This is a genomic window from Frankia sp. CcI156 (assembly GCF_001983015.1).
In the GTDB taxonomy this organism is placed as follows: domain Bacteria; phylum Actinomycetota; class Actinomycetes; order Frankiales; family Frankiaceae; genus Frankia; species Frankia casuarinae.
The window spans coordinates 57,672-111,057 of the sequence record NZ_MOMD01000009.1; the positions used below are offsets into that span (position 1 = coordinate 57,672).

A 53,386-nucleotide genomic window follows, 5' to 3' on the forward strand; every position below is an offset into this window, starting at 1 on the left:
GGACCGCACGCACCTGGAGTTGCAGACCGATGGAGAACAGGGCGAGCGGGGTGAGGGTGCCACCGAGCGACCCCAGCGCGGCGTTCAGCCAGCCCGGGAAGGTCACCGGCCGCAGGACGAGCGCGGCCACCAAGGCGATCAGCGCCGGAGCGGTGAGGACTCGACGGGCGAGCTCGGCGCGGGAAAGCGATGCGCCGGCACTGATCGTGACCGTCCCGAGGACCACCGTGYTTAGCAGTAGGAAGGAACCGAGCTGATCCACGAGCACGGCAACCGGGACCGACGACGCGCCGAAGAAGGCGGTCACCATCGGGATGCCGACGAAGCTCGTGTTCGCCACCKCGGTCGTGGCGATCAGGGCGACGACGACCTCCCGCGGCATCCGCAACGCTCGTCCGGCCAGCACGTAGCCGGCCGTCGTCAGGACGAAGAGCAGGTAGGGCGCGGCGATGACGAGCGCGAGGTTCGGCGGGAAGACGATGCCGTGCATGGCGCGCAGCGTCAGAGCGGGCAGGGCCACGTCCAGCAGCCAGAGGTTGATCACGTGGGCGGTGTCCGCAGGCAGTCGTCCGCGGTGCCGGACCCCGATGCCCGCCACCAGGCCGACCAAGAGCACGATCAGTGCGGACATTCGGCCATCGTGGCAGCCGGAGTTCCCGGAAGGCGCCGGGATGCGCCGGGCGTGGGACAGGCCACGTGGCCGGCCTGGGGCGGGGACCGGCGCGCGGATGGATCATGGCCGGTGGTTCCGGCGGCGCCGGTGCCATCGCAGGAGCCGGGGCAGCAGGATGTTGGCGGCGAACAGCACGGCGGCGAGGACGTAGTTGCCCGCACCCAGACGTTCCTGGCCGGGCAGGGGAAGCAGCGTATACGTGATCAGAACAACGGTGGACAGCAACAGAGTGCCGACCATCACCCCGCCGATCCAGGGGGGCGAGTCGGTCATCGAACGGGACCGCCGGCCCGCGGGCGACGGCGTCACGCCACCTGTTTGCACGGGTCCTGCTCCTCGATGTGACCGGCGTTCTGTTGTCACCGTATATGACACGTGGCAGGCTCACTGTCCAGTTATCGTGCRCCGTCAGGGGTTTTCGCCCCGCGGTGGCGGTCGGCGCCGGTCGGCGGTCCGGCCGGCAAATCGGAGGTACCGATGGCRGCACCTGTCCTCACCGCGCCCGGCGGCCTCGCCTGGCGGGACGGCAAGCGGTACATGTGGCTCACCGCGATCATCGTTCCGTTGCTGGCCATCGTGGGATACGGCCTGTGGCATCGGACGGGTGTCGAGCTGCACTGGTGGATCACCCCGCTCTTCGTCTTCGTCCTGGTTCCGCTGCTCGACATGACCACACCGCCGGATCCGGTCAATCCACCGGAGGAGATCCGGGCCGCGCTGGAGGCCGACCGTTACTACCGCCGGTGCACGTATCTCTACCCGCCGCTGGCGGGCGTCGGCCTGCTGCTGGGCGCCTCGGCCTGGACGAACGGCGACCTGTCGTGGTCCGCCCGGATCGGCGTGGTGGTGTCGGTCGGCACCGTGACCGGGGTGGGCATCACCACCGCGCACGAGCTCGGCCACAAGCGGGGGATTTTCGAGCGCTGGTTGGCGAGGTTGATGCTGGCGCCGGCCGCGTACGGTCACTTCTCCGTAGAGCACAACCGGGGCCATCACGTGCGGGTAGCGACGGCGGCGGACCCGGCGAGCGCCCGGTTGGGGGAGAGCTTCTGGCGGTTCTGGCCGCGGACCGTCGTCGGCAGCCTGCGTTCCGCCTGGTCGCTGGAGGCCGCCCGGCTACGGTTGCGCGGCCGACGGGTCTGGTCGGTGCGCAACGAGGTCGTGCTTGGCTGGTTGCTCACCGCGGTGTTGTTCCTGGCGCTGGCCGTCGAGTTCGGGCCGGCTGTACTCGTCTTCCTCGTCGCCCAGGCGGCCTTCGGGTTCACCTTGTTGGAGGGGGTCAACTACATCGAGCACTACGGCCTGGCCCGGGAGCTGACTCCGAGCGGGCGTTATGAGAAGGTCGACCCCCGGCACAGCTGGAACAGCGACGCCGTGATCAGCAATCTGGCGCTTTACCAGTTGCAGCGACACAGCGACCACCACGCCAACCCGACCCGGCGCTACCAGGCACTGCGGTCCTTCGAGGCCTCTCCCCAGCTACCGGCGGGGTACGCCACGCTCCTGCTCGCGGCGTATCTCCCGCCGGTGTGGTTTCGGGTGATGGACGACCGCGTCGTCGAGCATTACGGCGGGGACGTCAGCCGGGCGAACCTGCACCCCGCGCGCCGGGCCGCTTTGCTGACCCGGTACCGGTCGCCGYCCGGGCCGCCGCCGTCCGGTACCGAGGTCGACGGGTCTCCGTCCCGGGGCGGTGTTCGTGGGTGAGCACTTCCTTGAATAACGCACGGTAACAGCGCAGAGCCGTCCGCGAGATCGTCGGTCGGCAAGGATTCCGGCGGGGATGATCTGTCAGCTCTGGCCGGATTCCTCGGAGGTGCTCTGCTCGGCGGCGTCCTGATCGGCCGGCCGATCAGGAGCCGAGCCACCGAGATGCGCGGGCAGCCACCAGTCCGGCTCGCCCGGCGCGGGTCGCGGGTAGCGGCGCTGCGCGTCGTCGAGCAGCTCGTTCATCACCTTCTCCAGCAGCGCCGTGCCGTCGCGGCCCTTACCCAGTTCCGTGGGCTGGACGGGCCTGCCCACCGTGATCGAGACGCGGACACCGATCGCGTCCCGCAGTCTGAAGGGCCGCCCCTTGGTGAAAATGCGCTGGCTGCCCCAGAGGATCACCGGGAYCACCGGCACCTTCGTGTGAGCGGCCATCCGGGCCGCCCCGGTCTTGAATGTCGCCAGACAGTAACTCGGACTGATTGTCGCCTCGGGGAAGACGCCCACGAGTTCCCCGGCGCGCAGTGCGTCGAGGGCGTGGCGCAGAGACGCTGCGCCGGCCTCCCGGTCGACCGGGATGTGGTGCATGCCGCGCATGAGCGGCCCGCTGATCCGGTGGTCGAAGACGGCCTTCTTGGCCATGAACCGGACCAGCCGACGCTCCGCGATCCAGAACGGCAGACCCGCGAGCGCGAAGTCCAGGTACGAGACGTGATTGATCAGGACGATGCCGCCACCCGATGCCGGGATGTTCTCCRTGCCCTGGATGTCGAGACGCAGGCGCAGTGCGCCGAAAAGTCCCCGCACCATGCTGACCACCGGCCGGTAGACGTACTCCGCCACGACGGGCCACTCCTCGATGTTCCTCGCGGTCTCCCCGGTGTGCCGAATGCGACACGACCTTACCCCCACCCCCTGACACCGGTCGTCGTGGATGTCCGGCGATACCGCGGTCCGGTTTCACCGGAAGGCAACGTCGCGTGGGGTGAGGGCAGGATCGATGATGTTCGTATCAGGCGTCTGTGGAGGAGCGGGACCAACCGCGCGGATGAGGGAGAGACGACGGAAATGGAGATTCTGCGCCGGAGCATTGCGGCGCAGCCGGCGGCGCCGCAGTGGGTGCTCGTCGTTGCCGCGATTCTGGCGGCCCTGACGGTACTCAGCGACCGCCTATGGCCGATATCCAGACATGTGATAACAATTGCACACGAAGGCGGCCATGCCCTGGCCGCGGTCGCGACGGGGCGCCGCCTGGCCGGCGTTCGGCTGCATTCGGACACCTCCGGAGTAACCGTGTCCTCCGGACGGCCGACCGGTGCGGGTGTCGTCGTGACCGTCGCCGCCGGCTACACGACACCGTCTCTGCTCGGTCTCGGAGCCGCGGGCCTGCTGGCCACCGGCCGGACGAGTCTGCTGCTGCAGCTGTGCGTGGCGCTGCTGCTGGCGATGCTGGTCGTGATCCGCAACGGTTTCGGGGCCCTGTCCGTGCTGGGGAGTACCGCGGGAATCCTGGCGGTCTCCTGGTTCGCGCCGCAGACCGTGCGCGCCGGATTCGCCGCGTACATCGCGTGCTTCCTGCTGCTGGGCGCGATCCGCCCGGTGATCGAGGTGCAGCGGGGGCGCCGTCGGCGCCGGGCCGGGGATTCCGACCCGGATCAGCTCGCGCGGTTGACCGGACTGCCCCCGACGCTCTGGGTCGGGTTCTTCGGCCTGGTCAACCTCGGTGCATTGGCCGGTGGCCTCGCCACGCTGTTCGGGTGACCTTCGCGTTCGGGTGACCTCCGCGCGGAACCTGGAACTGTCGGACCCGGGTGCCACACTGGCGCCATGTGCGGTCGGTACACCCAGAAGCTGAAGACCGACGACCTCGCCGCGGCGATGTCCGCTCGCGACGAGACTGCCGGCGGGGTGGCGGAGAACTACAACGTGGCGCCCACCTCGGCGATGCCGATCGTCATCGCCGAGCCGCGTGAGCTCCCGGACGGCGCTCTTCGGGGTGAGGCGCACCTCCCTCCGGCCGGCCGGCACCCGGCCGGGAAGCCGCCGGCTGCCGCCCGGACCGAGCGGGTCCTTCGCCTCGCGACCTGGGGGTTGGTGCCGTCCTGGGCCAAGGAGCGGACGATCGGGGCAAAGATGATCAATGCGCGGTCGGAGACGGCGGCGACCAAGCCGGCGTTCCGATCGGCCTTCGCCGCACGGCGCTGCCTCGTCCCGGCGACCGGTTTCTACGAGTGGTTTCATCCGGGTGGTGGCTCGCGGCGGGGGCAACCCTTCTACATCCGTCCCGCGGGCCATCCCGCGACCGGCGGGATCTTCGCGTTCGCGGGTCTCTACGAGGTCTGGCGCCGGGGTGAGGCCCCGCTGGTGACCTTCACGATCCTCACGACCGGGGCCGCCGCGGGGCTGGAGTTCCTGCACGACCGCTCGCCGGTGATCCTGCCCGAGGCCGCCTGGGATCGCTGGATGGATCCCTCGGTCCGCGATCCCGCCGCGTTCGCCTCGCTGCTGCGGCCGGCTCCGGCCGGGGTGGTCGCGGCGCATCCGGTCGCGGCCGARGTGGGCAGTGTCCGGAACAAGGGTCGTCATCTCATCGATCCCGTCGAGATCGATCCGGTGGTCGCCGCGGCCGTCGCGCAGGCGGGCGGGCGGACGGCTCTCGCGGTGGACCCGGAGCGGTCCGGTGGTTCCGTCGGCGGTGGTACCGGTCCGTCCACGCGGGCGGGCGGCACCGTCGATCTGTCGTCGTTCGGCATCGACCCGGTCCATGACCCCGTCCATGACCCGGTCGATACCCCCGTCAATGCCCCGGGCAAAGGCACCGCCGCGGGGCCGGGAGGCGGGTGACTCGGCGGGCGCGCYCGGCAATCGCGGGTTGATCCGCCGGAAATCCGGAGAACGGATGGTCGCCGGAGGTCAGGAGTGACCGTGCGGGCGAAGCGCGAGCCCGAGCGCGATCTCGGTGACACCGGTGACGATCAGTTGGATTCCGAAGATCACCGCTAGTACCATGATCGTCGTTCCCGGCCAGGTCAGCGCCAGCACGCCGAGGACGACACTGAGCGCGGCCAAGGCGAGCGGACCGGCGATGCCGCGGCCGGTCCCGCGCGAGGATCTGCTCGCCCAGGTCACCAGGGCCCGGACGACCCCGGTGATGATCAGTATCGCGCCGACGAGCAGTGCGACGACTCGGAGGGTGACTCCCGGCCACAGCAGCACGATGACGCCGCCGAGCGCAAGCATGATCCCGAACAGGGCGGTCCCCGCAGTGTTCTCCGACCGGACCGCGGCGATCGTCTCGCTGATACCGGAGAGCACGAGTGCCACCCCGGCGAGGACCGCCAGCGTGCGGGCTGTCGCGAAGGGGTTCGTGATCAGCAGAAGTCCCAGCACGGTGACCGCCGCACCGAGCAGGAGCAACGCCGGCCACAGCGCGCTGGGGGCTTGCTGACGTCGGTGCTGCCGGTAGATCGTGGCCATCGAGGCACCTCCCCGGGTCGGGGCTCCGCCCGGATACGCGCGGGCCGCTCTCGCCAGAAGGTCTCTACCCGGTTCCGGCGAGTCGCTACCGCGACTCACTCTCCCGGCCGACCGCCACGTCGTGATCAGCTGTCGGAGATGCTGATCGCCTCGGTCGGGCAGGAGTCAACAGCCTCTTGGATGTCGTCCCACCTGGCGTCGTCGGGTTCCTCGTCGAGGAGGTAGAGGAAGCCGTCGTCGCGGATCTCGAACACGTTCGGGACGAGACGGACACAGGTTCCGCTGCTCGCGCAGCGGTCGTAGTCGACAGTCACGCGCATCGGCGCACCTCCCAGTGGTGCTCCCACAATCAGTGTCGAGCGGACCTTACCGCCGAGCCCGTGGCTGCGACAGAACCGGGACCCCGGCAGGCCACTGGGCGGGGGCTGTGGACGACGGGCGGCTGTCCACAGGACGGCGGCGAGCGGAGCGGGAGCCGCCGTGATCGATCTACGGTCCAGCCATGGTCGAATCCACCCCTGGTCCCGGGTACCCGCTGTCGGCCCCGTCGCCGCGTTTCCCCGTCCACGCATTTCCGCCTGAAACGTCCGTTTCGTCGCGATGGCCATCGCTGGACCTGCTGCCGTCGGACGACGCCACCGTGCCGCTGCGTCCGCCGGACCCCCCAGCGGACGGCTCAGCTGGTGGATCCCGCCGCGTTCGTGACGCCACGTTCACCGAGGACGAGCAGGAGATCGGTGGCGACGAGTCCGACCTGTTCGGGATTCGCGAGGGCGTGTTCCTTGATGAGGACCGGGCCGCCGGCGGATGGGTCGCGGACGAGCTCGCGGCGGAAGGGGCCGATCTTGGCCGGCTGGTCGCCGGCCGAACGGATCGGCGCCGTCCGGTCCACTCCCGTCTGGTCCACCCCCGTGYGGGGCGCGAGATGGACGATGGCGAGGACGAGGGCGGCCGGGGACCTGATCGCGGGCCATCGGCCGGCCGGCCGGCGCCGGGAGTTCCACGGGGCGATCTGGTCGGCGTCATCCGCAGGCGGCTTCCGGCTACGCTGCATGGCATCGTGGTGGCGCCGGCCGCCCGGGCCGCCCTCGTTCTCGCGTTGGTCGCCCTCGCCGCCGCGCTCATGACCGCCTGGTTCTCCTGGCAGCACCGCCCGGTGCCGCTCGCCTCCTCCGAGGTCGATACCCCCCGGACGGGGGAGTCGGCGGCGGCTGGCAACGCCCGGTCGGACCACTCGGACCACGGGGCCACCTCCGCCACGGATACGAGCGTGACTTCGGCACCGACGGCCAGGGCCGCCCGCACCGGGGCGAGCGGCGAGGTGGTGGTCGACGTCGCCGGCCGGGTGGCCCGGCCGGGGGTCGTCCGGCTCCCGGCGGGCGCGCGCGTGGTGGATGCGATCGAACGCGCCGGGGGAGTGCTCCCGGGCACCGACACGACCGGCCTCGCCCTGGCCCGGTTGCTGGTCGACGGAGAACAGGTCCTCGTCGACGGCAAGCCCGGCCCGGCGCGGCCCGGAACGGCGGCCGGGCAACCTGCGGGTACTGGCCTCGGGTCCGCCGGTTCCACCGCGGCGACCGGTCCGATCGACCTGAATGCCGCGACCGCCGAGGAGCTTGACGGTCTGCCCGGGGTGGGGCCTGTGCTGGCTCGCCGCATCGTCGAGTGGCGCACGGCGCACGGGCCCTTCCGGTCGCCCGAGCAGCTGGCGGAGGTGACCGGAGTCGGCGACAAGCGGCTGGCCGATCTGCTGCCATTGCTGAAGGTTTGACGTTCCAGTGGTCGACGTCGGGATGGAGACCGGACTCGCGCTGCCGGAACGGCCGTCCGGGGCTTCCCGTCCCATGGACGCCCGGCTGGTGGGCCCGGCGGTCATGGCCTGGGCTGGCGCGGCGGGTGCCGGCACCTGGCCGCCGTCCGTTCCGTTGCTGGGCGCCGCCGGTGCGGTGCTCGTCGCGGCTCCGATGTTCCTGCTGCTCCAGGTCCGTCCGCGGGGTGGTCGGCCGACTCGCCCGGGACCGGGCGGCGCTCGGGCCGAGGCGGCTACKGGCGCGTCTCGTCCGTCGCAGTCGCAGTCGCAGCCGCGCAGCGCGCCGCTCACCCGGGGCGTTGGGCGGTGCTCCGGCGGCACTGTCGTCGTGCTCACGGCCCTCGTCTTCCTGGCCGCCGGGTTTCTCGCGGGTGGACTGGCGGCTCGTCCGCGTGACAGCGGCCCGCTCGCCGATCTGGTCCGGCATGGCCGTCCGGTCACCGCCGAGGTCGTCGTCACCGACGATCCCCGCGCCACCTCCTCGTCCACCGCGGTCCGGACGGGAACCGGGCCCGGAGCCGGAGAGGGAAGAGGAGAGGGCGGCGGCGCCGATCGCGTGACCTTCGTGATCTCCGTCCGGGCGGAACGCCTTACCGCGTCACCGGCGGATCTGCGGGTCCGGGCCCCGATGGTCCTGCTCGCGCGGGGTGGCGGCTGGGGTGCTCTGCTGCCCAGCCAGCACCTGGTCGTCTCCGGCAGGCTCGCCGAACCCCGGGTCGGTGACACCGTGGCCGCCGTCCTGTTCGCCGACGGCCCACCGCGGACCCGCGGCGGACCCGCAATGATCCAACGAATCGCCGGGGGGCTGCGGGCCGGGCTGCGTCGAGCCGCTGGGGGACTGCCTGAACCGCGTCGCGGGCTGCTGCCCGGCCTCGTGGTCGGCGACGTCTCCGGGCTCGACGATGCGGTGCGCGCGGACTTCCGCGCCGCCGGAATGTCCCATCTAACGGCCGTGTCCGGTAGCAACGTCGCCATCGTGACGGCCTCGGCGCTCTACCTCATGGGATGGACCGGGCGTGGGYCACGGTCGCGCGCCGCGGTGGGAGCCCTCGCTCTCGTCGGGTTCGTCGTGCTCRCCCGGCCCTCGGCCAGCGTGCTGCGTGCCGGGGCGATGGGTCTGGTCGGCCTGCTCGGGCTCGCCGTTGGCCGTCCCAGGGCGGTGCTGCCCTCCCTGGCGGCGAGCGTGATCATCCTGATCCTGGCGGATCCCGCGCTCGCCCTCTCGGTCGGCTTCGCGCTGTCCGTCCTCGCCACGGCCGGAATGATCGTTCTCGCGCCGGGCTGGCGGGACGCGCTCGCTCGCCGGCTGCCGGCGCGAATCGCCGAGGTGCTCTCCGTCGCGGCCGCCGCCCAGCTGGCGTGCACCCCGGTGTTGGCCTGGACCGGCGGGGGGCTGAGCCTCGTGGCGGTGCCCGCGAACGTCCTGGCCGTGCCCGCCGTCGCACCGGCGACCGTGCTGGGAGTACTGACGCTGGTCGTGGCGGCGGTGTCGCCGTCAGCAGCCGGGCTGCTCGCGCACCTCGCCGATCTGCCGTGCTGGTGGCTGGTGACGGTCGCCGGCCGGTGCGCCGATCTTCCTGCCGCGACGCTGCCGTGGCCCACGGGGGTGATGGGAGCGGGCGTGGCCGCCGGTGTCGCCTGGCTCGTGGTGGCGACGCTGCGGCGGCGGGTGCCGCGGCGACTGGTCGCTGCGGCCCTGGTCGGCCTGCTCCTGGCGCGATGCGCCGTCGCCGGGCGGCTGGCGCCGTGGCCGCCGCCCGGCTGGCGCCTGGTCGCCTGCGACGTCGGTCAGGGCGACGCCCTCGTGCTGTCGGCGGGACCGGGCACCGCGGTGCTGGTCGACGCCGGCCCCGATCCGGCCCTGCTGACCCGCTGCCTCTCCGACCTCGGCGTGCGACGGATACCGGTGGTCATTCTCAGCCACTTCCACGCCGATCACGTCGAGGGGCTGCCGGCCGTGCTCGGCCGGCTTCCGGTGGGGGAGGTACTCGGCAGTCCGCTGGGGGAACCCGTTCTCCAGTGGCACCGGGTCCAACAGTGGACCCGGCGGGCCGGTGTGCCGCTGCGGACGGCCGTCATCGGCTCCCGGGCACAGGTGGGGGCGGTCTCTTGGACGGTCCTGGCTCCGCGCACCGTGTTGCACGGCACCGAGAGCGATCCCAACAACGCGAGCCTGGTGCTCTCCGCACGGGTGGGGGAGGTGACCATCCTGCTCACCGGGGATGTGGAGCCGCCGGCCCAGCGGGTGTTGACCGGCAGCCCGGAGGATCGGACGGCGCTACGAGCCGACGTGCTCAAGGTGCCCCATCACGGCGCCGCTGATCAGGACGCCACCTTCCTCGCGGCGACCGGGGCCCGATTCGCCCTGATCAGCGTCGGCACCGGGAACAGCTATGGTCATCCCGCGCCGTCCACCTTGCGGACGCTGCGCCGGTCCGGCATGGCCGTCGCCCGGACCGACCGCGACGGCGCGGTGGCGGTGGTCGCCACGGCGGCACCCGCCGGGTCCGCCGAGTCCGGGTCGCTGGCGGGAGCCGCCTCCGGGTCGGGGGCGGGAGTCCGCGTCTCGGTGGTGCTCCGCCGGCCCGGGGGCGGATCGTGACATGCTCACCTGCGTGTCCTCCTCCGCACTGCCGCCGCTCGTGCTCGTCACCGGCGACGAGGATCTACTCGTCGGTCGAGCGGTGCGCGGGGTTCTCGACGCGGCTCGGGCCCGTGATCCCGATGTCGAGATCGTCGACCGGCCGGCCGGTGAGCTCAGCGAGGCCGATCTGATCGACCTCGGCGCCACCTCGATGTTCGGAGGTGGCCGGGTGATGGTCGTCCGCGGCGCGCAGGACCTCGCCGAGGATCTGCGTGACGCGTTGTTGGAGTACATCGCTCGTCCGCTCGACGACGTCGTGCTCGTCGTCGTCCACAGCGGCGTGGTGAAGAACCGCAAACTCGCGGACGTGCTGAAGACCGCGGGCGCGCGGGTCGTGCCGGCAGCGAAGATCACCAAGCCGCGGGAGCGTCACGATTTCGTCGTCGCCGAGGTGCGGCATCTCGGCGGCCGGGTCAGCGACGGCGCGGTGCGCGCCCTGCTCGACGCGGTCGGTGGTGATCTGCGTGAGCTCGCCGCCGTTTGCGATCAACTCGTGGCCGACACCGACGGGCTGATCGACGAGGCCGCGGTGGCCCGTTTCCACCGGGGCCGGGCCGAGGCCAGCGGGTTCGCCGTCGCGGACGCGATCATCGGCGGCGACCTGCCGCAGGCGTTGACGCTGCTGCGTCAGTCCCTGGAGGGGGGTACCGCGGCCGTACTGGTCTCCAGCGCCGTTGCCGGTGGTCTGCGTGACCTCGCCCGGGTGGCGTCCGCGGGTCCCGGCTCGAAGTGGGATCTCGCCCGAGCCCTGGGTATGCCGGACTGGAAGGTCGAGAAGGCGCAGCGCTCCGCCCGAGCATGGTCGGACCGGGGTCTCGGCCAGGCCCTGCGGGCGGCCGCCGAGGCCGACGCCGGCGTCAAGGGCGCTGCGGTTGACGCCGGTTACGCCTTGGAGAAACTGTTGCGCGAGGTCGCCGTGGCCAGGTTGGTCGGGCGGGCCCGGGCGGCCGGGAGCCGTGGATGACCGACGGTCCGGGGACGGCTGACGGTCCGGGGACGGCTGACGGTCCGGGAGCCGGTGCCGGCATCGTCGTGGCTCCTCAGCCGGCAGCCGACCCCGAGGCCCCGCCGCCGGGCGGCTGGTTCGGCCTGCGGGTGCTACCGGCGGGCTGGATGCGGGGGCTGCTCATGATCGTGACTGGGCTGGTCACGGTGGTGATCGCACTCGGTGATCTCGCGAGCGCCTGGGTGGTCGGTGTCCTCCCGCTGACCGTCGGCGCGATGGTTGCCTATCACGAAGTGCTTGAGCGGCTGATCCGGCCGGACGAGGTCTCGGCGGAACCGGCTCCACAGCAGCCCGGAGCCCGTTCCACGCCGTGCGGCGGGCTCTGACCGGGCGAGAGGCCCGACCGACGGGTGGGCACGCGGAAAAGCCGGGACGCCTGCGGCGCCCCGGCTGGAGGAAGACGACTCAGCTGGCGGCCAGGTTGGCGTGCGTGCGAGCCAGTGCCGACTTCTTATTGGCGGCCTGGTTGGCGTGAATGACACCCTTGCTGACGGCCTTGTCCAGCTTGCGGGACGCGATCCGCAGCGTCTCGCCGGCGCGCTCGACGTCACCGGCATCCACGGCGTCGCGGAAGCGACGCACGTGCGTCTTGAGTTCCGACTTCACAGCCTTGTTGCGCAGCCGCCGCTTCTCGTTGGTGAGGTTGCGCTTGATCTGCGACTTGATGTTGGCCACGCGGGAGAACCTCTGATTTGTCGAGTCGGGGTGGTGCGGACACGTCATAGTACGGGTACCGGCCGTGCCCGGTGATCCGGCATATCTCGCTGGCTCCTGGGAGCAGCAGGTACCGCGGAGAACCGGCTGCCTCCGGCGACCGGCGCCGCACGGAATGGCGACCAGATCATGACCGGACGACGACGCGGCCCGTCACGGTGGCACTCAGATTATCAAACCCCCGCGCGGCGGCGCACCRGCGCAACGTTGCGCGCGGCTCCTGGCACGATGAAGGTGGTCGACCCAGATATCGGCACGGGCGGCTCCACCGTGATCACCGCGAGCGAAACGAGAACTCTCCGCGTGTCCACAGCCCCGCACCTGGCGCCCGGCGCCGACCCGACGATGATCCGCAACTTCTGCATCATCGCCCACATCGACCATGGCAAGTCGACTCTTGCCGATCGGATGCTTGGTGTGACCGGTGTCGTGGAGGCGCGCAACATGCGCGCGCAGTACCTCGACCRCATGGACATCGAGCGCGAGCGCGGGATCACCATCAAGGCCCAGAACGTGCGCCTGCCGTGGCGGGCCGACGATGGTCGGGACTACATCCTGCATCTCATCGACACACCGGGCCACGTTGACTTCAGTTACGAGGTGAGCCGTTCGCTCGCGGCCTGCGAGGGCGCGGTGCTGCTGGTCGACGCGGCCCAGGGCATCGAAGCGCAGACCCTGGCGAACCTGTACCTGGCGATCGAGAACGACCTGACCATCGTTCCCGTACTCAACAAGATCGATCTTCCGGCGGCCCAGCCGGAGAAGTACGCCGAGGAGATCGCGGCGATCATCGGCTGCGAGCCGGGCGAGGTGCTCCGCGTGTCCGGCAAGACCGGCCAGGGAGTGCCGGAGCTGCTCAACGAGATCGTGCGCCGGGTGCCCGCCCCGGTCGGCGATCCGGACGGTCCGGCTCGTGCGATGATCTTCGACAGCGTCTACGACATCTACCGCGGCGTCATCACCTATGTGCGGGTGGTCGATGGCACGCTGACCACCCGCGACCGGTGTCTGATGATGTCGACCAGCGCGAGCCACGAGACCCTCGAGGTAGGTGTCATCTCGCCGGACCCCCATCCGACCGGGTCGCTGTCGGTCGGCGAGGTCGGCTACGTCATCCCCGGGGTCAAGGACGTCCGGCAGGCCCGGGTCGGCGACACCATCACCACTACCCGGCGGCCGGCGACGGAGATGCTCGGTGGCTATCGGGATCCGTTGCCGATGGTGTACTCCGGGTTGTACCCGATCGACGGCAGCGAGTATCCAGCGTTGCGCGAGGCTCTCGACAAGCTTCAGCTCAACGACGCCGCCCTGACCTACGAACCGGAAACCTCCGCGGCATTGGGGTTCGGATTCCGGTGCGGCTTCCTGGGCCTGCTGCATCTGGAGATCGTCCGGGAGCGGCTGGAGCGCGAGTTCAACCTCACTCTCATCTCCACGGCCCCGAACGTCGTCTACCGGGTGGTCATGGAGGACCATTCCGAGATCATAGTGACCAACCCCAGTGACTGGCCGGGCGGGAAGATCGCCGAGGTGTACGAGCCCGTCGTCGAGGCGATGYTGCTGCTGCCGACCGACTTCGTCGGGGCGGTGATGGAACTGTGCCAGGGCCGGCGCGGTGTCCTGAAGGGGATGGACTATCTGTCGACCGACCGGGTGGAACTCAAGTACACGCTGCCTCTCGGTGAGATCATCTTCGACTTCTTCGACGCCCTGAAGTCCAGGACCCGGGGCTATGYCAGCCTCGACTACGAGCCGGCCGGGGAGCAGTTGGCCGATCTGGTGAAGGTCGACATCCTGTTGCAGGGGGAGACTGTCGATGCCTTCTCGGCGATCGTGCACCGTGAGAAGGCCTACGCCTACGGCGTGTCCATGACGACCAAGCTGCGCGAGCTGATTCCGCGCCAGCAGTTCGAGGTGCCGATCCAGGCTGCGATCGGCAGCCGGATCATCGCGCGGGAGAACATCCGCGCCATCCRCAAGGACGTGCTCGCCAAGTGCTACGGCGGCGACATCACCCGCAAGCGCAAGCTGCTCGAGAAGCAGAAGGAGGGCAAGAAGCGGATGAAGACGATCGGTCGGGTCGAGGTGCCGCAGGAGGCCTTCATCGCGGCGCTGTCCACGGACACCGGCAAACCGGCGGTGAAGTGAGTCCGGTGCGGGGCCGACGCGGGACCGTGGTGCCATCCGCCTGTTCAGTGAGTCGGCCGTTCAGCGGGTCGGCAGGGGGCTGGCCGGGAGGCGGATCGGTTCGGTGGCCGGTTCGGGGAACGACAGGTCCGCGACAGGGGCGGCGGCGCTGGAACGGTACACGGTGGTTCGGGGCGGGAGCAGTTCGAAGATCTCGTCGAGAACGGCCCTGGCGTCGTCGTCCATGACCGGATCTTTTCGCACCGACGTCGATCGGTCCATGGTGAACCACCCATATTTTCCCTTCTGTGCCCAACGATGACAAAATGTCATTACACCCGGCCAACATCGCCGAAGTGGGTATTCCGGCCTTATCCCTAGGTGGTCCTCGTGTGGCCACCCCTGGCCCGCCCGCGTGGTTGGCAAACGTAGCGTTGCCGCGAGAGCACACGTTGGGGGCACACTGGGGGCATGCCACAAAAGCCTCCCGACGGCTCGCTTCCGCCGGACGACGGTGCCCTCCCGGCGGCCGCGCTGGCCGAGGTGACCCGGCGGCCGTTCGGGGTCTACGTGCATGTGCCCTATTGCGCGGCGCGCTGCGGCTACTGCGACTTCAACACCTACACGGCGGCCGACCTAGGCGGCGCCCTGGTGTCGTCGGTGGGCCTCACGACGTTCGTCGACATCGCGACCGGCGAGGTCCGGCTCGCGCGTACCGTGCTTGGTGAGCAGGAGCTGGTGGTCTCCACGGTCTTCGTCGGTGGCGGCACGCCGACCCTGTTGACCGCGGACGATCTCGGGCGGCTGTTGCGGATCCTGGACGACGGGTTCGGGYTGGCGTCCGACGCGGAGATCACCACCGAGGCGAATCCGGAGTCGGTGGATCCGGCGCAACTGGAGCAGCTGCGCGCCGCCGGTTACACCCGGATCTCCTTCGGGATGCAGAGTAGCCGTCCGCACGTCCTCGCCGCCCTGGACCGGCGGCACACCCCTGGCCGCGTGCCCGAGGTGATGCGCTGGGCCCGCAAGGCGGGCTTTGACCAGGTCAGCCTGGACCTCATCTACGGGGCTCCGGGCGAGTCGGAGGCGGACTGGGCGGCGAGCCTGGACGCGGCGATCCAGCTCGGCCCGGACCACGTCAGTGCCTACGCGCTGACGGTTGAGGAGGGCACGAAACTGTCCCGCCGGGTCCGCCGGGGCGAGCTGCTCGAACCCGACGACGACCTGCTTGCCGACCGCTACCTGCAGGCCGATGACGCTCTGTGCGCGGCCGRCCTGACCAGCTACGAGGTCAGCAACTGGTCGCGGGGGACCGATACCCGGTGTCGGCACAATCTGGGGTACTGGCGCGGAGATCACTGGTGGGGGATCGGTCCGGGCGCGCACAGCCACGTCGGCGGGGTGCGATGGTGGAACGTGCGTCATCCGGCGGAGTACGCGGCCCGGCTGGGGGCCGGGCGCAGTCCCGCGGCCGCCCGGGAGGAGCTCGACGCGCAGGCCCGCCGGGTCGAGCGGGTCATGCTGGGCGTCCGGTTGGCCGAGGGACTGGCCGTCGGTGAGCTGGACGGGCCCGGCCGGGAGGYCACCGCCGGGCTCGCGAAGTCCGGCCTGGTGGAACCYGGTGCCCTGGAGTTCGGCCGGGTGCGTCTCACTCGTCGCGGTCGTCTGCTCACCGACACGGTCGTGCGAGCCCTGCTGCCCGACTGACGCCGCTGCCCGACCGGCGGCCGTCCGGTGGCCCGATCGGGCGGGACCGGAACCTGGGTACCGGCATGCTCGTTTCGTTACGAGGACGTCGCCGGGCCCTTACCGGTCATTCGCGGGGTGGCTCATGTTCTGTGCTTCGACCTGAGCAGGCGGCTACACTTGGCACTCACTGCGGCCGAGTGCCAAGCTGGGTGTCCGCCGCTGCACACACCGTGGCCCGGCCACGTCCCGCCTGGTGAAGGGGGTGCGACCGCGTGCTGGAGGATCGGCGGCTCGAAGTCCTTCGGGCGATTGTTGAGGACTTTGTGCTGAGCAACGAGCCGGTGGGTTCCAAGGCGCTGGCGGAGSGGCATAATCTCGGTGTATCGCCAGCTACTGTCCGTAATGACATGTCCGCCCTGGAGGAAGAGGGGTATATCACACAGCCTCATACCAGCGCAGGACGGATACCGACGGACAAGGGCTACCGGTTGTTCGTGGACCGGTTGTCGGGGGTGAAGCCGCTGTCCCGGGCCGAACGTCGGGCGATCCAGAGCTTCCTGGAGGGCGCCGTCGACCTGGACGACGTGGTGCGCCGCTCCGTGCGGCTACTCGCCCAGCTCACCCGGCAGGTGGCCGTCGTGCAGTACCCCTCCTTGTCGAGCAGCAGCATCCGGCACATCGAGGTTGTCACGCTCGGCCCGTACCGCCTGCTGATGGTCCTCATCACCGACACCGGCCGGGTCGAGCAGCGTATCGTCGACAGCCTCGTACCCGTTGACGACGAGGTCGCCGGCGAGCTGCGTTCCGTGCTCAACTGCGCGCTGGCCGGCCGGCGCTTGGTCGACGCCCCCGACATCGTCGCGGCCCTGCCCGACAGCACCCGCTCCGAGCTGCGCCCCTACCTGACCACGGTGGCCGGTGCCGTGCTGGAGTCGCTGGTCGAGCGGCAGGAGGAGCGCATCGCGATGGCTGGGACGGCGAATCTCACGCGGTCCCCGGTCGACTTCGCCGACTCGTTGCGGTCGATACTTGAGGCGTTAGAAGAACAGGTCGTGCTGATGAAACTCATCGGCTCGGCGCGGGAGACCGGTACTGTAACGGTACGGATCGGTCGCGAAACGGATGTGGACGCCCTCCGGTCCACCGCGGTGGTGGCCACGGGATACGGTCGTGGTCCCTTCGCGCTGGGTGGGATGGGGRTGCTCGGCCCGATGCGCATGGACTATCCGGGGACGATGGCGGCCGTCCGGGCCGTCGCCAAATACGTGGGTGAACTCTTGGGTGCCGACTGATGGCAGTGGATTATTACGCCGTTCTGGGCGTACGCCGGGAAGCGTCGAACGACGAGATCAAGCGGGCCTACCGCAAACTGGCCCGTGAGCTGCATCCGGATGTCAATCCAGATCCGGATGCACAGCAGCGCTTCCGGGGCGTCACGGCCGCGTACGAGGTGCTCTCCGACCCGGAGAAGCGCCAGATCGTCGACCTGGGCGGCGATCCGCTCGCGCCCGGTGGCAGCGGCGGTGGCGGTTCGCCGTTCGGCGCCGGTTTCGGCGGCCTCGGTGACATCATGGACGCCTTCTTCGGCGGCGGGTCGAGCCGTGGGCCCCGGTCCCGGGTCCGGCGCGGCAACGACGCGCTGCTGCGCATCGAGCTCGACCTGTCCGAGACCGCGTTCGGCGCCACGCGCGAGATCACCGTGGACACGGCGGCGGTGTGCTCGACGTGTACCGGTGCCGGTGCGGCTCCCGGCACGCACCCGTCGACCTGCGGCACCTGCGGCGGGCGGGGCGAGGTCCAGCAGGTCACCCGTTCCTTCCTCGGCCAGATGGTGACCTCCCGGCCCTGTCCGCGGTGTTCGGGTACCGGCACCGTGATCGAGCATCCCTGCCGGGACTGCGGCGGCGACGGCAGGGTGCGCAAGCGCCGGACGCTCACTGTGAAGATCCCCTCCGGGGTCGAGGACGGCATGCGCATCCGGCTGTCGGGCGAGGGCGAGGTCGGGCCCGGCGGTGGGCCGCCCGGTGACCTTTACGTCGAGGTCTCCGAGAAGCAGCACCCGGTTTTCACCCGGGAGGGCGACGATCTGCACTGTGAGCTGCCGCTGCCGATGACCTCGGCGGCGCTCGGCACCTCCGCCACGCTGGAGACCCTCGACGGCACCGAGACCATCGCCGTGAAGCCCGGCACCCAGCCCGGTGAGGTCATCAAGCTCGCCGGCCGCGGGGTTCCGCATCTGCGGGCCGCCGGGCGCGGTCATCTGCACATCCACATCAACGTCGAGACTCCGACGAAGCTGGACGGCGAGCAGGAGCGGCTGCTACGAGAGCTGGCGAAGCTGCGCGACGAGGAGGCACCGGCCGTCGTGGGCGGATCCGCCGGCGGCGCGGCGGGGCTATTCCGGCGGCGGGGCACGCGCCGCGGCCGTTAGCCCGGTCATCGGCCGTGACCGCTGCGGAGAGGATGCATCCTGACCAGCGCCCTGTTCCGGCTGTCGCCGCTGCCGATCGCGGACTCGTTCACCCTCGCCGGTCCGGAGGGTCGCCATGCGGCCATGGTGCGCCGGCTGCGGCCGGGGGAGCCGGTCGACGTGACCGACGGTCTCGGCCGTGCGGTGGAGTGCGAGGTCGTTGCCGCCCGGCGGGATGAGATCGACTGCGCGGTCCGGCGCCGGGTCGCCGCCGCGGCCCCGAGCCCCCGACTGGTTGTCGTGCAGGCCCTTGCCAAGGGGGATCGGGGCGAGCGGGCGGTGGAGATGCTGACCGAGGTCGGTGTCGACGAGATCGTCCCGTGGTCGGCGGCCCGGTCCGTGGCCCGCTGGGAGGGTGTCCGTGGCGTGCGGGCCCGGGAACGCTGGGTCAGAGCCGCGGAGGAGGCGTCGAAGCAGTCCCACCGACTGCACTGGCCGGTGGTGGGCGAGTTGGCCGGCCTGAAGGAGGTTGTCGAGCGGGTGCGGGCGGCGGCGCTTGCCGTCCTCCTGCACGAGGAGGCGACCATCCCGTTGGTTGGCCTGGCCCGCTCGGTTGAGGTGTCGGAGCGAGTGGCTCCGGCCGCCTCGGCGGCGGAGCTGGTGCTCGTCGTGGGCCCCGAGGGAGGGGTGTCCGAGTTGGAACTGGCCACGCTGGGCGAGGCCGGAGCGATCGTGTCGCGGCTCGGTTCGACGGTGCTGCGCACATCCACCGCCGGCGTCGTGGCCGCGGCGGTCGTGTTCGCGGACCTCGGTCGTTGGGACGGCCCGGCGCGATGATGGATAGACTGGTCAGGTAGCGTCCGTGGTCCGCCTCGCTGGGCGGTCCCTCCGGCTGGAGGGGTTCTGTCCGGTGTCGGCCGTCCGCGCCGCGCCACCCACCGCGATCATCAATCCTGAGAGGTGCCCCGGCCTCGCTGGCCGCTCTTTATGCCCGAATCCGTTACGCCACCCGTCGCGCCCGACACCAGGGTCCAGACGCGCATTGTCGTACCCGGTCCGCACAGCATGGTGAGTCTGCTCGGTCACCAGGATCAGCTGCTCCGTACCATCGAGAAGGCTTTCTCCTCGGATATCCACGTGCGTGGCAACGAGATCACCATTACCGGCGCTCCGGCTGAGAACGAGCTCGCCGCCAGGTTGTTCGCTGAGCTCATCGCGCTGCTCGACGCCGGGACGGAGCTCAGCCCGCAGCATGTCGACCATTCGCTGGCGATGCTGCGCAGCGGCGCCGAGGAGCGGCCGGCCGAGGTTCTCACCCTCAACATCCTCTCCAGCCGGGGCCGGACGATACGGCCGAAGACGCTGAACCAGAAGCGGTACGTCGACGCGATCGACCAGCACACCATCGTTTTCGGGATCGGGCCGGCCGGCACCGGCAAGACCTACCTCGCCATGGCGAAGGCCGTTCAGGCGTTGCAGGCCAAGAAGGTGAACCGGATCATTCTGACCCGCCCCGCGGTCGAGGCGGGGGAACGCCTCGGGTTCCTGCCGGGGACCCTGTACGAGAAGATCGATCCCTACCTGCGGCCGCTCTACGACGCGCTGCATGACATGATCGATCCGGACTCGATCCCGCGGCTGATGCAGAGCGGCACGATCGAGGTGGCCCCACTGGCCTACATGCGCGGCCGGACGCTGAACGACGCCTTCATCATCCTCGACGAGGCCCAGAACACCTCGCCGGAACAGATGAAGATGTTCCTTACCCGGCTCGRCTTCGGCGCGAAGATCGTCGTTACCGGGGACGTGACCCAGGTCGACCTCCCCAGCGGCACCCGCAGCGGGCTGCGGGTGGTCCGGGAGATCCTCGACGGCCTCGGCGACGTCCATTTTGCATCCCTGACCAGCTCCGATGTGGTTCGGCACCGGCTCGTGAGCGAGATCGTCGACGCCTACGCCCGCTGGGACGCGGCCAGTGCGCCGCCACCCGCTCCGGCCCGGTCTGYTCGTCGGGACCGACGGTGACCGTTGCCGCGGTCGGAGAGGACCGCTGATGGCCGTATTCGTTGCCAACGAGTCGGGCGCGAGTGACGTCGACGAGGTGAGGCTGGCCGCGCTCGCCCGGTTCGTGCTCGACGCCATGAAGGTGAACCCGCTCGCCGAGCTCTCGGTGATGCTGGTAGAGCCGAAGGCGATGACCGATCTGCACGTCCGGTACATGGGCGAGGAGGGTCCGACCGACGTCCTGTCCTTCCCGCAGGACGATGCCTTTGACGCCTCGTGGTCGGAGTCGGTCGACGACGATCCGACTACCCTGMTCGGCGACGTCGTGCTGTGCCCGGACGTCGCGCGGCGGCAGGCGGAGCAGGCCGGTCACTCCTTCGATCGCGAGCTGTCCCTGCTGTGCACCCACGGCATCCTGCACCTGCTCGGCTACGACCACGCCGAGCCGGACGAGGAACGCGAGATGTGGAAGGTACAGAGCCAGCTGCTCGCGTCGTGGGACGGCGCGGACGGCGCGGACGGCGCGGACGGCGCCCGCGGTGCCGCGGACGGTGCCGCGGACGGCGGCGAGGGCCGCCGTGGTGACCAGGGCCGCCGTGGTGACCAGGGCCGTGGCGGTGGCGCCGGAGAGCCCCCTGCCGCGCCCGCACGCTGACCCGGCACAAGGGGGTCCGCATGAGTTCCGGTGATCTTTTTCTCGTCTTCATCGCCGTGATGGGCTCGCTTGCCGCGGCGGGTCTCGGCGGCATCGACGCGGCCCTGACCCGGGTCTCCCGGGTGACGGTCGAGGGTTTCTCCCGCCAGGGCCGGGCCGGCGCCCGGAACCTGGCGACCGTCGTGGCCGATCCGGGCCGCTACCTCGCGCTGCTGCTGCTCCTGCGCATCGTCGCGGAGATGCTCGCCGCGGCCTGTATCACGGTGCTGTTCGTGCACGCCTACGGGGCCGGGTTCGCCGCGATCGGCCTCGGGACGCTGGCCTCGACCCTGGTCGCGTACATCCTCGTCGGGGTGATGTTCCGCACCCTGGGCCGCCAGCACGCCCCTGCGGTGGCGTTGGCCAGCGCCGGTCTCACGGTCCGGCTGGCGCGGATCTTCGGGCCGTTGCCCCGGCTGCTGATCGCGTTCGGCAACGCGGTCACCCCCGGTCCTGGTTTCCGGGATGGTCCCTTCGCATCCGAGGCCGAGCTGCGCGATCTCGTCGACCTCGCCGAGGAGAACGAGGTCATCGAGCGTGAGGAACGCGACATGATCGCGTCGGTGTTCGAGCTCGGGGACACCCTGGTGCGCGAGGTGATGGTGCCGCGTCCGGACATGGTCTTCATCGAGTCGACGAAGACCGTCCGGCAGGCTCTCGCGCTGGCCCTGCGCAGCGGCTTCTCGCGGATCCCCGTCATCGGGGAGAGCGTCGACGACGTGGTGGGGATCGCCTTCCTCAAGGACATGGTCCGCCGGGAACGGGAGGGGGGCGAGGATGGTGCGATCGCCGAGATCATGCGTTCACCCGCACTCGTGCCCGAGAGCAAGCCCGCGGACGACCTGCTCCGTGAGATGCAGGCGTCGCGTACCCACATGGCGATCGTCATCGACGAGTACGGTGGAACCGCCGGACTCGTCACCATCGAGGACATCCTTGAGGAGATCGTCGGTGAGATCACCGACGAGTACGACAACGAGGTTCCGCCGGTGGAGTGGATCGACGCCAACACCGCGCGGGTGACCGCCCGGCTCGACGTCGACGATCTGGCGAAGCTGTTTGACTTCGACGTGGACGACCTGCCCGGTGCGGATGACAGCCTCACCGTCGGTGGCCTGCTGGCCACGGCCCTGGGACGGGTGCCCATCCCGGGTGCGACGGTCACGGTCGGTGGGTTGCGGCTGTCGGCGGAACGGGCCGCCGGCCGGCGTAACCAGATTGGCACCGTGGTCGTCCAGCGGTTGCCGCATCCGTCGAACGGCGACGACGGCTCGCCGCCTCCCCGATCCGACGACGGCGGCGAACCCGTGCGCAGCTCGTCGTCGGACAGAAAGGTGAATTCGTGACCGCCGACGCGACCCGGTCGGGAACCGTGCCTGCCGATGGCAACTCGGCCGACGGCGCCCCGGCTCTCGACCTCGCCGCAGAGGACGCGAAGCTCGTGGTGCTGGCCAGGGCGGCGCGGCTGCGTGCCTACGCCCCCTCKGGCGACCCTGCGGAGGGTGCGGCRCTGCGCGACACCGACGGTCGCACCTACGCGGCGGCGACTCTCGGCCTGGGCCGGGCCGAGCTAGCGATCTCGGCGCTGCGCGCGGCGGTGGCCGCCGCGGTCTCCAGCGGCGCCCGCCGGTTCGAAGCCGCCGCGGTGGTCACGCAGAAGGACGAGCTCGACCGCGCCGACCTGGCGACGTTGGCCGAGTTCGGCGCCGGGATCCCGGTGTTCCTCGCCGGCTCGGACGGCGTCGCCCGGACCAGGGTGACCACCTAGCGTGTCGACAACGACCTCGGTGCCGTTCCGGGCCGGCTTCGCCTGCCTCGTCGGACGACCCAACGCCGGCAAGTCGACGCTGACGAACGCGCTGGTAGGGACGAAGGTCGCCATCACCAGCGGGCGACCACAGACCACTCGGCACGCCATCCGCGGCATCGTCCACCGCGACGACGCCCAGCTCGTCCTGGTCGACACCCCGGGGTTGCACCGGCCGCGCACGCTGCTCGGGCAGCGGCTCAATGACGTGGTGCGGGCCACGCTGTCCGAGGTCGACGTCGTCGGTTTCTGCATGCCCGCGGACGAGCCGGTCGGCCGGGGGGACCGCTTCATCGCCGAGGAGCTGTCCCGRCTGCCCAAGCGCACCCCGGTGGTCGCCATCCTCACCAAGACAGACCGGGTCGCCGATCCCGATCGGATCGGCGCCCGCCTGCTCGAGATCGCCGGGCTCGGCGAGTTCAGTGACATCGTTCCAGTCAGCGCGGTGCGCTCCTACCAGGTCGCCGTGCTTGCCGACGTGCTTGTCGCCCGGCTGCCCGCCGGGCCCGCGCTGTACCCCGGTGGGGAGCTGACCGACGAACCGGAACAGGTGATGGTCGCCGAACTCGTCCGTGAGGCCGCGTTGGAGGGGGTCCGCGACGAGTTGCCGCACTCGCTCGCCGTCGTGGTGGAGGAGATGGTCTCCCGGGAGGGCAGGCCGGCGCAGCGTCCTCTCCTCGACGTCCGGGTGAACGTCTTCGTCGAGCGGCCCAGCCAGAAGGCGATCGTCATCGGGACCGGCGGATCCCGCCTCAAGGAGGTCGGTTCCCGCGCCCGCACGCAGATCGAGGCGCTGCTCGGTACCCCGGTCTTCCTCGATCTACATGTCAAGGTCGCCAAGGACTGGCAGCGCGATCCGCGCCAGCTGCGTCGCCTGGGGTTCTGAGCCGGCTCGCCGCCGGCCCCACCGAGGCGCCGTCAGCACCGCATCCATGCCGCATCCATGCCGCAATGTACTGCCATACCTACCCCCCGGCTATGGACCGGGATGTCCTGCGGGTTCCTCAGGAGAACATCCGGCCGGTACCGGCCATCTGCCGGGCGACCTCGCTTCACCGCATGAACTCGGGACCGTGCAACCATGGGCGGGTGCCGGTGTATCGCGACRAAGGTGTCGTCCTACGCACGGCCCCCCTCGCCGAGGCCGACCGCATCATCACCGTGCTCACCCGTCGGACCGGTYGGGTGCGGGCCGTCGCCAAGGGTGTCCGCAAGACGTCCTCGCGGTTCGGGTCGCGGCTGGAGCCGGGCACGTACGTCGATCTGCTGCTGCATTCCGGCCGGGCGCTGGACACGGTCACCCAGGCGGACATCATCTCTCCCTACGGCGCCACGATCGCCGTTGACTACCCGAGGTACACTGCGGCCGCGGTGATGCTCGAGACCGCCGAGCGGTTGACCAGCGAGGAACGCCAGCCCGCCCTGCGGCTGTTCCTCCTGCTCGTGGGTGGTCTGCGTACGCTCGCCGGCGACGAGCGCCCACCCGCGCTCGTCCTCGACGCGTTCCTGTTGCGGGCGCTCGCGGTGTCCGGGTATGGGATGGCCCTGGACCACTGCGCGCGTTGCGGTGGGCCCGGGCTGCACCTGTCGTTGTCCGTGCCGGGCGGCGGCGTAGTGTGCCCGCAATGTCGCCCGCACGGTGCGGCGTCGGTGTCCGCGGGTGCGGTGCGGCTGCTCGCGGATCTGTTGCGCGGTGACTGGGACGGTGCACTGGTCAGTGACGCCCGCGCCCGGCGGGAGGCCGGTGGCATCGCCGCCGCCTATCTCCAGTGGCATCTCGAACGCGGGCTTCGCGCACTGCCTTATCTGGAGAGGGCGTGACGCGGCCGGGCGCCGTGGTGGAGGTCTTGCGTGTGGGCCGGGACGGTCATCCCGGCGAGGCGGGCCGGGCGGCCTGGGTGCGACCGSCGGGGAACGGGACCATGAGAGCGGGACGGCGGTGGGACGGGCCGTGGCGGAAGGACGAGGACGGACATGGTGAGGCGGAAAGCGGCGGTGGGTGCGTCCGGCGCGACCCGGCGCCGACGGGGGGACGATGTGGTGATGGCTGGGACCGGCAGGACGGATTGCGGCGTGAAGCCGCCCCGGACGGGTGCGGGGAGGTAGGCGGTGGCGCTGCGTAATGGTGTGAAGACGCGGTTTCGCGATCCGCATCCCCATCCCTCCGGCGCGCGACCTCCGGTCCTGCCGTCGCGTCTCGTCCCGCGGCATGTGGGCATCGTCATGGACGGCAACGGACGGTGGGCGAAGATGCGCGGGCTGGCGCGAACAAAAGGACACGAGGCCGGCGAGGACGCCCTGTTCGACTGCGTCGAGGGCGCGATCGAGCTCGGGGTCCGATGGTTGTCGGTGTTCGCTTTCTCCACGGAGAACTGGAAACGGTCACCGGACGAGGTGGCGTTCCTGATGCGCTTCACCGACGGGGTGTTCGGCCGGCGCATCGAGGACATGCACGCGCTCGGTGTGCGGGTTCGCTGGGCGGGTCGTCGTCCCCGGCTGTGGGGGAACGTGATCAGGCGGCTGGAGTCGTCCGAGGAACGTACCCGTGACAACGACCGGCTCACCTTGGTGATGTGCGTGAACTACGGCGGCCGGGCCGAGATCGCCGATGCCGCGGCGGCGATCGCCCGGGACGTGCGGGAGGGCCGGCTGCGCGTCGATCGGATCGATGAGGCGACCATCGGCCGTTACCTGGACGAGCCCGACATGCCCGATCTGGACCTCGTCATTCGGACTTCCGGGGAGCAGAGGCTCAGCAACTTCCTGCTCTGGCAGGCCGCCTATGCCGAGTTCTAGTTCGTCGAGACGCTCTGGCCGGACTTCGACCGGCGCGATCTGTGGTCCGCCTGTGAGGACTTCGCCCGACGGGACCGGCGCTACGGCGGAACCGTCGCCCATCACGTCTGATGCCCGTGCCCGACGTTCCGACCGTGCCCGACGTTCCGACCGTGCCCGACGTTCCGACCGTGCCCGACGTTCCGACCGTGCCCGACGTTCCGACCGGACCCGACGTTCCGACCGGACCCGACGCTTCCACCGTGCCCGACTGGGCGGCGCCGACGGCCGGTGCTCCGGTCGTCGCCCAGATCGCCTTCGCCGTGCCCGGGGACGCCGTACCGGGGGACGCCGTGCCGGGCGGGGCGGGGTTCGCCGCGGCGGCACGTCCGGCGCTTGACGCGCTCGCCCGGGCCCCGGGATTTCGTGGTGGGCGGATCGCCCAGGCGCTCGACGAACCCGGCTCGTGGCTGATGACCACCGAGTGGGACGGGCCGGGCGCGTGGCGTCGCGCGTTGTCCGCCTTCGAGGTGCGATACGCGCTGACGCCGCTGCTCGTCTTCGCGGTTGACGGGCCTGGCACCTTCGAGGTGCTGGTGTCGGTGGACGGGCCGGGCGGCTCGGCGCGGACCCATCGGTCCGACCGTACGCCGGACGCCGACACCGCGGCCCCCGGCGAGCCGCCGCGCTCCGTCGGTGCGCCGGGCGCCGGCCGGCCGTGACCAACCGCGGGATTGTCGGTGGGTACCGGTAGCCTCGACTCAGCATCATGGAATCTACGATCTATGGATTGTGGATCTATGATTTGCAGATCTATTGATCATGAATCTATGGATCATGGATTCGGAGTGTCGATGTCCCGTGGACAGTCCCCTCMCTGATCGCCTGACCGCTCTCTTCGGACACCGGTCGCCGGCGGACCGGTGTCCGGTCCCCGGAGCCGGGGTGTCCCGCACCACTCGTGACCGCGACAGCGAAATGCCGAGGCTCGCTCGATGTTGACCATGCAGGACGCGCTGCTGGCGCTGACCCGTTACTGGACCGACCGCGGCTGCATGATCGTACAGCCGTTCAACACCGAGGTCGGCGCCGGTACGCTCAACCCAGCCACGGTGCTGCGGGTGCTCGGACCGGAGCCGTGGCGGGTCGCGTACGTCGAACCTTCGGTCCGTCCCGACGACTCCCGCTACGGCCACAACCCGAACCGGCTGCAGACCCACACCCAGTTCCAGGTCATCCTCAAACCGGATCCGGGTAACCCCCAGGAGCTCTACCTGGGTAGCCTCGCGGCGCTCGGCATCGACACCGCCGCCCACGATGTCCGGTTCGTCGAGGACAACTGGGCCTCGCCCGCGTTCGGTGCCTGGGGGCTGGGCTGGGAGGTCTGGCTCGACGGCCTGGAGATCACCCAGTTCACCTACTTCCAGCAGGCCGGTGGCCAGACGCTCGACACCGTCAGCGTCGAGATCACCTATGGCGTGGAACGCATCCTCATGGCCCTGCAGGGCGTCCGCCACTTCAGCGAGATCGCTTACGCCCCCGGCATCTCCTACGGCGAGGTGTTCGGCCAGGCCGAGTACGAGATGTCCCGGTACTACCTCGACGACGCCGACATCGACACCGTGCGCCGGCTCTACGCCGACTACGCCGCCGAGGCCCGCCGGCTCATCGACGCCCGGCTGCCCGTCCCCGCGCACTCCTACGTGCTGAAGTGCTCGCACGCCTTCAACATCCTCGACTCCCGGGGCGCGGTCTCTACCACCGAGCGGGCCACCTCCTTCGCGCAGATGCGTGGACTGTCGCGGGAGGTCGCGACGCTGTGGCGGGACCGTCGCGAGGAGCTCGGCCATCCCCTCGGGGCGGCTTCCCCGCCACCGGCCGCGGTGCCCGCCGCGGTGACCACCCGGGCCGAGGAGCCGGCCACCCTGCTGTTCGAGATCGGGACGGAGGAGCTCCCGGCGGCCGAGGTGACCCGGACCGTCGAGGCGGTGCGCGCCGGCCTCGTTGAGCGGCTGGCGGCCACCCGCCTCACGCACGGTGCGGTCCGGGTGCTGGGCACTCCCCGGCGCATCGTGGCGATCGTTGACGAGGTGGCGCCCCGGGAGCCGGACGTCGAGCGGGTCGTCCGCGGCCCGCGCGTCTCGGCCGCCTACGACGCCGCCGGCGCGCCGACGAAGGCCGCCGTCGGGTTCGCGCGTGGTCAGGGTGCGGATCCCGCCGGCCTCCAGGTCGTCACCCACCGCGGTGTCGAGCATGTCGCGCTCGTGCGCACCGAGGCCGGCCGGGACGCCGCCCGGGTGCTGGCCGGGGTGCTCGGTGAGCTGGTGGTGGGGCTGCGCGCGGAGCGCAACATGCGCTGGAACGATCCGACCTTGTCGTTCAGCCGGCCGGTGCGCTGGCTGCTCGCCCTGCTCGGCGAGACCGTGGTGCCGGTGACGGTGTCGACGCTCGCGGCCGGTCGGACCACCCGCGGCCACCGGSGGGCCGGCTCCCCGCCGCTGGACGTGCCGAGCGCGTCCGGCTACCCAGAACTGCTCGCTGCCCGGTCGATCCTGCTCGACCCGGTGGTTCGCCGCGAGCTCGTCGTCGAGGAGGCGGCCAAGCTCACCGCGGACTCCGGCGGTCACATCGACCTCGTCGCCGAGGCGGACGTGCTCACCGAGGTGGYGAACCTCGTCGAGTTCCCGTGCCCGATCCTCGGGTCCTTCGAGGAACGCTTTCTGGACCTGCCGGCGGAGATCCTCACCACCGTCATGCGCAAGCACCAGCGCTACCTGCCGGTGCGTGACGCCGCCGGGCGGCTGCTGCCGTCGTTCGTAGCCGTCGCCGATGGTAAAGTCGACCAAGCGCTGGTCCGCGCCGGCAACGAGGACGTCATCCGGGCCCGGTTCACCGACGCCGCGTTCTTCTACGACGCCGACATCACGGTGCCACTCGAGACGTTCCGGGCGGAGCTCGCGAAGCTGACGTTCGAGCAGCGGCTCGGCTCCGTCGCGGACCGGGCCGACCGCATCGCGGCGCTGGCGCGTGACCTCGCCGAGGAGATCGACCTCGGTGAGGACGACCGGGCCACCCTGGACCGGGCGGCCGCGCTCGCCAAGTTCGATCTGGCCACCCAGATGGTCATCGAGCTGTCGAGCCTCGCCGGCACGATGGCGCGGGAGTATGCCCGCCGGGCCGGTGAGCCCGAGGCGGTCGCCGTCGCCCTCTTTGAGATGGAGCTGCCCCGCCGGGCCGGTGACCAGCTGCCCGATACCGCCCCCGGTGGCCTGCTGGCCCTCGCCGACCGGCTCGATCTGCTTGTCGGGCTGTTCGCRCTCGACGCGGCCCCCACGGGGAGTTCGGATCCGTTCGGGTTGCGCCGGGCCGCGCTCGGGGTCGCCGCGATCCTGGGCAGCCGGCCTGAGCTCGCCGGCCTCACCGTCACCGGCGCGCTGGCCCGCGCCGCCCGGCTCACCCCGGTGCCGGTGTCCGCCGAGGCGCTCGAGGCCGCCGAGACGTTTGTCCGTGGCCGCTACGTCCAGCAACTACTCGATACCGGAGTGGACCACCGCCTGGTCGGCGCGGTCGGGCCGCTCACCGGCACGCCGGCCCGCGCGGCCGCCACCTTGGTGACACTGCGGCAGCTCGTCCAGGGGGAGTCCGCACCCGCCGCCGGCTTCGCCGCCCTGGCCGCCGCGTTGCAGCGGGTCCGCCGGATCGTGCCGGCCGGGACCCCGGCGGTGCTCGACGCGCAGCGCCTCACCGAACCCGCCGAGATCGACCTGCTGGAGGTCGTGACGGCGCTCGTCCGGCGGCTCGCGTCCTCCGGCGCCGATTCGGCTGTCACCGCGGAGACGGCGGCCGGAGCGATCTCCCTTGATGAGCTGGTCGTCGCAGCCGGAGACCTGCCGGCCGCCGTCGACGCGTTCTTCGACGCGGTGATGGTGATGGCCGACGACCCGGCGGTGCGGGCGGCGCGGCTCGGTCTGCTGGCCTGGATCCGGGACCTGACGACCGGAGCTCTCGACTGGGAGGCTCTCGGCTCGCTGTCCGCCTCCGGTCGCTGATCATGGGCATTCTGGCTGCGCATACCGTTACCGCGGGTTAGCGTCTGGGTATCACTCCGGGGCGGAAGGGACGACCATGGCGCGCTACGTGTATGGCTTCCACCAGGGCAACAAGGACATGAAGGATCTTCTCGGTGGTAAGGGTGCGAACCTCGCCGAGATGACGAATCTCGGCCTGCCTGTCCCGCCCGGGTTCACTATCAGCACCCAGGCATGCCGGGAGTACCTTGCCGGCGGCGAACCGGTCGGGCTACGGGCGGAGATCGATCATCATCTTGCCACCCTGGAGACCGCCCGGGGACGGCGRCTCGGCCAGGCCGACGATCCGCTGCTGGTGTCGGTGCGTTCCGGCGCGAAGTTCTCCATGCCCGGGATGATGGACACCATTCTGAACATCGGCCTGACCGATCAGGCCGTYTTGGGCCTGGCCGAGCAGTCAGGTTCGCCGCGGTTCGCCTGGGACTCCTACCGCCGGCTGCTGGCCATGTTCGGCCGGACCGTCCTCGGCGTCGGCGAGCCGTCGTTCGACGCGGCCCTCGAGGCGGCGAAGCGGGCCAAGGGCACCAGTAGCGACCTCGACCTCGACGAGAACGACCTGCGGGCGCTCGTCGCGACCTACCAGCGGATCGTGCTCGAGCGCACCGGCCGCCCCTTCCCCCAGGATCCCCGCGAGCAGCTGGATCTCGCGATCCGAGCGGTGTTCGACTCCTGGAACGGGCCGCGGGCCCGGCTGTACCGCCGTACCGAGCGCATTCCGGACGATCTCGGGACGGCAGTGAGCGTCGTCGCGATGGTGTTCGGCAACCTTGGAACGGATTCGGGCACCGGGGTGGCCTTCACCCGGGATCCGGGCAGCGGCGAACCCGGCGTGTACGGAGACTATTTGCCCAATGCCCAGGGCGAGGATGTGGTGGCCGGGATCCGTAACCCGGTTCCCCTCGCCGAGCTGGAGCGGATCGACCCGGCATCCTTCACCGAACTGCGCGAGATCATGACGCGCCTGGAGAAGCACTACCGGGACCTGTGCGACATCGAGTTCACGATCGAACATGGCAGGTTGTGGATCCTGCAGACCCGCGTCGGCAAACGCACTGCCGCGGCGGCTTTCCGGATCGCCGCCATGCTCGCCGAAGGCGGTGTCATCGACGACGACGAGGCGCTGTGCCGGGTGAGCGGCGACCAGCTCGCCACCCTGATGTTCCCGCGCTTCGACGACACGGCCCGGCCCGCCCCGATCGCGACGGGAGTGAACGCCGCGCCCGGGGCGGCGGTGGGGGAGGCCGTCTTCGACGCCGCCGAGGCGGTGCGGGTGGCGGCCGAGGGCCGACCGGTCATCCTCGTCCGCCGCGAGACGAATCCCGATGACCTCGCGGGCATGCTCGCGGCGCGCGGAATCCTGACCTCCCGAGGCGGCCGGACGTCGCATGCCGCCGTCGTCGCCAGAGGATTGGGCCGGACCTGCGTGTGCGGGGCCGAGGAGATCGAGGTCGATCCCGCCGGTCGCCGCCTCACCACCGGGCGGGGCGTGGTCGTGCGGGAGGGGGACATCCTCTCCATCGACGGGACCATCGGCGCGGTATACCCCGGTTCCGTACCACTCGTCCCGTCACCAGTCGTCGAGTACTTCGAGGCCGGCCGTCCCGACCATCCCCGGCCGGGCGGGGACCTGGTCGCCGCCGTGGATCGGCTGATGCGGCACGCCGACCGGTCCCGCCGGCTGCGGGTCCGCGCGAATGCCGACACCGGGCCGGACGCCGCGCGGGCCCGCCGGTTCGGCGCCGCGGGCATCGGGCTGTGCCGCACCGAGCACATGTTCCTCGGGGATCGTCGTACCCTGGTCGAGCAGATGATCCTCGCGGGAACGCCGGCTGAGCGGACCGAGGCGCTCAGCCGGCTGCTTCCCCCGCAACGGGAGGATTTCGTCGAGATCTTCACCGCGATGGACGGTCTGCCCGTCACGGTCCGGCTGCTCGATCCGCCGTTGCACGAGTTCCTCCCGGACCTCACCGAGCTGTCCGTGTCGATCGCCGCCGCGGACGCCGCCGGAAGGCCGGTCGACGACGCCGACCGGGAGAGGCTGGCGGTCCTGCGCAGCATGCACGAGACCAACCCGATGCTGGGTCGCCGCGGCGTCCGACTCGCTCTCACCGTCCCGGGGCTGGTGGAACTGCAGGCGCGGGCGATCGCCGAGGCGCTGGTGCGCTGCCGCCGCGTAGGCGGTGATCCCCGTCCCGAGATCATGGTTCCGTTCATCTCCACCGCGACGGAGCTGGATGCCATCCGGGACCGGGTGCGCGGGGTGCTGGCCGAGGTCGGCACCGAGAGCGGCCTGGAGATCGACCTGCCGATCGGCACGATGATCGAGGTTCCGCGGGCGGCGCTCACCGCGGACCAGATCGCCCGCCGCGCCGAGTTCTTCTCGTTCGGCACCAACGACCTCACCCAGCTGCTCTGGGGTTTCTCCCGGGATGACGTCGAGGCATCGTTGCTGCCGCGCTACCTCGACCTCGGCATCCTCGCCGGGTCGCCGTTCGCGTCGGTGGACCGCGACGGGGTGGGCGCCCTGATGAGGACGGCGGTCCGGGCTGGGCGGGGCGCTCGGCCCGATCTCGGCCTCGGCGTCTGTGGCGAGCACGGCGGCGATCCCGATTCCGTGCACTTCTTCGCCGAACTCGGGCTCGACTACGTCTCCTGTTCGCCGTTCCGGGTGCCGGTGGCCCGGCTGGAGGCCGGGCGTGCCGCGGTTCTCGGCCGGTCGACGGTCGGGTGAGTTTCCGCCTGGCCCGTTTCCTGCCCTTTCCGGGCCGGGATCCCGATCGGGGCTGGGCGGATGAAGGGGGCAGTTGCCCTGTGATGTCGGTCGTGTGCCCATAGGGACGCTACTGTTCGTTCGTGTGGGCCTGTCCCGTCCTCGTCTCATCGTCAACCCGTTTCGCGTGACCTGGTACCGCGTGCCATGGTGGCGTTGGATGATGCGGGCGGTGGCGGCTGTCCTCCTCGGCATCATGGTTCTCGCCGTGGTGACGTTTCTGCAGGTCTGGTGGGTGGGCAGGGAGGATCACCGGCCCCGGTCCGACGTCCTCGTGGTGCTCGGTGCTTCGCAGTACGACGGGCGTCCCTCGGCGGTCCTCGCCGCCCGTCTCGACCACGTGCTGGAGCTCTACCGGGAGGGAATCGCCCCTCAGGTGATCACAGTCGGTGGGAAGCAGCCGGGCGACCGTTACACCGAGGGCGAGGCCAGTGCGACCTATCTGCGGCAGCGGGGTATCCCCCCGGATCGGGTGCTCGTCCTACCCGAGGGTTCGAACACGCTCGGGTCGCTGACCGCCGTAGCCGGGTTGATGAACTCGCGGCACTGGCACACCGCCGTGCTGGTCACCGATCCCTGGCACAGCCTGCGTTCTCGGACGATGGCCCGTGACCTCGGTGTTGACGCCGTCACCTCCCCGGCCGACCGGGGGCCGGCCGTCCACGGCTTCGGCACGCAGGTCCGGTACATCATCCGCGAGGGGATCGGTTACCGGTGGTACCAGCTCTTCCGCCAGGCATCACCACCTTCGGCGACCACCCGGGCCGTCTGACACCGGGTCGACGTTCGTCGGCAGCAGCGGATACGAACCCGTGACGCCTCTGACATATCAACGCCCGCTTCGGCCCTCTTTGCCGTCGGCCGCCGCTGATACGGTTCGGATCGCCGGGTGAGGGGGTAGTGCGACACGTGGTAGTGAGGCAAAGCGGCGGAGTCGGCTGCCCGCGGCGCGAGAGAACCCTCCGGAGATTACCTTCCGGGTGTGGAACGACACTGTAAGGAGACTGGTGTGGCAACTCCCGTATCCGAGAGCACGGTCGGGACGGCCGACCTGGAGACGGTTCGGGAACTCGCGCAGCAACTGCGGGTCGACTCGGTGCGCAGCAGCACCTCGGCGGGTTCCGGGCATCCCACCTCGTCGATGTCGGCCGCGGACGTGCTGGCGGTTCTCGTCGCGCGCCACCTTCGGTACGACTGGGACAACCCGGCGGACCCGGCGAACGATCATCTGATCTTTTCGAAGGGGCACGCATCCCCGCTGATCTACTCCATCTTCAAGGCGGTCGGGGTCGTCGGTGACGACGAGTTGATCAATGGTTACCGCCGTTTCGGTGAGCGGCTTCAGGGCCACCCGACGCCTGTCCTGCCGTGGGTCGACGTCGCGACCGGGTCGCTCGGGCAGGGCCTGCCCGACGGCGTGGGCGTCGCGCTCGCCGGTAAGTACCTGGACAAGGTGCCCTACCGGGTCTGGGTGATCTGCGGTGACAGCGAGATGGCGGAGGGCTCGGTCTGGGAGGCACTGGACAAGGCCTCCTACTACAACCTCTCCAACCTCATCGCGATCGTCGACGTCAACCGGCTCGGCCAGCGCGGCCCGACCGAGCTCGGCTGGGACCTCGACACCTACGCCAGGCGGGTGGAGTCCTTCGGCGCCCGCGCGGTCGTCGTTGACGGCCACGACATCGCCGCGATCGACGCGGTGCTCGCCGACGCCGAGGACGTCACCCGGCCGACCGTCATCCTCGCCCGCACCCGCAAGGGCGAGGGCTTCTCCGAGACCGCGGACGTCGAGGGCTGGCACGGCAAGCCGTTCCCCGCCGACATGGCCGACCGCGCCATCGCCGAGCTCGGCGGCCTGCGCGACCTGCGGGTTCGCGGTCCGGTGCCGCCCGCGGACCTCCCCCGACCGGCGCCGGTCGAGCGGCCCGTCATCACACTGCCCACCTACGATCTCGGCGCCAAGGTGGCGACTCGGCGCGCCTACGGCCAGGCGCTCGCCGCGCTCGGAGCCCGCACCGACGTGGTGGCGCTCGACGCGGAGGTCAGCAACTCGACCTACTCCGAGGACTTCGCCAAGATCTACCCGGACCGCTTCTTCGAGATCTTCATCGCCGAGCAGCAGCTCGTCGCGGCGGCGGTCGGGCTGTCGGTGCGTGGCTACGTGCCCTTCGCCTCCACGTTCGCGGCGTTCTTCTCCCGGGCCTACGACTTCATCCGGATGGCGGCGATCTCCCAGGCCGACATCCGGCTGTCCGGCAGCCACGCGGGAGTCGAGATCGGCGCCGACGGGCCGTCGCAGATGGYGCTCGAGGACATCGCCATGATGCGGGCGGTCGGCGGCTCGACKGTGCTCTACCCGAGCGATGCGACGTCCGCCGCGAAGCTCGTCGAGGCGATGGCGGATCTGCCCGGGGTCAGCTACCTGCGCACCACCCGTGGAGCCTACCCCGTGCTCTATGGCCCGGACGAGCCGTTTGCCCCCGGTGGTTCCAAGGTGCTCCGCCGATCGAATGCCGACACCGTCACGCTCATCGGTGCCGGTGTCACCCTGCACGAGTCGCTGGCCGCGGCGGACACCCTCGTGGCCGAGGGGATCGCGGCCCGCGTGATCGACCTGTATTCCGTGAAGCCGGTCGACGCGGCGACGCTCGCCGACGCCGCCCAGGCCACCGGCGGGCGCATCGTCGTCACCGAGGATCACTACCCGGAGGGTGGACTGGCCAGCGCGGTGCTGGAAGCGCTCAGCGACGGCGGCGTGCCGCTGTCGGTCCGTCATCTCGCGGTGCGGTCGCTGCCGGGTTCCGGGACGTCTCAGGAGCTCCTGGACGCGGCCGGCATCTCCGCGAGGCACATCGTCGAGGCCGCCCGCGACCTGCTGCGCTGACCCGTCCAGGGCCGGCGGCCGGCGGTCGAGAAGGCACGAGGCTGGGACATCCGGTGGGACCGGGGGAGATCCCCCCGGYCCCACCAGGCCGTCCCTCAGTCGTCTCCGGCTGGGGCGGGTGCTCCACCGAAGGTCATGTCGACCAGGGTGAGGTAGAGCCGGTCTGGACGCGGCAGGAACTGGATCTTGGAAAGCGCCTGGTCCTGGCCGGCGGACTCCACGACGAACTCGCCGTACCCGAGCAACCGGYCAAGCGGATCCCGGTTGTACGTGAGATCCGTGATCTTGGAAAGTGGCATCGTCTGGACCTTGCGGAAAAAGATCCCGGACACCTTCAGGAGCCGTTTGTCGGTGATCATAAGGTGCTCGAACTRCCAGTCGGCGACCCTCCACAGCATCCTCAAGATCATGAAGAGGGCGAAGTACCACAGCAGCGTGGTGATGATGCCGGCGTCGACGTCCTGCGAGGCGAACAGGATGTTCGCCACGAGCGCGAGCAGTACGGCCCCGACGGTCTGCAGGAAGATGGGCAGCAGGACCGCCCAGTGCAACCGCACCATCATCACCAGGCGTTCCTGGGATGCGAGGTACTTGGTGTCGCGCTGAGCCAGGTCCGGAAGCTGGAGTCTCACCACGCCGGCAGTGTCCCAGACATCAAGAGTGGCCGGGTAGCCATTACAGAGCGGTATCGGTTACGAACTGGGACACCCCGTTACCGACGGACTGCAGCCAGTCGAAGGCGCGGCCGACGATACTGGCCGCGCTGTTGGGCGCGGTCACCACGAAGAAGATGAGGAACGCGATCGCCCCATACCTAATGATCTTGTCCACGGCAGGCCTCCGGGCCGATTCGGGGAAGGGTGCGCACAAAGTATCGCCGCTGAGCTCGATGGAGGTCGCGGAATCGCGCCGATACTCTCAAACTCGTGGTCAGTGAGTGGTATGACACCTCGGACACGGCCCGTCGGATCGTGGAACGCCCGAAGGCCACACCGGCTCAGYGTCGTCCCTTCGCCCGGGACCGAGCCCGGGTGCTGCACTCCAGCGCGCTGCGCAGGCTGGCGGGAAAAACCCAGGTCGTGGGCCCGCTCGACGACGACTTCCCGCGTACCCGGCTGACCCACTCCCTGGAGACCGCCCAGGTGGGCCGGGAGCTCGCCGAGGAACTGGGAGCGGACCCCGACCTGGTCGAGGCGGCGTGCCTCGCGCATGATCTGGGTCATCCCCCTTTCGGGYATAACGGCGAGCTGGCGCTTGACGAGGCCGCAGCCGCCTGCGGTGGCTTCGAGGGCAACGCCCAGAGTCTGCGCGAGCTGACCAGGCTCGAAGTCAAGATCGTCGACTGTGACGGTCGCAGCGCGGGCCTGAACCTTACCCGGGCGACCCTGGACGCGGCGACGAAGTACCCGTGGCCGCGCCGCCCTGGGCCCCGGGCGGACAGCACGAAGTTCGGCGCCTACGCCGACGACCTGTCCGTGCTCCGCTGGGTCCGGGAGGGCGCACCGGCCGCCCGGCGCTGTATCGAGACGCAGATCATGGACTGGGCGGACGACGTGGCCTATTCGGTGCACGACCTCGAGGACGGGGTCGTTGCCGGACACATCGATCTGGCCGCCCTCGACGATTCCGGCCGCCGGGCGGAGCTCGCCGCCGCGACCGCCGTCCGCTACCCGGGGCCGTCCGCCGAGGCGGTGGCGGCCGCCCTGGGCATCCTGCGGTCCCAGCCCTGGTGGGTCCGCTCCGAGATCACCTCGGCCCGGGGCCAGGCCGCTCTGCGGGCGATGACCAGCGAGCTCATCGCCCGGTTCGCGCACAGCGCGGTCCGTGCCACCCGGGCGTGCCATCCCGACGGTCCGCTGTGGCGCTATGGCGCGGATCTGGTGGTGGATCCGGACACCGTGGCCGAGTGCGCGGYGCTCAAGGGGGTCACCGCCTGGTATGTGATGGAGCGGCCGGGTGCCCGCGCCCGGCAGTCCCGGCAGCGGGAGGTGGTCGCGGAGCTCGTGGCGATGCTCTCCCGGGGCGCGCCGGACGTGCTCGAGCCGTCGTTGCGCGCGGCCTACCGCATGGCCGCTGACGATGCGGCACGGCTACGGGTCGTCATCGACCAGGTGGCGCGTCTGACCGACGCCAGCGCCGAGCGGCGGTATGCGTTGCTGTGTGGACGACCGGCGCCGCGGGTCCTGTGAGCCACGAGTCCGGTGTGCGGGGGACCCGGTGCGAGAGGGGTTCGGTGCGTGCCGGATCCGTACGTGGTGGGTCCGTGTCCGCCGGATCCGTGCGTGGTGGGTTCGGTGGGTGTCCTCTGCTGGCCCGATGGCCCGACGGTGTTTCGGGTGTTCCCCCGTTCGGGGGGACACCCGCTCCCTCGGCTGGGGGAGCGAGYCGGCGCGCGGTCCGCGGCCCGACATCGCAGCTCGGCATGCACGTCACGGCCCCTGTCCCCAACATTCACGTGGCATGATCGGTACTGTCGTGCTTACGACACGTACCATCGCAGCGGTAGGACCGATGTGAGGGGCGCCGCGTCACTCGTCGACAGGCCGGGCAGGCCGGCGGGTGGTGGTCCTAGCATCGATCCGGCGGGAATGGACGTGGCAAACATATTGACGGGCACTCYGCCMCGGGCGAGCTACCTCTCGTTCGGGTACCCGCAGAGTCTCGACGCGGACTTGGGAGGGGCGGGTGGGGGGACGAATCCGTGACGCCGACGTCGCCCTGGTCCGGGAGCGCTCGCCGATTGCGGACGTCGTGGCCGAGCACGTACAACTGCGTCCGGCGGGGCGTAACGAGCTCGTCGGGCTGTGCCCGTTCCATGACGAGAAGTCACCCTCCTTCTACGTCAATGCGGCAACCGGCCTGTTCCACTGTTTCGGATGCCAGCAGGGTGGTGACGTCTACTCCTTCGTGCGGGAGATCGACGGGCTGACCTTCCGGGAGGCGGCGGAGCGCCTGGCGCGCCGGGCCGGGGTGGCGCTGACCTACGAGGGCGGTGGGACCACCGACCGTACGGTGTCCAGCCAGCGGCAGCGGCTGCTGGAGACGCACCGGGCGGCCGCCGAATTCTACGCCGAGCAGCTAGAGTCGCAGGCCTCCGCGCGCGCCGGCTGGGACTTCCTCGCTGCGCGGGGATTCGATCTCACCACGGCGGCGCGCTTCGAGGTCGGCTACGCCCCGACCGGCTGGGACACCCTCACTCGGCATCTGCTCGCCCGGCGCTTCACCGGCGAGGAGCTGGTGCTCGGGGGGCYGGCCAAACAGGGCGCCCGCGGGGGTCTGATCGACCGTTTCCATCATCGGCTGATGTGGCCGATCAGGGATCTCGCCGGTGAGGTGGTCGGCTTCGGTGGGAGGCGCCTCGCCGAGGACGACGCCCCGAACGCCGGGCCGAAGTACCTCAACACGCCGGACACGCCGTTGTTCAAGAAGGCGAACCTGCTCTACGGCGCCGATCTCGCCCGCCGTGACATCGCCCGCCGCTACCAGGTCGTGGTGGTCGAAGGCTATACCGACGTCATGGCCTGCCATCTCGCCGGGGTCACCACGGCCGTGGCGACCTGTGGCACCGCCTTCGGCTCCGAGCACGTCGCGGTGGTCCGCCGGCTGCTCATGGACTCCGACGAGCGTCGCGGTGAAGTGATTTTCACGTTCGACGGCGACGCGGCCGGGCAGAAGGCGGCGCTACGCGCCTTCGAGCACGAGGAGCGCTTCGCCACCCAGACCTTCGTGGCGGTGGAGCCCTCCGGCCGCGACCCCTGCGAGCTGTGGATGAGCGGTGGCGACGGCGCCGTGCGGGATCTGGTGGCCAGCCGGGTGCCGCTGGTCGAGTTCGCGATCCGCGGGGTGYTCGACCGCTACGACCTCAACACCACCGAGGGCCGGCTCGCAGCCTTGGACGCCGCCGCGCCGCTGGTCAACCGGCTCAAGGACGCCGCGTTGCGGCACCGGTACGCGGTGAACCTGGACCGCTGGCTGGGTTTCCTCGACGRGCGGTTCGTGGTGGGCCGGGTGGCCGAGCACCGGTCGAGGCAGGGGGGCGAGCGGGCTGGTGCCCGTTCCGCGCCGATGCGCCGGCGCGGGGCGGGGGCCGATGACGCGGCGGTCATCGTGGAGCGTGAGGCGCTCAAGCTGGCCGTTCAGTATCCCGGGCTGGCGGGCCCGATGTTCGACACGCTGGGTCCGGAGATGTTCACTGTTCCCGCRCACCGTGCCGTCCGTGACCTCATCGCCGAGGCCGGTGGGGTGTGCGCGGGGCTGGCGAGGTCCGGTGAGGTCACCACCTGGGTGGCCGAGCTGGCCGCGGCGGCTTCGGAGGAGGAGCTGCGACGCTTCGTCACTGCCCTTGCAGTGGAGAGGGTGCTGTGCGACCACGATGTGGATGATCGTTATGTCGACGAACAGATGTCGCGGGTACAGGAGTTGCATGTGACCCRTCGGATCACGGACCTGAAGTCGCGTGTGCAGCGGCTCAACGGGGTGACCGACGCCGAGGCCCTTCGCCGTGCGTTCGGCGAGCTGATCGCTTTGGAGCAGCACAAGCATCAACTCCGGGAGCGGGGCGTAGGTGCCGCGTAACCTGGGTCGATCCCGAGAAGGAAGTGACGAGATTCCGCCCATGAGTCCTACCGTCCTACCCCGCGAAGCCCAGGTGGACGAGGTCAAGGACCTCATCACCCGGGGCAAGGAGATCGGGTTCCTCACCACCGAGGATGTCACGGTCGCCATCCAGGCCGCGGAGCTGCCCCCGGAGCAGGCCGAGACGGTGMTGCAGGTGCTGAACGACGAGGGCATCGAGGTACTCGAGGCGGGAGGTGAGAGCCCCGACGAGGCGGATCTGCTGGCCCGCCGTCGCCGCGAGGAGGAGGRGCTCGCCCTCAAGGCGCCGACCTCCGACCCGGTGCGCATGTACCTCAAGGAGATCGGCAAGGTCCCCCTGCTCACCGCCGAGGAGGAGGTTGATCTTGCCAAGCGGATCGAGGCGGGGCTGTTCGCCTCCGAGAAGCTGGCGGTGGCCACCAAGAAAACTTCCCCGCAGATGCGGCGGGACCTCGAGGCCATCGAACGCGACGGGCAGATCGCCAAGCGCAAGCTGGTCGAGGCGAACCTGCGTCTCGTCGTCTCGATCGCCAAGCGGTACGTCGGGCGCGGCATGCTGTTCCTGGACCTCATCCAGGAGGGCAACCTCGGCCTGATCCGGGCGGTCGAGAAGTTCGACTACACCAAGGGCTACAAGTTCTCGACCTACGCCACCTGGTGGATCCGGCAGGCGATCACGCGGGCCATCGCCGACCAGGCACGCACCATCCGCATCCCGGTGCACATGGTCGAGACCATCAACAAGCTGATCCGCATCCAGCGGCAGCTCCTGCAGGACCTCGGCCGGGAGCCGAGTCCGGAGGAGATCGCCAAGGAGATGGATCTCACCCCGGACAAGGTGCGTGAGATCCTCAAGGTCTCACAGGAGCCGGTGTCGCTGGAGACCCCCATCGGTGAGGAGGAGGACTCCCACCTTGGCGACTTCATCGAGGACTGCGACGCCGTCGTCCCGGTCGACGCGGCCAGCTTCATCCTGCTTCAGGAGCAGCTCGACTCGGTCCTGCACACCCTGTCCGACCGGGAGAAGAAGGTCATCCAGCTGCGCTTCKGGCTCACTGACGGGCACCCGCGTACGTTGGAGGAGGTCGGGCGCGAGTTCGGGGTCACCCGGGAGCGCATCCGCCAGATCGAGTCGAAGACGCTGTCCAAGCTTCGGCATCCCTCCCGGTCGCAGAAGCTGCGCGACTACCTGGAGTAGGAGCGACCGGCAACCATTTCCGGCTGTTGGCCGCCGATAGCGTTATGGTTACCTCTGGTCGATATTTGATATTCGTAATCCGGATCCGGGAGTCACGCCGATCCGGTGGGAGCATCGGCCCGTGGCGCCCCCCGCCGGGTTCCGGTGCCCGTGGGCTGGACCGGGATGTCCCGGCCCTCGCTGGTCGGTAGCYGTCCGGTCAGGGCGGTGAAAACCGTGCGGAGGTAGTCGTCGGGCCGAGTGGCGGCCTCGGCCCACTCCGCGGCGCGCCGGCCGACGCGGGCCAGTCGCGCTCGGTCGGCGAGCATGCCGTGCAGGACGTCCGCCAGCGCCTGCGCCGACTCGTCCATCRGCGTCTGCCCGGTCACGCCGTCCTGGTAGGCGTCGTGGCTACCGCCTGAGGCGGGTCCGACCACCGCGCACCCGGCGAGCTGCGCCTCGAGCAGCACGATGCCGTAGCCCTCACCGCTGATCCGTGGCCCGCGCGAGCGGGTGCGGGTGCACAGCGCGAACAGGTCGGCGGTGGCGTAGAGGCGTGCCAACGCGTCGTCGGTCGGGGACTCGTGCAGCTCGGTGTCGGGGTGCGCGGACACCAGCTCATGCAGGGCCCCGGGTGCCGGGCCCTGCCCGGCGAACACCAGCCGGACCGGGCCGAGGGTGGCCCGGACGGACTCCACGGCCTCCAGCAGGACCCCCGCACCCTTGCCCACCCAGTCACTGAGCCGGAACACGCTCAGCATGGTCGGTACGGGGGACAACGGCCGGCGGCGGTTCGCCTCGGCCAGCAGGGTCGCCCGCCACGTCGGTGAGATGCCCGGCCGGAGGATGGGGGCCAGACCCAGCGTCGACAGCGCGCCGGCGCTGTAGGAACTGATCGTGACCGGGCGCAGGAGCGGGTCGGCGCGCAGGATCGCGCGGTCGGTGCGGCGCATGCCCCAGATGTCGGTGCCGTAGAGCAGCACCGGGCCGAGACGGGCCCGGGACAGTCGGAGGGCCGCCGCCGCGACAGGGATGAGGTTGGCGTGCCCGGCGACCACGCTGTCGGCCTGGCCGAAGCGGCGCGCCGCGGCGAGCGCGCGCGATGTGAAGCGCGCCCTGATCGCCGGGGTCAGCTCGACGCCTGGCTCCAGCATGTCGACCCGCAGGAGATCGGCCCCACCGGCCCGCAGTGTCTCCTCGATCGTCGAGAGATAACGCTCGATCCCGCCACCGARGCCGCGGGAACTGCTCAGCAGTAGAACCCGGGCGGGTCGATCGGTGAGGGAGGCGGTCGGGGCGGTGGATCGACGCGAGATCTGCACGGAGAGTGATTTTAATGTCTCTCCAGGTGCTAGTCCTGTGCTGCGGAGCGTGTCATAGTAACGTTTCGAGTTCTCTTGACTGCCTGTAGCTTCTCCGATGATGGCGACAAGGGGTCGTGTATGGAAGCCGATCTGCGGTACCGCAACGGTGGTAACCCGCCTCTCCTCGATCTGATCGACATACCGGCGGGTAAGGCGCTGGATTGTGGGTGCGGAGCCGGGGACAACGCGCGGCTGCTGCGGGCCCGGGGCTGGCGGGTGACGGGGGTGACGATTGATCCGTCCGAGCGGGCCGCCGCCACGGCCGAGTGCGACCACGTCGAACTCGCTGATCTGAACGCCGGGCTGCCCTTCGTCCCCGACGGAAGTCACCAGCTCGTGCTGCTTTCCCACATCCTCGAGCACCTGGCGGATCCGGTGCCGTTGCTCGTAGAGGCCCGGCGGGCGCTGGCACCCGGCGGCCGGGTCCTGGTGGCGCTGCCGAACGTGCTGCACTACCGGCAGCGCGCACTGTTCCTGCGGGGTCGGTTTGAGTACACCGAGACCGGTCTCATGGACGCTACCCACCTGCGGTTCTACACTGTCAACTCGGCCCGGCGGCTGTTGGAGGACAACGGACTGCGCATCGTCGCCACCGCCACCACCGGTGGTCTGCCGTGGTGGCGCACCCGTGAGCTGCTCCCCGGGGAGCTGGTGCGGCGGTGGGATCGTCGCGTTCTGGACCGGTGGCCGAACATGTTCGGCTGGCAGGCGCTGTTCCTCGCGGCGCCACAGGCGACGCGCCGGACCGGCGCATCCGGCGTTGCCGTGGTGCGGCAACGGTCCGCGCCGTCTGGTGACCAGCCCGACTACGGCCAGCTTGTCCAGTGAGCGGCGCGCGGCTCGTCGTCACGTGCCTCTCCCGGCGGGGGAAGCATCGAGAGACCGTCCAGCAGGCCGTGGAGGACGAGGGCCGAGGTCCGGGTGCCGTGCCCGAGAAGCATGTCCAGCGCGACGGCGCGGGGTAGCACGACGACCGCCGTCGCCAGAGCGATCAAGGCGGCCCGGGCTCGCCATCCGCGGACCCGGGCGAACCAGAGCCGGTTGCGCACCCCGTAGTAGGCGTCGCCATGCCGGGGGACGGTCGTGCTCCCGATGCGCTGTGCACGGTGCGGACTGACCACGACGCTCCATCCGGCGTCCCGGACGCGGTAACAGAAGTCGACATCCTCGAACCCGAGGTAGTAACGGCCGTCCAGGGGGATCCGCCGCAGGCAGTCCGCCTTGACGAACATGATCGTGCCTGCGACCCAGTCGGCCTCCAGGGGGCGGTCGCCGGGGGGACGCCGGGCCTTCGGCGCAGCCAGGACCGGGCTTAGCCGCGCCGGGCCCGAGCGCCGACCGTCGTTGTCGACCAGTGTGGGCGCGACCACGCCGATGTTCGTCCCGGCCAGCAGATCCAGGCAGGCGCGCAGCGCCAGGTCCGGGATCCTGACGTGGTTGCCTATCAGGAGATAGGCCTGCGCGGCGGGGTAGCCGTGGCTGGCGAGYCGGAAGCCTCCGCCGAGACCGAGGTCGCGGGGCGGCAGGATCCAGGCGACCGAGGCCGGCAGGTGGTCGGGTCGGTCCGACCGGTCGTTCGCGACCACCGCCACCTGGGCGATGACGGGGCTGCCGTCGAGCCATCTCGCAAGCTCCAYGGTCGGCCGGTGCGGACCCCAGTGGACAATCACCGCCACGGTCTTCATCGGACCCCCTGCGTCGCTCGGGTAGAGCATCCGGTCCGGCGGGCGACGAGCCTCCACGGCTCGGAATGAGTATCGAGGGTAACAGAAGTGCCTCTGCATGTAACGGTGAGTGAGGTTCGGGGTGCTGGTGTGACCCGCCGGCGTGGTCCCCGCGCCCATCCGGCCTGCCGGTCCGGTGGACTCCCGGCGGCACGCGCCGGCGAGGGGCCGGCGATACTGAGTGCTCCATGATTCGGCGTGCTCCATGATTCGGTGTGCTCCACGATTCGGTGTGCTCCACGATTCGGTCCAAACCATTCGCCGGCCATTGTGAAAGGTGTMCCCGCCACCGTCCTGCGCCGGGGTCCCGGACATATGCCGGGGACCGCCATGCCCGATGAGCTGGGGAATGTCGTGGTTTCCGGACATCGGACCGCATATAGAAAACCGTTTAGTCGTCTCGATGAGCTGAAGGTTGKGGATCCCTTCCCCGTCGAGGTGCGAGACCGTTACCACGCGTATCGCGTCACCGAATCTGAGGTGGTAGCGCCGACTCGGTTCGACGCCACCTGTCCGATGCCCGGAGAACCCGCTGAGGTGCCGGGCAAGGAGCTGATTACTGTAAGATCTCCGCCCCTGGCGGGGATTTCCCGGAACGGACACGGTGTGGTCCCGGGCGGCAACGGTTTGGATTTCGCCGGTGCCCTTCACGGTGATTAGTGTTACCCGGCGGTTGGCCAACGACGGTGTCGGCGGCCACGGACCGAGCCGATGCCGGTGGAAAGTCGGGCATCGGATACCCTGCGAACTGGCGAACGTTACGCTCGGATAGCGCGGGGATAAACCAGGCGCGTGATGCCGGCGGCGGTGACGTCGTGGGCGGCCATCCTCGACCGGCTGCGGCGGCTCACCCAAGGACGCAGCTCACTCAAGGACATTGCGGGATCGGCTTCGGGGGAATTCGATGAATGGGCGGGATCGGATACGGCGTGGCTCGACGATCCGGCACGGCGGTGCGGGCCGCCCGTCGGGTAGCCGCCGATGGTTGCGCCACGAGGTCGAGGCGGGGATGGCTGTCCCCGGGAGCACGCGGACCGGCGATGTCGGTCCGCGTGCTCGTCCAGGTCATGGATGCGCTGCGGGCGGAGCGACGATGGTCCAGTCAGTTTTGTTCCGGTCGGTGTTGCCCCGGTCGATGCTGGTCCGGCCGGTCTCGGGGGTCGCCGCCCTGATGGGGGGTGCGCTGGGTCTGCTTCTGGGACTGCTCTGTCTCATCGGCGGATGGGGCGGGCCCGCGCCGTCGCCGGTCGCGTTGTCGTGCGTGGTGCTCGCGGCCGCGGCGTTGTCGATCGCGGTGGCGATCCTCGCCGCGGCGGTCTGGCCGGGTCCGAACGGTCCGGCCGACGCGAACGGTCTGGCCGGTTCGGCCGGACCGGACATCCAGCYGTGGGATCCCCGGGGAGGCGTGGGYCGTGCGTGGCCGCGGCGCGGCGTGGTGGATGAGCTGACCGGGCTGCCGGGCCGACGGTACTTCCTCGACGTCGCCAGCCGTTGTCTCACGGGTGGTGAGCACCGGGCGCGTGGCGCGACGTCCGTGTCGGTGCTGCTCATCGATCTCGATCGGATGCGTGATGTCAACGGGGCGCTCGGGCATGAGCATGGGGACCGCCTGCTTGCCACGGTGGGTTGCCGGCTACGCGGAGCGCTGCCCGGATCGGATCTGCTCGCCCGGGTGGACGGCAACGCGTTCGCCGTGCTGTTGCGCGGCGCCGATGTGGCCCGGGCCGAACAGGTCGCTCGGCGGTTGCGGGAGGTGCTGGAACTGCCCGTTCCACTCGCGGGAACTCCGGTGCGGCCCGAGGCGAGCGTGGGGATCGCCCATGCCCCCGAGCACGGCCGTGGCGCGCTGGAGCTCTTTCGTCACGCGGAGGAGGCGATGTACCTGGCGAAGGGGGGCCGTCACGGGCAGACCGTCTACGCCCGCGACCATCCACCGATCAACCGTGCCCGCCTGCTGCTGCGGGCCGAGGTGCGCCATGCGCTGGACTCCGGCCAGATCGAACTGAGTTACCAGCCCAAGGCGGATCTGCGCAGCGGTCGGATCAGCGGTGTGGAGGCCCTCGTCCGCTGGCGCCATCCGGTCGACGGCGTGCGGCAGCCCGACGCCTTCCTGGCGGAGATCGAACGTRCCGGGTTGATGCCGAAGCTCACCGTGCAGGTCCTCGACCAGGCCTTGGCCGACTGCGCGCGCTGGCACGGCCGGGGTGCCCCGCTCGCGGTGTCGGTGAACGTCCCCGCGTCGGTCATCGTCGACCGCRCCTTCGTCGGCGTGGTGCGGKCCGCGCTCGCCCGGCACCGGCTCCCGCCCTCGGCGCTTGTCATCGAGGTCACCGAGGACTCCCTCATCGTGGCGCGGGAGCTGGCGCAGGGAACCCTGGCGGGGCTGCGCCGGTTCGGTGTGCGGGTCAGCCTGGACGACTACGGCACCGGCTTCTGTTCGCTGTCGTACCTGCGCGAACTGCCGGCCGACGAGGTGAAGCTGGACCGGACCTTCCTGCGTGACCTCGACCGCGATCCGGCCGCGGCCGAGATCGTGCGGTCCACGGTCTCCCTGGCACATGCGCTGCGGTTACGGATTGTCGCCGAGGGGGTCGAAACGCAGCGTTCCTGGACCTCTCTCGCCGCCTGGCAGTGTGACGAGGTCCAGGGGTACTTTGTGTCACGTCCGATGGCGGGGGAACGAGTCGTCGGCTGGTTGCGGGAATGGGGCAGCAGGCTTGCCGTCCATCCCGGGACCGCGCCGCGCGCCGTGGCGGGACCGGTCGACACCTGCGCGGCACAGTCCCCGATCTCCCCAATCGTGGCACCGGCGGTCGAGGCCGTCGCGCCCACGCGGCCGTCAGCGGCGGGACCGGCAACCCGGCGGGCGGTCGGGCGCCGGGTGCCGGCCGACCTTGCGGCGTCCTGATGGCGGGCGATGGCGTGGCGGTCGCACCGGGCCCGTGAGGGCGGTCCGATTCGGGGGTCCGGGCGCCGTCGGCACCAGGACCCCGATGTCCCCGATGTCCGTGATTCCGGTGATCAGGGTTCGGGCCCATCCCGGCCGGCTGCGGCGTCCAGCCGTAGCGTGAGCGCGGCGACGGCGGCGATCTGCCGTGCGTCCTCGCCCGGGGCGCCGGCCACGATGCCCGCGCAGATGTCGCGGTACATGGCCGGGTAGCTGTCGAGCCGGTTGACTCGCCGCCGCCGCAGGATGTGGGACCCGGCCTCCGCGGTGTACTGCGAACCGTCGACGATGGTGGCCGTCACGCCGTTCGCGCGCAGCTGGGACTGTTCCCGCAGACCGTGCCGGCTGCCCCCGGCACTGGTCAGCACGAGCGAGAGGACCGCGTCGTTCTCCAGCTCGACGTACACCGTGAAGGTGTCCGTGCGGGAGCGGGCCACCGTGCTCCGGCGGACCGGCGCGAAGTCGTTGAGCCAGAGGAAGTGGTCGATCCAGTGGCAGCCGTTACTGACCAGCCGGGTGCGTGAGGACGGCCAGCGGTACCAGTGCCGGCGGGGAAGCGGTTCCTCGTACACCACGGCACTGTAGATCAGCGGCTCGTTGCCGTCGGCCAGGCGCAGGTCGGAGCGCAGCCAGGCGTTCATCGGGCTGTGGCGTCGCTGGAAGCAGGCGAACAGGCGCCCKCCGGCGTGAAGGAGTTTCACCAGCCGGCCGAGATCCTCCTCTGTGGTGACAACGGGCTTCTCGACGACGGCCACCGAGCCGAGCCGCAGCGCATCCCGGGCCAGCGGCGCGTGCGTGTGGTGGTAGCCCGCGATGAGGACGACGTCGGCCCGCTCCCCGTCCCGGAGCAGCGCCGCGGTGTCCCAGGAACATCGGTCCGGTCGCCGGGTGCCCAGCTGGACGGGGTCGATCTCATGCACACCGACGAGGTCGAGGTGATCACGGACGTGCGGGACGATCTGCGTCTTGGCATAGTGTCCCAACCCGAACAGGACAGCGGTGGGTCGTCCGGACGCGGATGGCGGGCCATAGCGCCGGGTGCTCTCCGTGATCGGACTGACCCCGGCGAGTGGACGATCCCCGGGGCGGGCCCCGGTCCACTCGGTTGCAAGCCAGGCGACGAGACGGTCGACGGCGCCGGGGTCCACCGGTGCTCCCGACATCGGGGACCAGCCGATGAGCGTGTCGTCCACGGCCGGGAACGCGGTCGCCGGCCGGGCCCGGTAGACGACCGCGGATCGCGGTGGCGGCGGATCGGGGCTGACGAAGCCGAGTGGGTCGGCGGGAGCGCCGGTGGGGCCGCCCGGCCCCACCGGGCGGACGAGGTCCTGATGCAGGACGACGCGTTCCATGCACGCCGGGTGGCAGGGGGCGACGAAAGCGACGGTCGTTCCCGTCGGCGAAGCCGCCCCGCTGACGGGTGGGACCGCCTCGATCAGGGTGCCCAGGCCCATGCCGAAGTAACGCTGGTTGCGGTCGCGTTCCCGCAGCCGGCTGGCCGTTTTGCGGGCGACCGCGCGGATGCCGAACTCGCGGGTGTAGGCGGCGAGGGCCCGGCTGCTGCCCGCCCTGACGAAGAACTGACCGTCCACGGGGAACRGCGTCACCCAGATGTCCGGGCGGATCCGGCAGTGGCCGGGCAGGGGGGTCTCGTCGAGGAAGCCGGCCAGCCACCGGTTCCCGATCAGGATGTTCATCCCGGTGCCGGGGTCCGGTCGACCGGGACATCCGCGAGGCCTGCCGGGCCTGCCGGGTCTGCGGGGTCCGTAGGCGTGACCGCCAGTCGTTCGTGACACGCCTCCGCCAGCAGGGCCATCGGCCGTGACAGCGTCTCTTCGATCATTCGCGCGCAGTTCTCGAACGCATCCCGACCGCCGTCGAGGGGGTCGGCCAGGTCGTCGAGGGCAGCCGGTAGCGCGTGGCCGGCGGCCCGGATCCGCCGGGCCGTGGCGGCGAGATACTCCCCGGCCGCCCGTGTCCCGCCCGGGGGGATGTCGGCGGGGCGGACTCCGGAGGTCACCCGTCCGAACTCGCGCAGGGTGAAGGTACGGCGCATGGCCCGTGGCACAAGGCCCACCACCGTCGAGCGGTGTGCGCGGGTCGCGCACAGCACCAGATCGCTGGCCTGGACCAGATCCGGTGTCAGCAACCTTGCCCGGAAGCCGGACGGGTCGAGCCCCCGCGATGTCAGGATCGCCGCGGCCTGGGGGTACATCGCCTCACCTGCCCGGGCGCATACTCCCGCGCTGCTCACCAGAAGGTCCCCGGCGGGGCTGGGTGGATGCCATCCCTCGGATGAGGACTCGTTACCCCCGGTCCCACCGGATGCCTGCGCGCCGGCCGCGCCGAGGCTGATCTGGTCCAGCGCGGCGCTGAACCGGGCGGCGGCGAGATGCTCGGCCAGGGGCGAGCGGCAGACGTTTCCGGTACACACCATCAGTACTGCCCACGGTCGTTGCCGCACTGCCACCCCTTCCTCCGTCATCCCTTTCCTCCTCTCTCCGCCGGGGTCGGCGGGGCGCGGACCAGCTCAGCGCGACCGCGAGGGCTCGCTCCGGCGCCAGTAGACGCAGGTCCAGTCGACTTCGATGATCGGCTCGGTCACCCCGTGGGCGGCCCGGTAGTCCTCGACTGCCGCCCGGCAGCCAGGAACGGCTCCATAGTCGTCAACGATGCAGAAGCCGCCGTCGGAGAGCTTCGGGTAGAGCGCCGTCAGCGCGTCGGTGGTGCTCTCGTACATGTCGCCGTCGAGGCGCAGGACCGCGAGGCGCTCGATGGGCGCGGTGGGCAGGGTGTCCCGGAACCAGCCGCGCAGGAAACGGACCTGATCGTCGAGCAGGCCGTAGCGGCGGAAGTTGTCCCGCACCTGCTCGAGGGACACCGACAGCTCCGCGTACTCGTGGTGGCGGTCGCCGGTGTCGGCGGCGTAGCGCCCCGGATTGGGCGCGGRCAGGCCGGCGAACGAGTCGGCGACCCAGACCGTGCGGTCGGGGACGCCGTAGGCGGCGAGCACCCCGCGCATGAGGATGCACGCGCCGCCCCGCCATACCCCGGTCTCGATGAAGTCGCCTGGGACGCCGTCGACGATGACTCGTTCGGCGCACTCCTGGAGGTTGCGCATCCGGCGGTCGCCGGTCATCGTGAGCGCCAGCCGTGGCCAGTCCCGGCCGTCGGTCCGGGCGCCCGGTGCGCTCCTCTTGACGATTTCCATTCCCTGGCTGCGGAAGGCTCGTACCAGCATCCTCTTCGCGCCGGTGCGCGGCTCCCACGCACCGCCGTCCTGACCATCCCAGAGAGAGCAGGTCAGCGTCGCGCGAAGCAGATCGAGGTACCGCACCGAGGTATCGGAAAGATCGTGACGGGCGACGGTCGGGTCGTGCGGGGCGAYGGTCGGCGTCGTGGTCATCGTGGCTCCTGATGAGAGGGGTGAGCGCGGAAAGGGGATGGGACCGTGGGCCGTCAGGCTCCGTTCGCTGTCGGGTGAGGCGCCGTCCAGGGGGACGCTGTCGGGTGAGGCGCCGTCCAGGGGGACGCTGTCGGGTGAGGCGCCGTCCAGGGGGACGCTGTCGGGTGAGGCGCCTGCCGCGCGGGCGAGCAGGCGGGTACTGGCCAGGTGCAGCGACACGGCCGAGGCGGTGTAGGTGATCCCCGACACCGCGGCCACGATCGGCAGGCGGYCGTCGTGCAGCGCCGCCGCGAGGCCGAGCACGGTCGACAGYGCGACCGGGACCTGGATGGCAAGCACCGTGCGGGCGGCACGGAACCCGAGCAGCACATGGGTGAGCAGGTAGTCGACGGACTGCGGGATGGTCGCCAGCACGAGGACCTGGGCGGCCGGGGCGGCGGGGGCGAACCGCGTGCCGTAGACGATGCGGATGGCCGTCGGCGTGACGAGGGCGATCGTGCCCGCCACCGCGGCGGCGAGGGCGACGGTGGCGATGACCGCGCGGCGCACCACCCGGGCCCGCTGCCGGGGATCGACCAGGGTGCGGAGCCGGCTGAACATCACCATGCCGGTCGCCTGGCAGACGGTCGTGCAGGCGCCGGCGACAGCGACGGCGACGGCGTAGAAGGCCACCTGCTCGGCGGCCAGGAAGGTGGCGACGAGCAGCATGTCCAGCTTGTAGATGAGCTGGGCCCCGACGACGGTGCCGTAGGCCCCCAGGGCGGACCGCATGAAACGGCGCCGGGGCAGCAGGCGTCCCGGCCGCGCGAGGGCGGGAAGGCCGCCGAGCACCGCCACGTGGTACCCGAGTGGGGGTAGCAGGGCCGTCACGCCGAGGGTCAGCATCCACAAGCCTGGATCGCGGACTCCCCTGCCGGCGAGCGCGGCGAACGCGGCCAGTGTCGCCGCCGCCGGTAGCAACCGGACGAGCTGGAACTCGCCGGTCATCCGACCGCGGCGCTGCGCGAGCCCGGCGGCGTTGGAGGCGGCCACGGCCGCGGCGGTGAAGCAGGTCGCGCCCAGCACGGCGACGGCGTCCCAGGCGGCTCCCCGCCCGGCTCCCGTGCCGCCCGAACGGCCCGGGCCCACAGTGATCAGCATCGGCACCACGGTGAACAGCACCGCGGCGAGCAGCGCCGACGCGACGGTCTGGGTGAGCAGCGGGCCGAGCAGCGCGCGGTCCTCACCGTCATCGGTGACCAGCGTCTGGGAAACACCCAGGGCGAACACCATCGCGAGCATGCCCGCCCAGGTCTGCAGCGCGACGAACTCGCCGCGGGCCACCGGCCCCAGAGCGCGGGCGGCCAGGACGCCGGTCGCGGTCCCGACGACCAGCGTGCCCGCGTTGCCGGCGAGTACGGCGACGGTGGAGCGGGGAAGCCGGCTCGCGAGCGGGCCGGTCATGACGGCCCGGCGGCTGACGGCTCTGGTCATCCGCGCCGAGCGGTGTCGCGCACATGGGCAACGGCGCGCAGGAAGCCGTCCACGGACGCGGCGAGCTCGATGTCGCCGATCACCTTCTCCGACTCCTGGGCCATCCTGGCCAGGACGTCGGGGCGCGCGCGCAGCTCCCCGAGGATCCGTGCGAGCGCGTCCACATCGCCGACCGGGTGAACCCGGCCGTTGCGGCCGGGACGGACGTCGTCGGTCGGGCCGGTGGAGCCCACCCGGTCGCTGACCACCACCGGCAGGCCGCAGAGCACCGCCTCCTTGACCGCCAGCGGATGCGGATCCCGCTCGGCGGGGTGCAGGTAGAGGTCGCTGGCCGCGTACAGGCGGGGGAGCCGTTCCTGGTCGGCGAATCCGACCATCCGCAACGCGCCGCCGAGCTCGGCGGCCACCGCATCGAGAGTGGCGCGCAGCACTCCGTCCCCAGCCATGATCACGATGATTTCCCGGTCGACCGGACCCCGGGGCGTGCGGGTGAGGATGCGCAGTGCGTCCGCGATGTCGAGGGGGCGCTTCCGAGAGATCATCTTTCCGGCGAACAAGGCGACAAGGGCGTCCGGGGCGATGCCCAGCTCGGCGCGGATCGCCGTTCGATGCTTGTCCCGATGCGCCAGTACGGCCCGCAGCGCCGTCTCATCGGTGGGATACGGCGTGCGGAACATGCGGGTGGCGGGGACTCCATAGTGGGCCAGGTACGCCTCGTTGTTGTCGCCGATCGTGAGGAATGCGCTCACTGAACGCATCAGGTGGGGCAGCGTGAGCCGTTTGACGGCGCGGACGGCTGGGGTTCGCTGGCCGAGGAGCTCGCTGTCACTGATCATGAGGGCGGGTACGCCTCGTCGCCGGCACCAGGCGAGCGCCGCGAGGGAATGGGCGTACCGGTATCCGTAGACGAGCACGCATGCGGGGCGCAGTCGGTCCAGGGCCGCCCAGGTCCKGGTAACCATCTGCCGGGTGACGTCGGGCTGMCGCCAGCCAGGGCGCAGCGGCAGGTCCGCGATGAACTCGTGGTGATAACCGGTTACGACGTCCGATTTCCACTGCACGTCGAGGCCGAAATCCGCGTCGAAGTAGCGTTCCAGGCCCGATCGGGACAGGAAGAGCACCCGAAGATCCACCTCGTGTTCGGTCAACGCCCGGTACAGCGGCGCGAAATGCTGGATCGCGTGCGATACGACGACTRCCACCGTCGTCGACCTGGGGACGGAGGTCATGAGCCGGCTGTTCCTCCTCGCAATGACCGCTGATCGGACCGGGTGGGCCGTGCGCCAGTACGAATCGATCCGACTCTGTCACTCAAAGTATTAATCGAGCAACTGTCTGTAGATGCGTGTCGTGGGTCGCGGATCGCGGGTGCCGAGTGGCGGTGGGGCCTGAGTGGCGGTGGGGCCTGAGTGGCGGTGGG

The 53,386-nt window shown here is 70.7% G+C and carries 45 protein-coding genes and 1 pseudogene (1 of these 46 running past the window's edge); 30 read left to right on the plus strand and 16 right to left on the minus strand.

The annotated features are described in order from the left end of the window. On the minus strand, positions 1-631 hold the 5' portion of the coding sequence (locus CcI156_RS04160; protein ID WP_076804343.1) for an AEC family transporter. It extends 272 nt beyond the left edge of the window; the window shows 631 of its 903 coding nt (coding positions 1-631); it begins with the start codon at positions 629-631; its stop codon lies off the left edge, out of view. 102 nt (positions 632-733) lie between these two features. Then, entirely contained in the window at positions 734-946 is a 213-nt protein-coding gene (locus tag CcI156_RS04165) for a hypothetical protein (RefSeq protein ID WP_049760855.1), read from the minus strand. Positions 947-1,150: 204 nt separating this feature from the next. On the opposite strand from CcI156_RS04165, the gene CcI156_RS04170 reads away from it, so the two are divergent. Further along, the gene (locus CcI156_RS04170; protein ID WP_076804344.1) at positions 1,151-2,380 is read left to right on the plus strand and encodes an alkane 1-monooxygenase; all 1,230 of its coding nucleotides are present in this window, start codon (positions 1,151-1,153) and stop codon (positions 2,378-2,380) included. An 84-nt stretch (positions 2,381-2,464) separates the two neighbouring features. Here CcI156_RS04170 and CcI156_RS04175 read toward each other — a convergent pair whose 3' ends face one another. Then, positions 2,465-3,223, minus strand: coding sequence for a 1-acyl-sn-glycerol-3-phosphate acyltransferase (locus CcI156_RS04175; protein ID WP_076804345.1), 759 nt, complete (start codon positions 3,221-3,223; stop codon positions 2,465-2,467). 225 nt (positions 3,224-3,448) lie between these two features. On the opposite strand from CcI156_RS04175, the gene CcI156_RS04180 reads away from it, so the two are divergent. Beyond that, complete coding sequence (locus tag CcI156_RS04180; RefSeq protein WP_011435697.1) at positions 3,449-4,141, plus strand: M50 family metallopeptidase; 693 nt, start codon at positions 3,449-3,451, stop codon at positions 4,139-4,141. Between the two features lie 66 nt (positions 4,142-4,207). Further along, positions 4,208-5,224 carry an SOS response-associated peptidase gene (locus tag CcI156_RS04185; RefSeq protein WP_011435698.1) on the plus strand — a complete coding sequence of 339 codons (1,017 nt, stop codon included), beginning with the start codon at positions 4,208-4,210 and terminating at the stop codon, positions 5,222-5,224. 69 nt (positions 5,225-5,293) lie between these two features. Here CcI156_RS04185 and CcI156_RS04190 read toward each other — a convergent pair whose 3' ends face one another. From CcI156_RS04190 to CcI156_RS26570, 3 genes are all read right to left on the minus strand, one after another. Beyond that, positions 5,294-5,857, minus strand: a complete 564-nt coding sequence (locus CcI156_RS04190; RefSeq protein WP_011435699.1) for an HdeD family acid-resistance protein — start codon at positions 5,855-5,857, stop codon at positions 5,294-5,296. Positions 5,858-5,982: 125 nt separating this feature from the next. After that, positions 5,983-6,177 carry a ferredoxin gene (locus CcI156_RS04195; RefSeq protein ID WP_011435700.1) on the minus strand — a complete coding sequence of 65 codons (195 nt, stop codon included), beginning with the start codon at positions 6,175-6,177 and terminating at the stop codon, positions 5,983-5,985. 356 nt (positions 6,178-6,533) lie between these two features. Next, on the minus strand, positions 6,534-6,911 hold the full coding sequence (locus tag CcI156_RS26570) for a hypothetical protein (protein WP_076804346.1): 378 nt from the start codon (positions 6,909-6,911) through the stop codon (positions 6,534-6,536). Positions 6,912-6,917: 6 nt separating this feature from the next. Between CcI156_RS26570 and CcI156_RS04205 the strand changes: the two genes are divergently transcribed. The 4 genes from CcI156_RS04205 to CcI156_RS04220 are packed head-to-tail and all read left to right on the plus strand — an operon-like array spanning position 6,918 to position 11,643. Continuing rightward, positions 6,918-7,628 carry a ComEA family DNA-binding protein gene (locus CcI156_RS04205; protein WP_051569444.1) on the plus strand — a complete coding sequence of 237 codons (711 nt, stop codon included), beginning with the start codon at positions 6,918-6,920 and terminating at the stop codon, positions 7,626-7,628. A gap of 7 nt (positions 7,629-7,635) precedes the next feature. Beyond that, complete coding sequence (locus tag CcI156_RS04210; protein ID WP_254847266.1) at positions 7,636-10,269, plus strand: ComEC/Rec2 family competence protein; 2,634 nt, start codon at positions 7,636-7,638, stop codon at positions 10,267-10,269. A gap of 1 nt (position 10,270) precedes the next feature. Beyond that, a complete protein-coding gene (gene holA, locus CcI156_RS04215; protein ID WP_011435703.1) occupies positions 10,271-11,275 on the plus strand; it encodes a DNA polymerase III subunit delta in 1,005 nt (334 codons plus the stop codon). Next, on the plus strand, positions 11,272-11,643 hold the full coding sequence (locus tag CcI156_RS04220) for a hypothetical protein (protein ID WP_011435704.1): 372 nt from the start codon (positions 11,272-11,274) through the stop codon (positions 11,641-11,643). Before holA ends, CcI156_RS04220 begins: the two co-directional genes overlap by 4 nt. A gap of 79 nt (positions 11,644-11,722) precedes the next feature. Here the strand turns inward: CcI156_RS04220 and rpsT are convergent, their stop codons facing one another. Further along, a complete protein-coding gene (rpsT, locus tag CcI156_RS04225) occupies positions 11,723-11,992 on the minus strand; it encodes a 30S ribosomal protein S20 (RefSeq protein WP_011435705.1) in 270 nt (89 codons plus the stop codon). A 342-nt stretch (positions 11,993-12,334) separates the two neighbouring features. On the opposite strand from rpsT, the gene lepA reads away from it, so the two are divergent. Beyond that, positions 12,335-14,179 (plus strand): translation elongation factor 4, encoded by a 1,845-nt coding sequence (gene lepA, locus CcI156_RS04230; RefSeq protein ID WP_076804368.1) that lies wholly within the window; start codon positions 12,335-12,337, stop codon positions 14,177-14,179. A gap of 60 nt (positions 14,180-14,239) precedes the next feature. On the opposite strand, the gene CcI156_RS04235 is transcribed toward lepA, so the two are convergent. Then, entirely contained in the window at positions 14,240-14,404 is a 165-nt protein-coding gene (locus CcI156_RS04235; protein ID WP_232234895.1) for a hypothetical protein, read from the minus strand. A gap of 225 nt (positions 14,405-14,629) precedes the next feature. Between CcI156_RS04235 and hemW the strand changes: the two genes are divergently transcribed. From hemW to CcI156_RS04315, 16 genes and pseudogenes are all read left to right on the plus strand, one after another. Continuing rightward, positions 14,630-15,865 carry a radical SAM family heme chaperone HemW gene (hemW, locus tag CcI156_RS04240; protein WP_076804347.1) on the plus strand — a complete coding sequence of 412 codons (1,236 nt, stop codon included), beginning with the start codon at positions 14,630-14,632 and terminating at the stop codon, positions 15,863-15,865. A gap of 254 nt (positions 15,866-16,119) precedes the next feature. Continuing rightward, positions 16,120-17,139, plus strand: a complete 1,020-nt coding sequence (gene hrcA, locus CcI156_RS04245) for a heat-inducible transcriptional repressor HrcA (protein ID WP_076804348.1) — start codon at positions 16,120-16,122, stop codon at positions 17,137-17,139. Further along, positions 17,139-18,278, plus strand: a complete 1,140-nt coding sequence (gene dnaJ, locus CcI156_RS04250) for a molecular chaperone DnaJ (protein WP_011435709.1) — start codon at positions 17,139-17,141, stop codon at positions 18,276-18,278. The genes hrcA and dnaJ overlap by 1 nt, the downstream gene beginning before the upstream one ends. Before the next feature lie 123 nt (positions 18,279-18,401). Continuing rightward, the gene (locus tag CcI156_RS04255) at positions 18,402-19,094 is read left to right on the plus strand and encodes a 16S rRNA (uracil(1498)-N(3))-methyltransferase (protein ID WP_011435710.1); all 693 of its coding nucleotides are present in this window, start codon (positions 18,402-18,404) and stop codon (positions 19,092-19,094) included. A 150-nt stretch (positions 19,095-19,244) separates the two neighbouring features. Next, positions 19,245-20,282: a PhoH family protein gene (locus CcI156_RS04260; protein WP_076804369.1), complete on the plus strand. Its 1,038-nt coding sequence runs from the start codon at positions 19,245-19,247 to the stop codon at positions 20,280-20,282. A gap of 28 nt (positions 20,283-20,310) precedes the next feature. Next, positions 20,311-20,916 carry an rRNA maturation RNase YbeY gene (gene ybeY / locus CcI156_RS04265; protein ID WP_076804371.1) on the plus strand — a complete coding sequence of 202 codons (606 nt, stop codon included), beginning with the start codon at positions 20,311-20,313 and terminating at the stop codon, positions 20,914-20,916. Between the two features lie 20 nt (positions 20,917-20,936). Further along, the gene (locus CcI156_RS04270) at positions 20,937-22,301 is read left to right on the plus strand and encodes a hemolysin family protein (RefSeq protein ID WP_011435713.1); all 1,365 of its coding nucleotides are present in this window, start codon (positions 20,937-20,939) and stop codon (positions 22,299-22,301) included. Then, positions 22,298-22,723 carry a hypothetical protein gene (locus CcI156_RS04275; RefSeq protein ID WP_011435714.1) on the plus strand — a complete coding sequence of 142 codons (426 nt, stop codon included), beginning with the start codon at positions 22,298-22,300 and terminating at the stop codon, positions 22,721-22,723. Before CcI156_RS04270 ends, CcI156_RS04275 begins: the two co-directional genes overlap by 4 nt. Position 22,724: 1 nt before the next feature. Continuing rightward, positions 22,725-23,648 carry a GTPase Era gene (era, locus tag CcI156_RS04280; RefSeq protein WP_011435715.1) on the plus strand — a complete coding sequence of 308 codons (924 nt, stop codon included), beginning with the start codon at positions 22,725-22,727 and terminating at the stop codon, positions 23,646-23,648. A 203-nt stretch (positions 23,649-23,851) separates the two neighbouring features. Beyond that, positions 23,852-24,583: a DNA repair protein RecO gene (gene recO, locus CcI156_RS04285; protein WP_175637534.1), complete on the plus strand. Its 732-nt coding sequence runs from the start codon at positions 23,852-23,854 to the stop codon at positions 24,581-24,583. A 288-nt stretch (positions 24,584-24,871) separates the two neighbouring features. After that, positions 24,872-25,669, plus strand: a pseudogene (locus tag CcI156_RS04290) (isoprenyl transferase). Between the two features lie 23 nt (positions 25,670-25,692). Then, positions 25,693-26,259, plus strand: a complete 567-nt coding sequence (locus CcI156_RS04295) for an antibiotic biosynthesis monooxygenase (protein ID WP_235608828.1) — start codon at positions 25,693-25,695, stop codon at positions 26,257-26,259. Between the two features lie 273 nt (positions 26,260-26,532). Beyond that, entirely contained in the window at positions 26,533-29,586 is a 3,054-nt protein-coding gene (locus tag CcI156_RS04300; RefSeq protein ID WP_076804350.1) for a glycine--tRNA ligase, read from the plus strand. Positions 29,587-29,662: 76 nt separating this feature from the next. Further along, positions 29,663-32,356, plus strand: coding sequence for a pyruvate, phosphate dikinase (gene ppdK / locus CcI156_RS04305; protein WP_011435720.1), 2,694 nt, complete (start codon positions 29,663-29,665; stop codon positions 32,354-32,356). A gap of 124 nt (positions 32,357-32,480) precedes the next feature. After that, the gene (locus tag CcI156_RS04310) at positions 32,481-33,167 is read left to right on the plus strand and encodes a YdcF family protein (RefSeq protein WP_035730080.1); all 687 of its coding nucleotides are present in this window, start codon (positions 32,481-32,483) and stop codon (positions 33,165-33,167) included. 237 nt (positions 33,168-33,404) lie between these two features. Beyond that, positions 33,405-35,279, plus strand: coding sequence for a transketolase (locus CcI156_RS04315; RefSeq protein WP_076804351.1), 1,875 nt, complete (start codon positions 33,405-33,407; stop codon positions 35,277-35,279). 95 nt (positions 35,280-35,374) lie between these two features. Here the strand turns inward: CcI156_RS04315 and CcI156_RS04320 are convergent, their stop codons facing one another. Both CcI156_RS04320 and CcI156_RS25420 read right to left on the minus strand, forming a co-directional pair. Further along, positions 35,375-35,914 (minus strand): PH domain-containing protein, encoded by a 540-nt coding sequence (locus CcI156_RS04320; protein ID WP_076804352.1) that lies wholly within the window; start codon positions 35,912-35,914, stop codon positions 35,375-35,377. Between the two features lie 40 nt (positions 35,915-35,954). Further along, the gene (locus CcI156_RS25420) at positions 35,955-36,110 is read right to left on the minus strand and encodes a hypothetical protein (protein WP_011435724.1); all 156 of its coding nucleotides are present in this window, start codon (positions 36,108-36,110) and stop codon (positions 35,955-35,957) included. Positions 36,111-36,205: 95 nt separating this feature from the next. Between CcI156_RS25420 and CcI156_RS04325 the strand changes: the two genes are divergently transcribed. From CcI156_RS04325 to CcI156_RS04335, 3 genes are all read left to right on the plus strand, one after another. Then, positions 36,206-37,468, plus strand: a complete 1,263-nt coding sequence (locus CcI156_RS04325; protein ID WP_076804353.1) for a deoxyguanosinetriphosphate triphosphohydrolase — start codon at positions 36,206-36,208, stop codon at positions 37,466-37,468. A gap of 496 nt (positions 37,469-37,964) precedes the next feature. After that, positions 37,965-39,854, plus strand: a complete 1,890-nt coding sequence (gene dnaG / locus CcI156_RS04330; protein ID WP_076804354.1) for a DNA primase — start codon at positions 37,965-37,967, stop codon at positions 39,852-39,854. Positions 39,855-39,894: 40 nt separating this feature from the next. Next, a complete protein-coding gene (locus CcI156_RS04335) occupies positions 39,895-41,073 on the plus strand; it encodes an RNA polymerase sigma factor (protein WP_076804355.1) in 1,179 nt (392 codons plus the stop codon). Between the two features lie 92 nt (positions 41,074-41,165). Here the strand turns inward: CcI156_RS04335 and CcI156_RS04340 are convergent, their stop codons facing one another. Next, a complete protein-coding gene (locus CcI156_RS04340; RefSeq protein ID WP_076804356.1) occupies positions 41,166-42,374 on the minus strand; it encodes a glycosyltransferase family 4 protein in 1,209 nt (402 codons plus the stop codon). 120 nt (positions 42,375-42,494) lie between these two features. Between CcI156_RS04340 and CcI156_RS04345 the strand changes: the two genes are divergently transcribed. Continuing rightward, complete coding sequence (locus CcI156_RS04345) at positions 42,495-43,244, plus strand: bifunctional 2-polyprenyl-6-hydroxyphenol methylase/3-demethylubiquinol 3-O-methyltransferase UbiG (protein WP_023840565.1); 750 nt, start codon at positions 42,495-42,497, stop codon at positions 43,242-43,244. Here CcI156_RS04345 and CcI156_RS04350 read toward each other — a convergent pair. Then, the gene (locus CcI156_RS04350) at positions 43,223-44,101 is read right to left on the minus strand and encodes a glycosyltransferase family 2 protein (protein ID WP_076804357.1); all 879 of its coding nucleotides are present in this window, start codon (positions 44,099-44,101) and stop codon (positions 43,223-43,225) included. The genes CcI156_RS04345 and CcI156_RS04350 overlap by 22 nt on opposite strands. 309 nt (positions 44,102-44,410) lie before the next feature. On the opposite strand from CcI156_RS04350, the gene CcI156_RS04355 reads away from it, so the two are divergent. Then, positions 44,411-44,800: a class E sortase gene (locus tag CcI156_RS04355; RefSeq protein WP_256382295.1), complete on the plus strand. Its 390-nt coding sequence runs from the start codon at positions 44,411-44,413 to the stop codon at positions 44,798-44,800. 433 nt (positions 44,801-45,233) lie between these two features. After that, positions 45,234-47,048: a bifunctional diguanylate cyclase/phosphodiesterase gene (locus CcI156_RS04360; RefSeq protein ID WP_076804359.1), complete on the plus strand. Its 1,815-nt coding sequence runs from the start codon at positions 45,234-45,236 to the stop codon at positions 47,046-47,048. Between the two features lie 113 nt (positions 47,049-47,161). On the opposite strand, the gene CcI156_RS04365 is transcribed toward CcI156_RS04360, so the two are convergent. From CcI156_RS04365 to CcI156_RS04380, 4 genes are all read right to left on the minus strand, one after another. After that, the gene (locus tag CcI156_RS04365) at positions 47,162-48,784 is read right to left on the minus strand and encodes a Gfo/Idh/MocA family oxidoreductase (protein WP_076804360.1); all 1,623 of its coding nucleotides are present in this window, start codon (positions 48,782-48,784) and stop codon (positions 47,162-47,164) included. Beyond that, the gene (locus tag CcI156_RS04370) at positions 48,781-49,572 is read right to left on the minus strand and encodes a protein-tyrosine-phosphatase (RefSeq protein ID WP_011435733.1); all 792 of its coding nucleotides are present in this window, start codon (positions 49,570-49,572) and stop codon (positions 48,781-48,783) included. Before CcI156_RS04370 ends, CcI156_RS04365 begins: the two co-directional genes overlap by 4 nt. A 45-nt stretch (positions 49,573-49,617) precedes the next feature. Beyond that, positions 49,618-50,493, minus strand: coding sequence for a TylF/MycF family methyltransferase (locus tag CcI156_RS04375; protein WP_076804376.1), 876 nt, complete (start codon positions 50,491-50,493; stop codon positions 49,618-49,620). Between the two features lie 1,469 nt (positions 50,494-51,962). Further along, on the minus strand, positions 51,963-53,195 hold the full coding sequence (locus CcI156_RS04380; protein WP_076804361.1) for a glycosyltransferase family 4 protein: 1,233 nt from the start codon (positions 53,193-53,195) through the stop codon (positions 51,963-51,965). Positions 53,196-53,386 lie beyond the last annotated feature (191 nt).

Bases quoted from the DNA above. Each gene is read 5' to 3' on its own strand.
- CcI156_RS04165 (WP_049760855.1), bottom strand. From the start codon at position 946: ATGACCGACTCGCCCCCCTGGATCGGCGGGGTGATGGTCGGCACTCTG.
- CcI156_RS04180 (WP_011435697.1), top strand. From the start codon at position 3,449: ATGGAGATTCTGCGCCGGAGCATTGCGGCGCAGCCGGCGGCGCCGCAG.
- CcI156_RS04190 (WP_011435699.1), bottom strand. From the start codon at position 5,857: ATGGCCACGATCTACCGGCAGCACCGACGTCAGCAAGCCCCCAGCGCG.
- CcI156_RS04195 (WP_011435700.1), bottom strand. From the start codon at position 6,177: ATGCGCGTGACTGTCGACTACGACCGCTGCGCGAGCAGCGGAACCTGT.
- holA (WP_011435703.1), top strand. From the start codon at position 10,271: ATGCTCACCTGCGTGTCCTCCTCCGCACTGCCGCCGCTCGTGCTCGTC.
- CcI156_RS04220 (WP_011435704.1), top strand. From the start codon at position 11,272: ATGACCGACGGTCCGGGGACGGCTGACGGTCCGGGGACGGCTGACGGT.
- CcI156_RS04235 (WP_232234895.1), bottom strand. From the start codon at position 14,404: ATGGACGACGACGCCAGGGCCGTTCTCGACGAGATCTTCGAACTGCTC.
- dnaJ (WP_011435709.1), top strand. From the start codon at position 17,139: ATGGCAGTGGATTATTACGCCGTTCTGGGCGTACGCCGGGAAGCGTCG.
- CcI156_RS04255 (WP_011435710.1), top strand. From the start codon at position 18,402: ATGGTGCGCCGGCTGCGGCCGGGGGAGCCGGTCGACGTGACCGACGGT.
- CcI156_RS04270 (WP_011435713.1), top strand. From the start codon at position 20,937: ATGAGTTCCGGTGATCTTTTTCTCGTCTTCATCGCCGTGATGGGCTCG.
- CcI156_RS04345 (WP_023840565.1), top strand. From the start codon at position 42,495: ATGGAAGCCGATCTGCGGTACCGCAACGGTGGTAACCCGCCTCTCCTC.
- CcI156_RS04370 (WP_011435733.1), bottom strand. From the start codon at position 49,572: ATGACGGAGGAAGGGGTGGCAGTGCGGCAACGACCGTGGGCAGTACTG.